This is a genomic window from Rhizobium sp. J15 (assembly GCF_002531825.1).
Classification (GTDB): Bacteria; Pseudomonadota; Alphaproteobacteria; order Rhizobiales; family Rhizobiaceae; genus Rhizobium.
Map to the genome: position 1 here is coordinate 1 of NZ_NWSX01000023.1, position 57,070 is coordinate 57,070.

At 62.9% G+C, this 57,070-nt stretch carries 51 protein-coding genes and 1 other RNA gene (1 of these 52 cut by a window edge); 37 read left to right on the top strand and 15 right to left on the bottom strand.

The features are described 5' to 3' along the window. Window positions 1-269 precede the first annotated feature (269 nt). A complete protein-coding gene (locus CO670_RS19500) occupies window positions 270-1,295 on the top strand; it encodes a metalloregulator ArsR/SmtB family transcription factor (RefSeq protein ID WP_097591765.1) in 1,026 nt (341 codons plus the stop codon). 1 nt (window position 1,296) lies between these two features. Then, a complete protein-coding gene (gene metF / locus CO670_RS19505) occupies window positions 1,297-2,199 on the top strand; it encodes a methylenetetrahydrofolate reductase [NAD(P)H] (RefSeq protein WP_097591766.1) in 903 nt (300 codons plus the stop codon). A gap of 458 nt (window positions 2,200-2,657) precedes the next feature. Here metF and CO670_RS19510 read toward each other — a convergent pair whose 3' ends face one another. The 5 genes from CO670_RS19510 to CO670_RS19530 all read right to left on the bottom strand — a co-directional run bounded on the left by CO670_RS19510 (window position 2,658) and on the right by CO670_RS19530 (window position 7,813). Further along, window positions 2,658-3,563 carry a DMT family transporter gene (locus CO670_RS19510; RefSeq protein WP_097591767.1) on the bottom strand — a complete coding sequence of 302 codons (906 nt, stop codon included), beginning with the start codon at window positions 3,561-3,563 and terminating at the stop codon, window positions 2,658-2,660. 97 nt (window positions 3,564-3,660) lie between these two features. After that, complete coding sequence (locus CO670_RS19515; protein WP_097591768.1) at window positions 3,661-4,884, bottom strand: lytic murein transglycosylase; 1,224 nt, start codon at window positions 4,882-4,884, stop codon at window positions 3,661-3,663. 88 nt (window positions 4,885-4,972) lie between these two features. Further along, entirely contained in the window at window positions 4,973-5,770 is a 798-nt protein-coding gene (locus CO670_RS19520) for a GH25 family lysozyme (protein ID WP_097591769.1), read from the bottom strand. Between the two features lie 127 nt (window positions 5,771-5,897). Next, complete coding sequence (locus CO670_RS19525; protein WP_097591770.1) at window positions 5,898-6,572, bottom strand: class I SAM-dependent methyltransferase; 675 nt, start codon at window positions 6,570-6,572, stop codon at window positions 5,898-5,900. Further along, entirely contained in the window at window positions 6,569-7,813 is a 1,245-nt protein-coding gene (locus tag CO670_RS19530; protein WP_097591771.1) for a DUF3419 family protein, read from the bottom strand. The genes CO670_RS19525 and CO670_RS19530 overlap by 4 nt, the downstream gene beginning before the upstream one ends. Window positions 7,814-8,006: 193 nt before the next feature. On the opposite strand from CO670_RS19530, the gene CO670_RS19535 reads away from it, so the two are divergent. Beyond that, entirely contained in the window at window positions 8,007-9,431 is a 1,425-nt protein-coding gene (locus CO670_RS19535) for a serine hydrolase (protein ID WP_097591772.1), read from the top strand. A 141-nt stretch (window positions 9,432-9,572) separates the two neighbouring features. Here the strand turns inward: CO670_RS19535 and CO670_RS19540 are convergent, their stop codons facing one another. From CO670_RS19540 to CO670_RS19550, 3 genes are all read right to left on the bottom strand, one after another. Beyond that, the gene (locus CO670_RS19540; RefSeq protein WP_097591773.1) at window positions 9,573-10,511 is read right to left on the bottom strand and encodes a lytic transglycosylase domain-containing protein; all 939 of its coding nucleotides are present in this window, start codon (window positions 10,509-10,511) and stop codon (window positions 9,573-9,575) included. Between the two features lie 115 nt (window positions 10,512-10,626). After that, window positions 10,627-11,262 carry a LysE family translocator gene (locus tag CO670_RS19545; protein WP_088673224.1) on the bottom strand — a complete coding sequence of 212 codons (636 nt, stop codon included), beginning with the start codon at window positions 11,260-11,262 and terminating at the stop codon, window positions 10,627-10,629. A 57-nt stretch (window positions 11,263-11,319) separates the two neighbouring features. Further along, window positions 11,320-12,531, bottom strand: coding sequence for a pyrophosphate--fructose-6-phosphate 1-phosphotransferase (locus CO670_RS19550; RefSeq protein WP_097591774.1), 1,212 nt, complete (start codon window positions 12,529-12,531; stop codon window positions 11,320-11,322). Between the two features lie 394 nt (window positions 12,532-12,925). Between CO670_RS19550 and CO670_RS19555 the strand changes: the two genes are divergently transcribed. The 18 genes from CO670_RS19555 (at window position 12,926) to murB (ending at window position 32,575) form a co-directional block, all read left to right on the top strand. Continuing rightward, window positions 12,926-13,633 (top strand): DnaJ family molecular chaperone, encoded by a 708-nt coding sequence (locus CO670_RS19555; RefSeq protein WP_097591775.1) that lies wholly within the window; start codon window positions 12,926-12,928, stop codon window positions 13,631-13,633. Continuing rightward, complete coding sequence (locus tag CO670_RS19560; protein ID WP_097591776.1) at window positions 13,630-14,391, top strand: N-acetylmuramoyl-L-alanine amidase; 762 nt, start codon at window positions 13,630-13,632, stop codon at window positions 14,389-14,391. The genes CO670_RS19555 and CO670_RS19560 overlap by 4 nt, the downstream gene beginning before the upstream one ends. A 262-nt stretch (window positions 14,392-14,653) precedes the next feature. Next, a complete protein-coding gene (locus CO670_RS19565; RefSeq protein ID WP_097591777.1) occupies window positions 14,654-15,274 on the top strand; it encodes a lytic transglycosylase domain-containing protein in 621 nt (206 codons plus the stop codon). Window positions 15,275-15,349: 75 nt separating this feature from the next. Next, window positions 15,350-16,537: an FAD-dependent oxidoreductase gene (locus CO670_RS19570; protein WP_097591778.1), complete on the top strand. Its 1,188-nt coding sequence runs from the start codon at window positions 15,350-15,352 to the stop codon at window positions 16,535-16,537. Between the two features lie 114 nt (window positions 16,538-16,651). Further along, window positions 16,652-17,827, top strand: coding sequence for an FAD-dependent oxidoreductase (locus CO670_RS19575; RefSeq protein WP_097591832.1), 1,176 nt, complete (start codon window positions 16,652-16,654; stop codon window positions 17,825-17,827). 56 nt (window positions 17,828-17,883) lie between these two features. Beyond that, an RNA gene (rnpB, locus tag CO670_RS19580) (RNase P RNA component class A) lies at window positions 17,884-18,281 on the top strand. A gap of 403 nt (window positions 18,282-18,684) precedes the next feature. Beyond that, window positions 18,685-19,122: a division/cell wall cluster transcriptional repressor MraZ gene (gene mraZ / locus CO670_RS19585; RefSeq protein WP_245425900.1), complete on the top strand. Its 438-nt coding sequence runs from the start codon at window positions 18,685-18,687 to the stop codon at window positions 19,120-19,122. A gap of 17 nt (window positions 19,123-19,139) precedes the next feature. Next, window positions 19,140-20,165 (top strand): 16S rRNA (cytosine(1402)-N(4))-methyltransferase RsmH, encoded by a 1,026-nt coding sequence (rsmH, locus tag CO670_RS19590; protein WP_097591780.1) that lies wholly within the window; start codon window positions 19,140-19,142, stop codon window positions 20,163-20,165. 1 nt (window position 20,166) lies between these two features. Beyond that, window positions 20,167-20,643: a hypothetical protein gene (locus CO670_RS19595; RefSeq protein ID WP_097591781.1), complete on the top strand. Its 477-nt coding sequence runs from the start codon at window positions 20,167-20,169 to the stop codon at window positions 20,641-20,643. Beyond that, window positions 20,643-22,400: a penicillin-binding protein 2 gene (locus tag CO670_RS19600; RefSeq protein WP_097591782.1), complete on the top strand. Its 1,758-nt coding sequence runs from the start codon at window positions 20,643-20,645 to the stop codon at window positions 22,398-22,400. The genes CO670_RS19595 and CO670_RS19600 overlap by 1 nt, the downstream gene beginning before the upstream one ends. A 6-nt stretch (window positions 22,401-22,406) precedes the next feature. Beyond that, complete coding sequence (locus CO670_RS19605; protein WP_097591783.1) at window positions 22,407-23,927, top strand: UDP-N-acetylmuramoyl-L-alanyl-D-glutamate--2,6-diaminopimelate ligase; 1,521 nt, start codon at window positions 22,407-22,409, stop codon at window positions 23,925-23,927. Continuing rightward, on the top strand, window positions 23,924-25,363 hold the full coding sequence (locus tag CO670_RS19610; protein WP_097591784.1) for a UDP-N-acetylmuramoylalanyl-D-glutamyl-2,6-diaminopimelate--D-alanyl-D-alanine ligase: 1,440 nt from the start codon (window positions 23,924-23,926) through the stop codon (window positions 25,361-25,363). Before CO670_RS19605 ends, CO670_RS19610 begins: the two co-directional genes overlap by 4 nt. Before the next feature lie 21 nt (window positions 25,364-25,384). Continuing rightward, window positions 25,385-26,485 (top strand): phospho-N-acetylmuramoyl-pentapeptide-transferase, encoded by a 1,101-nt coding sequence (gene mraY / locus CO670_RS19615; protein ID WP_088681335.1) that lies wholly within the window; start codon window positions 25,385-25,387, stop codon window positions 26,483-26,485. Between the two features lie 7 nt (window positions 26,486-26,492). Continuing rightward, the gene (murD, locus tag CO670_RS19620; protein ID WP_097591785.1) at window positions 26,493-27,905 is read left to right on the top strand and encodes a UDP-N-acetylmuramoyl-L-alanine--D-glutamate ligase; all 1,413 of its coding nucleotides are present in this window, start codon (window positions 26,493-26,495) and stop codon (window positions 27,903-27,905) included. Between the two features lies 1 nt (window position 27,906). Continuing rightward, entirely contained in the window at window positions 27,907-29,061 is a 1,155-nt protein-coding gene (gene ftsW / locus CO670_RS19625) for a putative lipid II flippase FtsW (RefSeq protein WP_097591786.1), read from the top strand. A 6-nt stretch (window positions 29,062-29,067) separates the two neighbouring features. Continuing rightward, complete coding sequence (gene murG, locus CO670_RS19630) at window positions 29,068-30,192, top strand: undecaprenyldiphospho-muramoylpentapeptide beta-N-acetylglucosaminyltransferase (RefSeq protein ID WP_097591787.1); 1,125 nt, start codon at window positions 29,068-29,070, stop codon at window positions 30,190-30,192. Beyond that, entirely contained in the window at window positions 30,189-31,604 is a 1,416-nt protein-coding gene (gene murC, locus CO670_RS19635) for a UDP-N-acetylmuramate--L-alanine ligase (protein ID WP_097591788.1), read from the top strand. The genes murG and murC overlap by 4 nt, the downstream gene beginning before the upstream one ends. Then, window positions 31,601-32,575, top strand: a complete 975-nt coding sequence (gene murB / locus CO670_RS19640) for a UDP-N-acetylmuramate dehydrogenase (protein ID WP_097591789.1) — start codon at window positions 31,601-31,603, stop codon at window positions 32,573-32,575. Before murC ends, murB begins: the two co-directional genes overlap by 4 nt. 3 nt (window positions 32,576-32,578) lie before the next feature. On the opposite strand, the gene CO670_RS19645 is transcribed toward murB, so the two are convergent. Then, on the bottom strand, window positions 32,579-33,508 hold the full coding sequence (locus CO670_RS19645) for an SDR family oxidoreductase (RefSeq protein ID WP_097591790.1): 930 nt from the start codon (window positions 33,506-33,508) through the stop codon (window positions 32,579-32,581). A gap of 446 nt (window positions 33,509-33,954) precedes the next feature. Between CO670_RS19645 and CO670_RS19650 the strand changes: the two genes are divergently transcribed. The 11 genes from CO670_RS19650 to CO670_RS19705 all read left to right on the top strand — a co-directional run bounded on the left by CO670_RS19650 (window position 33,955) and on the right by CO670_RS19705 (window position 47,062). Continuing rightward, a complete protein-coding gene (locus CO670_RS19650) occupies window positions 33,955-34,881 on the top strand; it encodes a D-alanine--D-alanine ligase (protein ID WP_097591791.1) in 927 nt (308 codons plus the stop codon). Then, a complete protein-coding gene (locus tag CO670_RS19655; RefSeq protein ID WP_097591792.1) occupies window positions 34,869-35,801 on the top strand; it encodes a cell division protein FtsQ/DivIB in 933 nt (310 codons plus the stop codon). Before CO670_RS19650 ends, CO670_RS19655 begins: the two co-directional genes overlap by 13 nt. Then, entirely contained in the window at window positions 35,798-37,129 is a 1,332-nt protein-coding gene (ftsA, locus tag CO670_RS19660) for a cell division protein FtsA (RefSeq protein WP_011426086.1), read from the top strand. The genes CO670_RS19655 and ftsA overlap by 4 nt, the downstream gene beginning before the upstream one ends. A gap of 56 nt (window positions 37,130-37,185) precedes the next feature. Continuing rightward, a complete protein-coding gene (gene ftsZ, locus CO670_RS19665) occupies window positions 37,186-38,904 on the top strand; it encodes a cell division protein FtsZ (protein WP_097591793.1) in 1,719 nt (572 codons plus the stop codon). 261 nt (window positions 38,905-39,165) lie between these two features. Then, window positions 39,166-40,122, top strand: coding sequence for a UDP-3-O-acyl-N-acetylglucosamine deacetylase (gene lpxC / locus CO670_RS19670; RefSeq protein ID WP_097591794.1), 957 nt, complete (start codon window positions 39,166-39,168; stop codon window positions 40,120-40,122). A gap of 268 nt (window positions 40,123-40,390) precedes the next feature. Further along, the gene (locus CO670_RS19675; protein ID WP_176538983.1) at window positions 40,391-41,260 is read left to right on the top strand and encodes an outer membrane protein assembly factor BamD; all 870 of its coding nucleotides are present in this window, start codon (window positions 40,391-40,393) and stop codon (window positions 41,258-41,260) included. Between the two features lie 5 nt (window positions 41,261-41,265). Next, on the top strand, window positions 41,266-42,939 hold the full coding sequence (gene recN / locus CO670_RS19680) for a DNA repair protein RecN (RefSeq protein ID WP_097591796.1): 1,674 nt from the start codon (window positions 41,266-41,268) through the stop codon (window positions 42,937-42,939). A 376-nt stretch (window positions 42,940-43,315) separates the two neighbouring features. Next, on the top strand, window positions 43,316-43,843 hold the full coding sequence (locus tag CO670_RS19690; protein WP_097591798.1) for a DUF6886 family protein: 528 nt from the start codon (window positions 43,316-43,318) through the stop codon (window positions 43,841-43,843). A gap of 347 nt (window positions 43,844-44,190) precedes the next feature. Further along, window positions 44,191-46,347: an NAD-dependent DNA ligase LigA gene (ligA, locus tag CO670_RS19695; protein WP_097591799.1), complete on the top strand. Its 2,157-nt coding sequence runs from the start codon at window positions 44,191-44,193 to the stop codon at window positions 46,345-46,347. Between the two features lie 41 nt (window positions 46,348-46,388). Further along, window positions 46,389-46,685 (top strand): type II toxin-antitoxin system HigB family toxin, encoded by a 297-nt coding sequence (locus tag CO670_RS19700; RefSeq protein ID WP_097591800.1) that lies wholly within the window; start codon window positions 46,389-46,391, stop codon window positions 46,683-46,685. Continuing rightward, the gene (locus CO670_RS19705; RefSeq protein ID WP_097591801.1) at window positions 46,685-47,062 is read left to right on the top strand and encodes an XRE family transcriptional regulator; all 378 of its coding nucleotides are present in this window, start codon (window positions 46,685-46,687) and stop codon (window positions 47,060-47,062) included. The genes CO670_RS19700 and CO670_RS19705 overlap by 1 nt, the downstream gene beginning before the upstream one ends. On the opposite strand, the gene CO670_RS19710 is transcribed toward CO670_RS19705, so the two are convergent. After that, window positions 47,059-47,595, bottom strand: coding sequence for a GNAT family N-acetyltransferase (locus CO670_RS19710; protein ID WP_097591802.1), 537 nt, complete (start codon window positions 47,593-47,595; stop codon window positions 47,059-47,061). The genes CO670_RS19705 and CO670_RS19710 overlap by 4 nt on opposite strands. A 274-nt stretch (window positions 47,596-47,869) precedes the next feature. On the opposite strand from CO670_RS19710, the gene CO670_RS19715 reads away from it, so the two are divergent. Both CO670_RS19715 and CO670_RS19720 read left to right on the top strand, forming a co-directional pair. Beyond that, complete coding sequence (locus CO670_RS19715; protein ID WP_097591803.1) at window positions 47,870-48,460, top strand: 3'-5' exonuclease; 591 nt, start codon at window positions 47,870-47,872, stop codon at window positions 48,458-48,460. Between the two features lie 107 nt (window positions 48,461-48,567). Further along, window positions 48,568-49,059, top strand: a complete 492-nt coding sequence (locus CO670_RS19720) for a CreA family protein (RefSeq protein WP_097591804.1) — start codon at window positions 48,568-48,570, stop codon at window positions 49,057-49,059. 268 nt (window positions 49,060-49,327) lie between these two features. On the opposite strand, the gene CO670_RS19725 is transcribed toward CO670_RS19720, so the two are convergent. Beyond that, window positions 49,328-49,795 (bottom strand): chemotaxis protein CheW, encoded by a 468-nt coding sequence (locus tag CO670_RS19725; protein ID WP_088673253.1) that lies wholly within the window; start codon window positions 49,793-49,795, stop codon window positions 49,328-49,330. A 2-nt stretch (window positions 49,796-49,797) separates the two neighbouring features. After that, on the bottom strand, window positions 49,798-51,762 hold the full coding sequence (locus CO670_RS19730) for a methyl-accepting chemotaxis protein (protein WP_097591805.1): 1,965 nt from the start codon (window positions 51,760-51,762) through the stop codon (window positions 49,798-49,800). 481 nt (window positions 51,763-52,243) lie between these two features. Between CO670_RS19730 and CO670_RS19735 the strand changes: the two genes are divergently transcribed. Next, complete coding sequence (locus tag CO670_RS19735) at window positions 52,244-52,846, top strand: SCO family protein (protein ID WP_097591806.1); 603 nt, start codon at window positions 52,244-52,246, stop codon at window positions 52,844-52,846. Window positions 52,847-52,900: 54 nt separating this feature from the next. Further along, on the top strand, window positions 52,901-53,779 hold the full coding sequence (locus CO670_RS19740) for a 50S ribosomal protein L11 methyltransferase (RefSeq protein WP_097591807.1): 879 nt from the start codon (window positions 52,901-52,903) through the stop codon (window positions 53,777-53,779). A gap of 350 nt (window positions 53,780-54,129) precedes the next feature. Here the strand turns inward: CO670_RS19740 and CO670_RS33040 are convergent, their stop codons facing one another. Beyond that, complete coding sequence (locus tag CO670_RS33040) at window positions 54,130-54,303, bottom strand: hypothetical protein (RefSeq protein WP_010031974.1); 174 nt, start codon at window positions 54,301-54,303, stop codon at window positions 54,130-54,132. A 278-nt stretch (window positions 54,304-54,581) separates the two neighbouring features. On the opposite strand from CO670_RS33040, the gene CO670_RS19745 reads away from it, so the two are divergent. Beyond that, complete coding sequence (locus tag CO670_RS19745) at window positions 54,582-56,417, top strand: aminopeptidase P family protein (protein WP_097591833.1); 1,836 nt, start codon at window positions 54,582-54,584, stop codon at window positions 56,415-56,417. Window positions 56,418-56,441: 24 nt separating this feature from the next. On the opposite strand, the gene CO670_RS19750 is transcribed toward CO670_RS19745, so the two are convergent. Next, the gene (locus CO670_RS19750; RefSeq protein WP_097591808.1) at window positions 56,442-56,750 is read right to left on the bottom strand and encodes an AzlD family protein; all 309 of its coding nucleotides are present in this window, start codon (window positions 56,748-56,750) and stop codon (window positions 56,442-56,444) included. Between the two features lie 3 nt (window positions 56,751-56,753). Then, window positions 56,754-57,070 carry the end of an AzlC family ABC transporter permease gene (locus CO670_RS19755; protein ID WP_097591809.1) on the bottom strand. Its footprint extends 415 nt past the window's final position, so only the last 317 of its 732 coding nucleotides appear in the window; its start codon lies off the right edge, out of view; it ends in the stop codon at window positions 56,754-56,756.

The window sequence follows — 57,070 nt, forward strand, 5'->3', positions numbered from 1 at the left end:
CCATCACCGAAAGTTAAACCGGACAGCAGTGGGCTTGTCCCGAGCATCTGCCGTCGGTCGATAGGGCAGTAGATCCTCGGCACAAGGCCGAGGACGACGTCGAGAAGGAATGACGTTTTTCCACAAATTGAGCCCCGGTTCGGCCGGGGCTTTTTCGTGTCAGGCTCTGTCGCAATTTGAGCAGGCAATTTCGCGGAGAGTGCGAATTGCCGCTTGCCACCGCTTTTCAAATCACATAAAGATATCTTTATATCTTGATTGGGCGGGTAATGAGCGAACCTTTGAAGCTTGGACTGGATGGGTTGGTGGACGTCTTGAAGGCGGCCGGCGAGCCTACGCGTCTGCGTCTTCTGGCGCTTCTCGACGGCGGCGATCTGACGGTCACCGATCTCACCGAAATTCTCGGCCAGTCCCAGCCGCGCATCTCCCGCCACCTGAAGCTGCTCGGCGAAGCCGAACTGATCGAACGCTATCAGGAAGGCGCCTGGGCCTATTTCCGGCTCAAGCAGGACGGCAAGGCGGCCATGCTTGTGCGGGCGTTGCTGAAGCATGTTTCCGAGAACGATCCGACCATCCTTCGCGACGGCGAGCGGCTTTCGCAGGTCAAGCGCCAGCGCGCCGAACGCGCCCAGGCCTATTTCAGCCGCAACGCCGCGGAATGGGACGAGCTTCGCCGGCTGCATGCGGCTGACGAGGAAGTCGATGCCGCCGTCATCCGGCTGCTCGGCAACCAGCCGATCGATTCGCTGCTCGATCTCGGCACCGGCACCGGCCGTATCCTCGAATTGCTGTCGGGGCTTTACCGCCGGGCCATCGGCGTCGACGCCAGCCGCGACATGCTGAGCGTGGCGCGCGCCAATCTCGACAAATCACGCATCACCAAGGCGACGGTCCGCCACGCCGATATCCTGAACCTTCCGTTCGAGGGGCAGGATTTCGATCTGGTGACGATCCATCAGGTGCTGCATTTCTTTGACCAGCCGGAAATCGCGATCGCGGAAGCGGCGCGCATGTTGCGGCCGGGTGGCCGGCTCGTGGTCATCGACCTTGCGCCGCACGCGCTCGAATATCTCCGCGACGAACATGCCCATGTCCGTCTCGGCTTCTCGCACCAGGCGATGTCCGACTGGCTGCGCAAGACCGGGCTCGATGTCGAGCAGGTCGTCGATCTTCATCCGGGTCAGCAGAGCGGGCAGGGGCTGACGGTCACCGTCTGGCTCGCGCGCGATCCGAGGCGCCTCATGGCTTCGCAGACGAGCGAAGGCGCCGAACCTACATTTGCCGGGAGAGTATGACATGGCTTTGAACAACGAAGCACGCGGGCGCAACATCGGGATCTCCTTCGAATTCTTTCCGCCGAAATCGGAAGAGATGGAAGGCCAGCTCTGGGAGACCGTCAGCAAGCTGCAGGACTGGGACCCGGATTTCGTCTCGGTGACCTACGGCGCCGGCGGCACCACCAAGGCGCCGACGCTGTCGACCGTCACGCGCTTCCTGGGGCAGACGCCGCTTGCCACCGCTTCGCACCTGACCTGCGTCGGCGCGACGAAGGAAGAGACGCATCAGGTGATCGATACCTTCCGCAAGGCCGGCGTGACGCATTTCGTGGCGCTGCGCGGCGATGCGCCGGGCGGCGCGGGGGCGCCCTACCAGCCGCATCCCGGCGGCTACGCCAATGCGGCCGAGCTGGTGGCCGGCCTGAAGGCGATCGGCGATTTCGAGATCTCGGTGTCCGCCTATCCGGAAAAACATCCGGAAAGCCGCGATACGGCCGCCGATATCGACATGCTGAAGCGCAAGGCCGATAACGGCGCCAACCGGGCGCTGACGCAGTTCTTCTTCGACAACGACAATTTCGAGCGTTACCTGGAGCGGGTGCGCGCTGCCGGCGTCTCGATCCCCATCGTGCCCGGCATCATGCCGATCCAGAACCTGACGCAGCTGAAGCGCTTCGCCGGCGCCTGCGGCACGATCATTCCCGCCTTCCTCGACGAGCGTTTCGCCGGCTACGACGATAAGCCCGAGGAGCGGGCGAAGGTCGCGGCCGAAGTGGCGGCCGAACAGATCGAGGATCTGGTGCGGCGCGGCATCGACGAGTTCCATCTCTATACGATGAACCGCGCGCCGCTGGTTTCCGCCGTGCTCGACAATCTCGGCTTTTCCCGCCGCCCGGCAAAGAGCGCCGGCGCCGCAGCCTGATCTTTGTCTCCGCTCAAAAGTGAAAAGCGCATGTCGGGCGGGACATGCGCTTTTTCTTTGGCGGATTGATCAGGGGAGTTTAGGCACTATCAGCGTTATGCGTTTGTCATCCTGGCTCAGATGAAGAGCATGGATAGGACGAAAGCGAACGCTGCACTGACCAACAGAACATTCAAGGATTGCGTGAGTCCCATGTCTGTCTCCTCGCGTTAACCGGCCGATATTATGTCTGAAATATGTCGGTTGGAAAGCGGATTTTATGCTGCGCCGCCGAAATGGGCGGTGGATAAGTCGAGGATCGTTTTCGCAAGTTATTGATATAAAACGATAATTTATCGCTAATTTTTGTTCACAGATTTTAACGCGGCGTTAAATCAGGCGATTGCGGGTTCACCTATGCGCCGAAAACATGGCGGCCGCGCAAGCGGTTGAAAACATAGAGAATATACAACCGTCACTCAGGCAGGTTTCGTCAGCAGGCGATAGGCGCGGCCATCGAGGATGACGAGGCCGAAACCGATCAGCGCCATGCCGGCGAGTTCGGCGAGGCTCAGCCTTTCGCCCAGGAAGAGCACGCCGAGAAGGATGGCGCCCGGCGGAACCAGCAGGGTGACGAGCGAGGCGTTCGTGGCGCCGGCCATTGCCATGATCCTGAAATAGAGAATGTAGGCGAAGGCCGTCGACAGCAGCGCCAGTGCCAGGATGGCAAGCAGTGCGTCGAGCGGCGGCGCGGCAAGTTCCCAGGGGCGATCGGCGAGCAGCGACAGCGGCAGCGCGATCAACGAGGAGGCGGTCAACTGGCCGGCAGCGGTAACGGGGGAGGGAACGCCCTTGAAACGTTTGCCGTAGGTGGCGGCGAAGCCGTAGGAGACGGCGGCAAGCACCGGAAGCAGCAGCGCCCAGAGCGGCGCTTCGCTGCCGGTGGAGATGCTGGGGCCGATCAGCACGACCGTACCGGCGAGGCCGACGAGGCAGCCGGCGATCTTTGCCGAGGTAAGCTTCTCGTCCGAGGTGAGGTAATTGGCGATGAGCACGGTCCAGATCGGCGTCGTTGCGTTCAGGATCGCCGCAAGGCCGGCGCCGATCCGCGTCTGGCCGAAGAAGATCAGCGCATGTGGCAGGACATTGTTGATGATGCCGAGAAAGAGGAATTCCCGCCAGCGGGCCTTGAGGATCGGATAGATATCGAAACGGCCGGCGATATAGATATGCAGCGCGAGCGCTGCGAGCAGCAGCCTGAGGAAGACGAGGGTCAGCGGCGGTACGTGCTGGACGGCGATGCGGGCAAAGAAGAAAGAGCCGCCCCAGATCAGGCCGAGCAGGACCAGCAGCCCCCAGGTCCAGGCATTCATTCTGCTGTCCATGCCGCTTCCTCCAGCTAAAAGGTTCGGACAGACTTAGCGCAGACCGAAAACGGCGCCACCCGTTTCTTGCGAAGCGGGTGGCGTAAATCGTCAGGGATCAGAGAGCGTTGAGGAGGGCAGGCGTCGCCCAGCCGTCGGCCGGCATGCCGAGGCGCTGCTGCTCCTTCTGGATCGCAACGCGCGTACCGGAGCCGAGAATGCCGTCGATCTCGCCGACATCATGGCCGAGCGATTGCAGCTTGGTCTGTAGCGTCTTCATCTGCTCGTTGGCGAGCCCCTGTTCAGGCGTGCCCTTGAGATAGGTCGGGGCGCCGGAAAGCCGGGTCGCGAAATAGGCGGCCGACGTCGTGTAGATGAAGGACTTGTTCCATTCGAGATAGATCTTGAAATTCGGGTAGGCGATGAAGGCCGGTCCCATGCGGCCCTGCGGCAGCACGAGATCGCCTTCGAGATCGCCGAAGGCGGTGTTGCCGTCGCGGGGCGTGACGCCGAGCGCGAACCACTCGCTGGCCTTCATCGTGCCGCCGAGGCCGGATTTCTCGAAGGGCAGATTGTCGGGCAGGGTGACTTCCTGCAGCCAGGGCTGGCCGCGCTCGAAGCCGAGGTGCTGGATGAATTTCGCCGCTGTCAGGATGGCGTCCGGACCGCTCTGCTTCAGGCGGACATGGCCGTCGCCATCGCCGTCCATGCCATAGGCGATGATATCGCGCGGCAGCATCTGCACCTGGCCGATCTCGCCGGCCCAGGCGCCGGTATTGGTGGCGGGGTCGAGGTCGCCGTGCTGGACCATCTCGATGAGGGCGATCAGCTGCGGTCGGAAGAGCTCCGGCCGGCGGCAGTCATGCGACAGCGTCACCAGGGCGTTGCGGGTGTTGAAATCGCCCTGGACGGCGCCGAAATCGGTTTCCATCGCCCAGAAGGCGGTGATGACGCCCGCGGGGACGCCGAATTCCTGCTCGGCCCGGGCAAAGACGTCGGCATATTGCTTCATCTTCTGGCGGCCGATGTCGAGGCGGGCCTGGCTGACGGTGCGCTGGGAGAATTCGAGGAAGGTCTGCTTGAAGACGCCCTGGGCGCGATCCCGGCTGAGCACCTTGGGATCGATCTCGGCGCCGGCAAGCGCCGCGTCGGCGGCCGCGGCACTGGCGCCGGCGGCAACTGCATCGGCCTTGACGCCCTCAAGGAAGGCGGACAGATCGCCGCCGCAGGGCGCCGCCGCCGGAGCGGAGGCAGCAGGCGCCTGCTGGGCGGCCGCGCCGCCGGCAAAGGTCAGGGCAAACAGGAGGGCGAGTGCAGAGCGGCTTGCGAGCGAGCGGTGCATGAATGCGGTCCTTATAGCAAATAGCAAATGGATGCCCGTCGCTTTCACAGAGGAATGTGACGGAAGCAAGAAAGATTGAAAGACGTTACTAAGAATTTCTATCCTTGGAAACGGTCGCGACCCAGTTGTTCCAGTTCTTTGCGCTGCCGGCAAAGACGTTGATATCGGTCGGCCCCTTGATGCCGGGAACAACGCCGGTCGAGGTATACTGCCAGAAGGCCCAGCGGCGGTCGGAATAGGTCACTTCCGGGTGCTTGGCCACGGAGCGCACCCAGAAATGATAGTCCGGGAAGTAGCCGACGAGATTCTCGCGGTGGAAATCGACCGAAGTATAGATGATCGGCCGTTTGCCGTAATAGGCCTCCAGCCGGTCCATGAAACGCTGCATTTCGGCGCGCACCGTTGCCGGGTCGGGACGATAGCGGCAGGTCTTCGATTCGCCGTTCCATTCGACGTCGAGCACCGGCGGCAGGCGCATGGCGTCCTTCGGCACGTTGCTGATGAACCAGTCGGCCTGTTGGTCGGCCGAGGAGCAGAAATAATAGAAATGATAGGGAGCGTGCGGGATGCCGGCGGCGCGGGCCTCGCGCCAATATTCGTCGAATCGGGGGTCGAGCCTGTCCTTGCCTTCCGTCGCCTTGATGAAGGCGAAGGCGACGCCCGAATTCTTCACCGTCGCCCAGTCGATATCGCCTTGCCATTTGGAGATGTCGATGCCGTGCACATCATTCTGATGCGGGTGCTTCGCGCCGAAATTCTGCGGATCGGTGTCCTTGAAGCGCGTTTTCGGCTTGATCGACGCCGTTTCGAGGTAATCATAACCGGAGGAGGAGCAGCCGGCGAGCATGATGGCCAAAGGCAGAACGCAAAACAAAAGCCGGCGCATGGGTATCCCGTCGTGAACCGAATGATCTCTTTGCCCCACAGCCTGACCTTCGAAAATGACGAGCCCAGCAGAGGTATAACCCTCTTTTCACCATATCAACGTAAAAAATCGGTTAGTTTCAAGCGAATTATGAGCGTTTGCTGATAATTGCCGCCCGCCAGGCATAACCGCCGCCGACGGTTTCGAAGACCAATCGCGCCTTGTTCTCTTCGGCCTGGGCTTCCAGTACCTCGCGCAGGTCGCGGCGCGGGGTGACGTGGAACTTGGCGAGCCAGGACTGGAGCATGCGGCGGAACCAGCGCGGCAGGCCCTCCTGCTGGCCGAAATCGACGATATGGAGCTGGCCGCCGGGATTGAGCGCGGCGATCGACGCGTCGACGGCGCGCTCCCAATCCGGGATCATCGACAGGGCATAGGAAATGAGGATGCGGTCGAAGCCGCTGACGCCGAATTCGCGCGGTGTGAAGGCCGTGGCGTCGGCGACGCGGAATTCCGGAATGGTCGCTTTGGTGGCGAAGGTCTTGCGCGCCGAGATCAGCATTTCCTGGGAAATGTCGAGGCCGAACAGCTTGGCGGTCGGGAAGTGCCTGTGGGCCAAAGCCATGTTGCGGCCGGTGCCGCAGCCGACCTCGAGCAGGGTGCCACCTTCCGGCACGTCGAGATTGCGGATCGTGCTGTCGCGGCCGAGAAGATAATATTTGCGGGTGAGGTCGTAGATGTGGCGCTGGTAGCGGTACATGCCATCCATGAGGCTGGCATGCTGATCGCTCTTTCCCACCGTCTCGGCGCCGACCTTGCTCACGCCTTCTTCCCGTAGATGTGGAAGCCGCCGTAGATCGCCGAGCGGTCGAGTGCGGTCAGTTCGCGCGACTTCTCCTCGAAGTAGTCCCACTGGTCGCGGATCGACGGAGACAGGCGGCCTTCGATGATGCTCTTTTCGGCGGCGGTGCGGAAGATCACGCGCGCACCTTCGCGCGCCGTGCGGGTGATCTCCCGCCAGACGTCGTTCAGCTGCCCGTCGGTCATCCAGTCCTGCGCGTCGAGCAGGATGTAGCGATCGCGCGAGGAAGCCGGCTCGCGGGCCAGAAGCTCGGTAAAGCTTGCATGGTGAACGTTGACGCGGTCGACATTGGCGCGGATCACTTCGTAGTGCTCCGGCTTCAGATAGGTCGGCAGCGGGCCTTCCTCTGCGGCCGCATAGCGGCGGCCGAAGGCCTGCCAGGCGAAATAATTGTCGCGCATCGGGAAGTGACAGGCGAGCTTTTCCAGGCGGTGCTTCAGCACCGGCGCGATCGAATGATCGTCGGCAAGGCTTGCGAGCTCGTCATATTGCTGCGGCGGAATGCCGAGACCGAAGAGAGAGCTCTTGCGGCCGGTGATCCAGCGCACGACCGGCTTTTCGAATAGGGGCGCGATCTGCTCGTCGAAGAACTGGCGCTGCTCGCGGATCGAGCGGGTCTTGGTCATTTCACGCAGCTTGACGCCGTGCAGGCGGGCAAGAAGATGGGCCGCGCCGATGAAGCGGCCGAGCAGGCCGGTTTCGTAGATATTGCGGTCGAAGACGGTGACGCGACGACGGCCGAACTTGCGGCCGTTCCAGTAGCTGCGGGTCGCCTCGTCGAGCTTGGCGGCGAGATGCCGGTCGAAGGCGCGGCTGTTCGACTTCTCGTTCGGCATCGCCAGGAAGCGGACCAGATCGGAATGGCCGGGCAGATGCTTGAAGGCGGCAAGCTTCAGGCGGTTCAGCGCGATGTGGTGCGGGTTGAGATCGACGACGTCGATCGAGGCCGGCGCCTTGGAGAGATAGGCGAGCATGTTGCAGCCGCCGGAACCGATGGTGACGATGCGATGATTGGGCTTCAGCTCCATAGCCTGCATGTCGAGATCCGGATCCTCCCAGATCTGCGGATAGACGAGGCCGGAGAAGAGCAGACCGAAGAGACGCTCGGAAAAACCATCCTTCGAAAAAGCCTTGTGGCGGAGAAGGGCGTCCTTGAGTTTCCGGTTCTTGCGGAAGCCGGCATCCGGTGCAAATTCCGACATGAGTCTGTCACCTTTTTAGCGTTCAGGGCGTGTAGCGCGCCACTGCTACAGTTTGATGACGTGGGCTGTGGGCCTGCGCCGTTCGAAAGGATCCTCCTCCTCGGAAAGTGATCGGGGTGAGGGATCTTCTTTGCGCCGCCCCCTTTCCGGCGGGCGGAATTCCTGCTTCTCTCCGGGCATTCGGAGGAATGCCATGCGATTTGTGCTGCGTGTCCTGAAGGCGCTTGCTCTCCTTCTCGTTCTCATCGTCGTTGCCGGCGCCGCCTGGCTGTATGTCCGGCCGCCGGAGCTTCTGCGCGTCGGCGACGGCTATGCCGCCAAGATCGTCTGCTCCAATGTCTTCATCGCCGGCCGCAATGCCGAGGATGTGCTGGAGGACGACGTGCAGGCGCCGGGAAACCCGCTGCTGCGGCTGGTGCGCGTCAGCGTCGATCATGACAACGGCCGGGTGACGGCCCGCTTCATGGGGCTGTTCGCATCGAGTTATGCGCTCTATCGCAGCGGGCTCGGCTGCACGAGCGTGCCGGATGGCGATTTCGAGGCGGCGGAGAAGGCCGTGCCCTTCGATCCGCCGGCCAGGATGGAGACGAGTGACGCCTCGTGGCCGCAGGGCGAGGGCGTCGGCGATGCCGACGGCAAGATCGCCGCGGTGCTGGCCGATGCCGGGCTTGCCGGCCCGTCGATGCGGGCGATCGTCGTGGTGCGCGATGGCCGCATCGTCGCGGAAGCCTATGGCTCCGGCTTCTCGGCCAAGACGCCGCTGATCGGCTGGTCGATGACGAAGACGGTGAATGCGGCGATCCTCGGCCGGCTGATGCTCGACGGCAAGATCTCCTTCGACGACGATCATCTGCTGGCGCAGTGGAAGGACGATGCGCGCGCCAAGATCAAGGTTTCCGACCTGCTCGGCATGGAGAGCGGCCTTGCCTTCAACGAGAATTATGGCGATGTCGCCGATGTGACGCGCATGCTCTATCTCGACCCCGATATGGTATCGCTGCCGGCCAATGCGCCGATGGAGGCCGCGCCCGGCAAGCGGTTCCGCTATTCGAGCGGCACGGCGGTGCTCCTGTCGCGCATCTGGATGGACAGGGTCGGCAATGCGCAGGCGGCCTTTTCCTATCCGCATGACGCGCTGTTTGCGCCGCTCGGCATGACGAGCGCCGTCTTCGAACTCGATGCGCGCGGGACGTTCGCCGGCAGTTCCTATCTCTATGCGACGGCGCATGACTGGGCGCGCTTCGGGCAGTTCCTGCTGCAGGACGGCGTATGGAACGGCCGGCGGCTGTTGCCGGAGGGTTTCGTCGGCGCCATGCGCACGCCGACGGCGGCCTCGAACGGCCAGTACACGCAGGGTCAGGCCTGGCTTGCGCCCGGCGGCGGCTCGAGCGCCGCGTTCGGGCTGCCGGAGGACACGTTCTGGCTGTCGGGGCATGACGGGCAGAGCATGGCGATCGTGCCGTCCGCCAATCTGGTCGTCGTCCGGCTCGGACTGACGCCATCCTGGCTCGATTACCGGCCGCGGACGCTTCTCAAGGCGATCCTGGCGGCCTTGCCGCCGTCCGGCGCGCCGCAGCAGCAGGCCGGATCACAGCAACGCACGCAGGCGCAGCCATAGAGCGTGTCGCGCAAAAGTGTGCGCGGTTTTGCGATAACGACACGCGAGAAAATAAAGACCTAAAGCACGGGAGCGAATCTGAAAGATCGCGACGTGCTTTGGGCCGGCGCTTGTGCGCCGAGCTTGTCTCAATCGTCGATGTCAGTAATTGCCCTGGGCGATGTCGTTCATGCCCTTGCGCTTGGCGTCGTAGTAATAACCGCGCGCATATAGGCGGACGGCGTCATCTTCCTTGCTGTCGGAGACGAGCCAGGCGCCGCGCAGATATTTCGCGGCATATTTGATGTTGGTCTCGGCGTCGAAGAGGCCGCCCGGCGCACCGTCATAGCCCATCGACTTGGCGGTGTTGTATTTGATCTGCATGAGGCCGAAATAGCCGCGCTTGTTGTAGGCCTTCGGATTGTAGCGGCTCTCGCGATGGACGACGCGGTGGAGCAGCGTTTCGGGAATTTCGTAAAGTTTCGAATATTTCTGGATCAGCTTGGAGACGAAGCTCTTCTCGACGGTCGGCGCATCGTCCTTGTCGTCGTCGCTGAACATCGGCGGCGCCGTCGGCGGATCGATCGGCCCGGATTCGTCGAAGCCGTAATCCATGGAGCGCGGCGTGGTGTCGACCGCGGCAAGGGCTGCCAGCGCGCTGTTCTGCGGGGTGGCGGCAAAGGCAAGCTGCGTTGCCGGCTGCGCCGGCGTGCCCGGGCGCGGCGTCGGCACGACGGACTGAATGGCGGTCATTTCGGGCGTCAGCGGGATCTGCGCATAGGCTGTCGGCTGCATGCCTGCCTGGATGGTGAGATCGGCGGCTTGAGAAGCGGTGACCGCCGGCATCGCCGTTGCGGTCAGCGACGGGCCTGCCTGCGTCGGAAGAACGGCGCCTGCGACTGCGGCAGCGCCTTCGGCTGTCGGAACCGCGGCAAGCATCGCGTCTTCGCCGGGCTTGGGTGTCGGCACCACGGTCTGAAGAGCTGTCAGTTCGGCCTGAGAGGTGTATTCGACGCTCGTGCAGCCGGTCATCACGCCGCAGCAGAGCACCGTAGAAACGACAAGACTGCGTTTCAGGCCGGACAATCCGATCGCTACCATTCCGTCACTTTCGTGAAATCGCGCCGCCCCGGCAGCGTTATAAAAGTTACTAAAAAGCTTAAACCTGACGACCCCATTAACCTATTCGTTGCATTCCGGCAACCACGGAATGTTTCTACGCTGCAATACGGCGATACCCGGCCGTTACGGCGCCTGCAGCGATCAGCAGCGTGCCGCCGGTCCGGTTTACGGCGCGCTGGACGCTCGCCTTGCGAATCAGTCCGCGAGCGGAATGGGCGAGAAACGCGTAGGTGGCGGCGTTGAGGATCGCCAGCACGAGGAAGGTCGCTTCCATGATCGCCATCTGTCCGAGGAAGGGCAGGGCCGGATTGAGGAACTGCGGCACGAAGGCGACGAAGAAGACGATGCTCTTCGGGTTGAGGGCGGTGACGACATAGGCGTGGAGGAAGATCCTGAGCGACTTTTCCTCAGGCAGATTGTCGTTGTCGGCGACGGGCTCACCGATCACCGGAGCCCGCCAGAGCTTGATTCCCAGCCAGATCAGGTAGGCGCCGCCAATCCACTTCAGGACGGTGAAGAGGGTGGCGGAAGCCGCCAGCACCGCGCCGAGGCCGAAGAGGGAGGCCGTCATCGCGGTGAAGTCGCCAAGCGCCACGCCGCTGACCGTTGCAAGCGCGGTGCGGCGGCCATGGCCGAGCGCATAGGAGACGACGAGCAGTATCGTCGGCCCCGGTATCGCCAGCATGATGGCGGATGCGGCCGCAAAAGCGAGCCAGGCTTCAAGCGACATGGTGTCTCCTCCTATTCCTCAGGAATAAGCAAAGACATCATATTAACCATCCGTCAATCACGCTTCTTTGTATTTCTGGCCTATATTGTCCATGACTTCGGCAAACCATGCCGTAGACAGGTCAAAAGCCTTGCCACCCTTGATGCGCGGGAATTCTATAGTGCGCAATTTACCGTTCTGCGCTTCATCGTGGCCGGTGACGCCGGAGACTTTATTGAGCGCGCTTTCGACGGCGAGATCGACCATGCTCTGGATCAGCCTGAGATCGTCGCCGTTGGCCGGGGCCGAGCGGGCGAAATAGCCCGACTTCTGCACCAGCGAGCGCTCGGCGTTCAGGAGATTGGCGAACTGCTTCTGGAACCAGGCGCCGACATTGATCGTGTCGATCTTCACATGGCCGAAGGCGTCGCGCTTGATGGTCTCGCCGGCCGCTTCCCGCTCGGCGACGATGGCGTCGAGGCAGGCGCCTTCCGAGACGAAGACGGTGGCGTGGCCGGTGCGGTCCATGATGTCCTTCAGGCGGGCGGCTTCGGCGTCGAGGTCGAAGGCCATTTCGGGCAGGTAGACGGCGTCGATGCTTTTCAGATGCGCGTCCATCATCAGGCCGCCGACATATTGGTTGCGGCTCGTGCGCTGGAGATAGGCGCGAGCGGTGGCGGCCGTCAGCCAGCCGCAATGGCGGCCCATCACCTCATGGATGACAAGGGTGCGCGGCGCGGCCGTCTGTTCGTTGCTGACATTGTCGAAGAAATGCGCGCCGACTTCGGCGGCCGTCCAGGCGCCGAGCGACTGGCGGATCGGCACGACGTCGTTGTCGACGGTCTTCGGCAGGCCGACGACGGTGAGGTTGTAGCCGTTGGCGGCGAGATAGGCGGCAAGGTCGGCAGCGGTGGTGTTGGTGTCGTCGCCGCCGATCGTGTGGAGAATGGTGATGCCGTCATCGGCGAGCCGTTCGGCGGCGACCCGCAGCGGGTTCTCGCCTTCCTTGACGAGGCCGCGCTTGACGCAGTCGGCGGCGTTGGTGAGCTTGACGCGGCTGTTGCCGATCGGCGAGCCGCCATAGCGGTGCAGGAGCGGCGCCTTTTCGCGTATGTCGCGGCTGATCTCGATGCGGTCTCCGAGCAGTACGCCCTGGTAGCCGGACTTGTAGGCGACGATATCGATCTCGGGGGCCACGTCGCTGTAACGTTCGATGAGGCCGCCGACGGCGGAGGAAAGACAGGGGGCCAGGCCTCCGGCGGTCAGCATTGCGACTTTCTGTTTGGCCATGATTTCCCTCCTATGGTGTTCAGTGCGGCAGCGTTAGCTAGCGCATGGATGCGGCAGGGAGAGGGCCCTGTAAAGTAAAGAATTTACGAAAAACGTGCCTTTTTGCCGAGTTAAACGGCAAAGCTGGCGGGAAGCGCCGATATAATCGTTTCAAGCCCGTGCTGCCGGTCGGGAACTGTTTGTGGAAATCGGGGGTTAAGCAGTGAGCGAGGGTGGTGAGGGACGTCCCGCTCACGCCAGATCAGGCGAAAGCGATCGATCGCTTGCTGCGGCGCAATAATTACCGAATCGTGAAAACTGTTTTCGATCCTACGACCAATAGTCGCCTTGCAAAGGCTACGATTCTTTGGTCAAGCTGATTTCTCATACTTGACTATCGTGCGAGAGATTTTCGATGTCCTTCTGGGAAAAACTGTTGAATGCCATTGGCAATACCGCGGGCAATGCGCTTTCCGCGGTGGTCGAGGCTATCCGGACGGTTTTCGAAGGCGATCCGGAAACGCGCCGCAAGGTGGCTTTCTCGGTGGCGATCATCGCGCTTTCGGCCAAGATGGCGAAGGCTGACGGCATCGTGAGCGAGAAAGAGGTCGAGGCCTTCCGCGAAATCTTCGAATTTCCCGAGGATCAGGCCAAGAACGTCGCCAGGCTCTATAATCTCGCCCGTCAGGACGTTGCCGGCTACGAAGCCTATGCCGAGCGGCTCTCCACGCTCTGCGTCACCTGCGCGGCCAATTGCCCGGTGCTGGAAGACGTGCTCGACGGCCTGTTCCACATCGCCAAGGCCGATGGGCTGATCCACGAGAAGGAATTGAATTTCCTCAGCCATATCGCCGAGATCTTCCAGATGAGCGAGACCCGCTTCGAGCAGATCGCCGCCCGCCATGTCTCGTCCGGCGGCGATCCGTACAAGGTGCTCGGCGTGTCGCCTTCCGACGATTTTCCGACGATCCGCCGCCGTTACTACGGCCTCGTCAGCGAACATCATCCGGACCGGCTGGTTTCGCGCGGGGTGCCGAAGGAGTTCCATGTGATCGCCAATGAGCGCATGGCGGCGCTGAACGCCGCCTATGCGGCGATCGAGAAGGAACGCCGCGCCGCATGACCTCTTTCGAGGCGGATTACCGAAATGCCCGCGTGCGGCCGTCGCCCAACCACGGCGAGCGGGCGGACGGGCGCCATCCCGACATGATCCTGCTGCACTATACCGGCATGCCGACGCCGGAGGGCGCGCTCGACTGGCTCTGTCGGGACGAGAGCCAGGTTTCCAGCCATTATTTCGTGCATGAGAATGGCGAGGTCATCCAGCTCGTTCCGGAGGCGCGGCGCGCCTGGCATGCGGGCAAGAGCAGCTGGCACGGCGAGAGCGATATCAATTCGCTGTCGATCGGCATCGAAATCGCCAATGCCGGCCATCCCGGCGGCCTTCCCGACTTTCCGAAAAAGCAGATCGCCGCAGTGATCGAATTGTGTCGCGACTGTGTCAAACGTTGGTCGATCGCACCGGAACGGGTGCTCGGGCATTCCGATGTCGCCCCGATTCGCAAGGTCGATCCGGGTGAAAAGTTCCCTTGGGCGGAGCTCCACCGGGCGGGCGTGGGGCACTGGGTCGAGCCGGCAACGATCACCGGCGGACGCTTCTTCCAGTGCGGCGATGCCGGCCAACCCGTCGAAGCACTGCAGTCGATGCTGTCGCTCTATGGTTACGGCACTGAAATCACGGGGCAATTTTCAGAAAAAACGGCAGGCGACGTGGAGGCTTTCCAGCGGCATTTTCGGCCCGAACGGATAGATGGCATCGCCGATTTCTCGACGATCGACACGCTGCACCGGCTACTGTCGGCTTTGCCGCGTTATTCCTGATTCCTCGACAATTACTGAAACGCCGAATTTCGCACTGCAGCGCGAAATTCGGCCTGCCACATCATTTCCCTATTATCTCCTCATTGCGATGGTCTAAGAACCTCCGCCAAGCGGTACTCGGGGCTGTTTTCGAGTTAAACCACGGGCGCTATGTGAAACGATAAGAATTGCCGCGAATCCAGATCGGTCATTGATCTGGTATTCATTATGACAGCGAGGCGCGCCGTCCGGAAATTCTTTGGGTCGGAGTGTTCAAGACTACATGAGAAAACTGATTGTTGTTGCTGCAACATGCGCTGGCATGGTGCTGGCCGGAAATAGCTTTGCCTTTGCGAATGATTGGGGTGTGCGAGCTGATGCGCCGGTGAAGAAAATCGAGCGTCCTTCGAAGAATACAGAGCGTTCGTTGAAGAAAGCGGAGCGTTCGGGCAAGCCGGCGAAGCGTCCGCTCAAGACGGCGGAACGCACACTGAAGACGGTCGAGCGCCAGAGCGGTTATCCCGTCGCCAATGTTTCCGGCAATTCCTATTCCGCACTGATCAGCAAATATGCGAACCAATATGATGTACCGGTTGCGCTTGCGACCGCTGTCATCCGTATCGAAAGCAATTTCAATCCGAATGCGCGCGGCAGCCACGGTGAAATCGGCCTGATGCAGATAAAGCCTGCAACTGCCCGCATGATGGGCTATTCCGGCAGCGCCAAGGGCCTGTTCGATCCGGAAACCAACATCAAGTACGGCATGAAATATCTGGCTGCCGCCCATGATCTCGGTGGTGGCGAGACCTGCAACACCATCCTCAAATACAATGCCGGTCATGGCGCCACGCGCATGAACCCGGTGTCCAAGTCCTATTGCGGCAAGGTTCTCGCAATGCTCTGAAGCGCTTATCCCTGACAAGAGCTGGATGATTCAAGATGATTGCCATGGTATCGCTGGAATTTAGCGAGGTGGGATATGGCAGTCGACTTCAGGTTCATGATCATCGGACGCGGCATGATGGGTGCCGCGGCCGCCCGGCATCTTTCTACGATGGCCGATGGCATCGCGCTGATCGGCCCGCCGGAGCCCGAGGAGCGCAAGACCCATCACGGCGTCTTTGCCAGCCATTATGACGAAGCGCGCATCACCCGCACCTTCGACGGCAATCTCGCCTGGGGAACCTTCGCCGCCCGGGCGCTCGACCGCTACCGCGACATCGAGGCGAAGAGCGGCATTTCCTTCTTTTCGGAAGCCGGCTGCCTCTTTGCGGGTCCGCCGCCCAAGCACGAGCAGGACTTTCTTCTCCGGGCGCAGGCCGTCAGCCGGACGCTCGGCAGCGATATCGAGATCGTCGCGCCGGCGGAGCTTGGCCGGCGTTTTTCGTATCTTAATGTCGGTTCCGATTTCAGCGGATATTTCGAGCGCAAGCGCGCCGGGCATATCAACCCGCGGGCGCTGGTGCGCGCGCAGGTGAGGCTTGCCGAACGGGGCGGCGTTTCCCTGATCAAAGAGACCGTGACATCGGTGCGCGACGCCGGTTCCTATGTCGAAGTGACGGCCGGTGCGAGAGGCTACAGGGCCGAACGCGTGCTGGTCGCGGCCGGCGGTTTCAGCAATTTCAACGCCCTGCTGCCGCGTCCCCTCGATCTCACCGTGAAGGCGCGCACGGTCGTCTTCTATGAAATCGGCGAGCGCGAGATGGCTGTATTCGGCGACATGCCGTCGACCATCGTGCTCGGCGACCGGGAGGAGGACCACATCTATATCCTGCCGCCGGTGCGTTATCCCGATGGCAAGACCTATCTGAAGCTCGGCGGCGATACCGAAGCGCTTACCTTCGGCCGGCTGGAGGATGCCGGCGCGTGGTTCCGTTCCGACGGCAGTGCGGCCGAGCGCGATCATCTCTCGGCGATCGCCCTGCAACTGATGCCGGAGCTTGCCGGCTGCCCGGTCACATCAGGGCCGTGCGTCGCGAATTTCACGCCGACCGGCTATCCCTATGCCGGTTTCACCCAGTCGCCGCGCATCTCGGTGCTGACCGGCGGCAATTTCGTCGCCGCCAAATCCTCCGACGAACTCGGGCGTCTGGGCGCCGTGCTTCTCAGGGAAGGGCGGCTCGGGGACGAGGATTTCGGCCGCGAGTTGGCTCCAGTCTTTGCCTAAAGCGCATCGCGATCTTTCAGATTCGTTCGTTGCGCTTTAGCTTTTGTTTTTTCACGCACGTCGTTGCCGCAAAACCGCTGCACACTTTTGCGCGACATCCTCCAGAGGAATATCATGGCAGTCGATTTCAAATATATCGTCGTCGGCCGCGGGCTGATGGGAGCCGCCGCCGCGCGGCATCTGGCGTGCCAAGTGGAAGGCGTCGCGGTGATCGGCCCGGACGAGCCCGATGATCGCAAGACGCATGACGGTGTCTTCGCCAGCCATTACGACGAGGGCCGCATTACCCGCACCATCGATCCCGATCGCAACTGGGCGCTGCTCGCCAATCGTTCGATCGCTCGTTACGGCGAGATCGCACGCGAGAGCGGCATCGACTTCTACTGTGAGGTCGGCTGCGTCGTCGTTGCCCCTGATGGAAGCGATTATCTGGAGCGGACCCGGCAGGCGGCGGTCTCGCTCGGCGTCGAGACCAGCCATCTGGACGGAAGCGGATTGAAGGCGGTTTTTCCCTTCTTCGCCTTTCCCGACGCGGCTGCCGGCGTCTTCGAGGCGAGGGGAGCTGGATATATCAGCCCGCGCAAACTGGTGAAGGCACAATCAATGCTGGCGGAAAAGGCGGGCGCCACGGTCATCCGGGATCATGCCGTCTCGATCCGCGAGGAGGGCGGGCGCGCGACCGTCGAGACTGCCGGCGGAGTGACCTATCGCGCCGAGAAAGTGCTGCTGGCGGCGGGCGGATTTTCCATTGCCCGGAATCTGTTGCCGCAGCCCGTTGCCATGACGGTTTATGGCCGGACGGTCACACTTTTCGAGGTGAGCGAGGCCGACGCGCTCCGCCTGGCCGCGATGCCGTCGCTCATCCTCGACGTGCCCGGCATCCACATCTATCTGCTGCCACCGATCCGTTATCCCGACGGCAAATATTACCTGAAGATCGGCGGCGATCCGGATGATCTGGTCTTGAGCGACGACGTCGAGATGCGCGCCTGGTTCAGGACCGAGGGGCGCGAGACGGTGCGCGCCTATCTGCAGCGCATCGTCGCCGGCATCGTTCCCGATATGACGCCGCTTTCGATCTCGACGGCCGCCTGCGTCGTCTCGCTCACCGAAAGCGGCTATCCGATGATCGGCTATGGCGCATCGCCCGGAATCGCGGTGCTGACGGGCTGCGCCGGAACCTCTGCCAAGAGTTCGGACGAAATCGGCAGGCTCGGGGCCGAGCTGCTTTTGTCAGGCAGAATCAGCCAACAGGGCTATTCCACGGATTTCACACCTTATTTCCGTTAAGGCTGCCACCCATATTTCGGTGGTAATTGCGGGCTTCCTCGTTTATGGGAGCCCTGCCAGTTGGCCGGGCAGCCGCGCTTTACCAATGCCGAAAGGCGGTAGGGTGAGGAAAGTCCGGGCTCCACGGAAACACGGTGCCGGATAACGTCCGGCGAGGGCGACCTCAGGGAAAGTGCCACAGAAAGCAAACCGCCTGTCATGACAGGTAAGGGTGAAAGGGTGGGGTAAGAGCCCACCGCATCTCCGGCAACGGAAATGGCACGGTAAACCCCACCGGGAGCAAGACCGAATAGGGATGACGCGGCGGGCCGAAAGGCCCTCCGGCCGGTTTCCAGGCCAGTCATCCGGGTGGGTTGCGTGAGGCAGCGTGCGAGCGCTGTCCCAGAGGAATGGCTGCCACGTTCCGGCTCGCGCCGGAGCCATACAGAACCCGGCTTACAGGCCAACTGGCGATTAACATCCGAGCCGCGGCAAGGCTCTAAGCCCCTGAAACAGGGCGTTTTCAAGCTCGTATTCATACAGCCGACGGATGGATTTTTGTGCGACGCCACCAATGCGTGTCATCTGTAAAATGGCAACGCTAACCCTTTGTTAAACTTAACAGCTTATAAATGTTTGATCATGCGCCCGTTGCGAAATGGGTGTATCCCATTGACGCCCATATGGTCCCATGCTATCCCAAATGCGCACTGCACCAGGGCAATCATTTGCCCATTTATCGCAAAGCAAAGGCGCCTTCCTTTCCGGAAGCGTCGGGTGGGATTTAGCTCATCCGGCTTGCGAAGCTGTGCCTGATATCGGGAGTTTCGGGCGTTTCGATGATGTCCGGATCCCTGCGGGAACGGATGTTTCGTGTCATGAGCCGCTTCCTATCGAACGCGACCAACAGGATCGATGCCAAGGGCAGGGTTTCCGTGCCTTCGGCATTCCGTTTCGTGCTGGCGCAGCGCAACGTCCAGGAGCTTTACTGCTTTCAGGATTTTGTGTTTCCGGCGATCAGCGTCGGCGGTCCGGATCTTCTCGAAAGGTTCGAACGGCAGATTGCTGCGGAAGATCCGTTTTCGCCGGATGCGAATGCGATGTCGCTTCTGATCCACGGAGGCGGTGTCTTCATGAAGCTCGACGCCGAGGGGCGGTTGATGGTGACGGATTTCATCCGCGACTTCACCGGCATCTCGGACGAGGTGACCTTCGTTGGTCGGGCGGATCATTTTCAGCTCTGGCAGCCGCAGGCATTTCAGGCCGCGCAGGCGCAGGCACGAGGGGAGCGCAAGCTGGCGGGCAAGCGTTCCTGAAAGGACGAGGGAACGGAATGGTGGCGAATCCTGGCGGAGGTTCAACTGATGCCGGTGGCGGACCGGTTCGTCACATTCCTGTTCTTCTCGATGAAGTCCTTGCGGCGCTGGCGCCCGCACCCGGCAAGCTCATTCTCGACGGTACATTCGGTGCGGGCGGCTATAGCTCGGCCATCCTTGCGACCGGCGCCGAGGTGATTGCGCTCGATCGCGACCCGACGGCGATTGCGGCAGGGCAGGCTATGGTCGCCGCCTATGGCGGCCGTCTTCGGCTCATCCATTCGCAATTCTCGCATCTTGCCGATCATGCGCCGCAGGGCGGGCTCGACGGCGTCGTGCTCGATATCGGCGTCTCCTCCATGCAGATCGACGAGGCCGAGCGCGGCTTCTCCTTCCAGAAGAACGGACCGCTCGACATGCGCATGTCGGCGGCGGGCGTTTCGGCCGCCGATGTCGTCAATCGCGCCAAGGTCGCCGATCTCATCCGCATCTTCCATTTTCTCGGCGAGGAAAACCAGGCGCCGCGCATCGCCCATGCGATCGAGAAGCGGCGCGAGGAGAAACCCTTCGAAACGACACGTGATCTCGCCGGCCTCATCGAGCTGGTCACGCCGCGCAAGATGAAGGACAAGATCCATCCGGCGACGCGCGTTTTCCAGGCCCTGCGCATCTTCGTCAATGACGAGCTCGGGGAGCTGGCGCAGGCGTTGTTTGCGGCGGAGCGAGTGCTGAAGCCCGGCGGGCGGCTCGTGGTCGTCACCTTTCATTCGCTTGAAGACCGCGTCGTCAAGAAATTCTTCTCCGACCGCGCCGGCAAGGCGTCGGGTTCGCGCCACCTGCCGGCCGCGCATGAGCGGGCAGCGACGTTCACCGCAATCGGCAAGCCGATGGTTTCGGCAAGCGAGGCGGAGGCCGAGGCTAATCCGCGCGCCCGCTCCGCCAAGCTGCGCGCCGGCCTCAGGACGGATGCCGCCGCCGAGGCGGCGGATATGTCGCTCTTCGGGTTTCCCAATCTTGCCACTCTCGGAAAGCTTGGAGGTTGATATGCTGAGGACGTTCGATCTCGTACTCATCGGCGTCATGACGGCAACTGCCGCCGTCACCTACACGATCAAGCATCGCGCCGAATTGAAGCTCGAGGAGGTTCGTCGCCTCGAAGCCGAGATCAAGCTCGAGAAGGATACGATCGACCTTCTCAAGGCCGACTGGGCGCTGCAATCGCAGCCGAACCGGCTAGAGCGGCTGGTCAATGCCTATAATGCCGAGCTGCAGCTGCAGCCGACGGAATCGACGGCGCTCGTGCATGCCAAGGAGCTGCCGATGCTGAAATCGGAGGTTCCGGTGCCCGATGTGACGGAGGCTAAGGCCAGCGCCAAAGGCGCGGCTGTGGCGAGCGCCAAAGGTGCCGGCGCCGCCGCCAAGGCGCAGCCCGTTCCGACGCCCGCTCCACGCGGCGGCGTAGCGCAGCATGGCGTCGTGGAAGATGAAGCAGACGAGATCGAAACGGGGTCGGTAGAATAATGTCGTTTCTTTCCCGCATCATGGTCCTGAAGAGCCAGGCGCATTTCTCCGCCGGCGTCTATAACCGCTTTGGCGGCCCTTCCGCCGGTCTGGCGATCGAGGGATCGCGCAAGAAAAAGTCCGGGCAGGCGAAAAGCCGCGTCGGTCTGCTGATCATGGGTTTCATGGGCGTCTACGCCGTCATCGGCGGCCGTCTGGTCGAATATGCGATGAAGGATCAGGAGGTCGTCTCCAGCATCCTGCCGCCCGACCGGCTGATGGCGTCGCGCCCCGATATCCTCGACCGCAACGGCGAGGTGCTGGCGACCGATATCCGCACCGTCTCGCTGTTTGCCGAGCCGAACAAGATCGTCGACGTCGACGAGGCGGTAGAGAAGCTTTCGACCGTGCTGCCCGAGCTCGACGCCAGGGACACCTATAAGAAGCTCTCGGTCAAGACCTCGCATTTCGCCTGGCTGCGCCGGCAGCTGACGCCGAAGCAACAGAGCCAGATCCTGGCGCTCGGCATTCCCGGCATCGGCTTCCGGCCGGAGAAGCGCCGCTTCTATCCGGGCGGGGCGACCGCCGCGCATATTCTCGGCTACGTCAACATCGACAACCGCGGTGTGGCCGGCATGGAGAAATATATCGACGACCAGGGGCTCGCCGATCTCGCCTCGGTCGGCATGACCAGCGACCAGCCGCTGGAGCCGGTGCGGCTGTCGATCGATCTGCGCGTGCAGAACATCGTCCGCGATGCGGTCGTCAACGCCGTCAACAATTTCCAGTCCAAGGGCGCGGGCGCTGCCGTCATCGACGTGCATACCGGCGAAGTGCTCGGCATGGCATCGGCGCCGGACTTCGATCCGAACAATCCGCAGGAGGGCGCCAAGGAAGGCTGGCTCAACCGGATGACCAACGGCACCTTCGAAATGGGATCGACGTTCAAGACCTTCTCGCTGGCGATGGCGCTTGACAGCGGCAAGGTGAAGATGTCCGACACCTTCGACGCCAGCAAACCGATCTATATCGGCGGCTTCACCATCCATGACTTTCACGGGCAGCGCCGCTGGCTGACCGTTCCGGAAATCTTCCAGTATTCCTCCAACATCGGCACGGCGCGCGTCATCGACCTCGTCGGCATCGATTCGCAGAAGGACTATCTGACCAAGCTCGGCCTTCTCACGAAAATGCAGACTGAGCTGCCCGAAGTGAAGATGCCGAGCCAGCCGCGCGTCTGGAAGAAGATCAATTCGATCACGATTTCCTTCGGCCACGGCGTTTCGACGACGGCGCTGCAGACCGGCGTGGCGGCCGCCGCTCTCGTCAACGGCGGCAAGCTGATCGAGCCGACATTCCTGCCGCGCACACGCGAACAGGCCGATCAGATCGCCACGCAGGTTCTCAAGAAGTCCACCAGCGACGCGGTCCGCTATCTCCTCGATTTCAACGGTTACAAGGGCTCCGGGCGCGTGGCCCGCGTGCCGGGCTTCGGCGTCGGCAGCAAGACCGGCACCGCCGACAAGGTGGTGAACGGGCGTTATTCCTCGACGCTGAACTTCAATTCCTTCATCGCCGCCTTCCCGATCGACAATCCCCGATATGCCGTCATCACCTTCTGCGACGAGCCGAAAACCGGCGAAAAGCAGTATGGCGGAACGATCTCCGCCGGTACGGCCGGCCCGATCGCCCGCGAAATCATCCGCCGCGCCGCCCCCATTCTCGGCATCGAGCCGAAATTTGGGGAGGGCGGATCGGCCTTGTTGGTGTCTTATTGAGCGTGAATGAATATCGGCGCCGATTCGCGAGGGGTGAACCGGCTTCAAGAGAGAAAAGTGCATTCGATGAAATTGCGAGACCTGGCCGGAGATCAGTTTCCGGAACTTGAAGCACAGCTCGAAGGCCCGGCAGGCTTGCTTGATATTTCAGGCCTGTCTTCGGACAGCCGCAAGGTGACGCCCGGCACGGCCTTCGTCGCGGTCGCCGGCACCAAGGCGGACGGGGCGGGCTTCATCGCCGATGCGGCAAGCCGGGGCGCTGCCGTCGCGATCGCTTCCCAAACCGTCGAGGCGTCCATCCCGGTGCTTGCCGTCAAGGAGCCGCGCCGCTTCCTTTCCGTCGCCGCCTCGCATTTCTACGGCAGGCAGCCGGGCACCATGGTCGCCGTCACCGGCACGGCGGGCAAGACCTCCGTCGCCTCTTTCACCAGGCAGATCTGGGCGCATGCGGGCCACGCGGCCGCGATGATCGGCACGACGGGCGTGGTCTCCCCGACGCGCAACGAATATGGCGCGCTGACGACGCCCGATCCGGTTTCGCTGCACAAGCTGCTCGCCGAGCTTTCCGACGAAGGCGTCACCCATGCGTCGATGGAGGCTTCCAGCCACGGCCTCGACCAGTGCCGGCTCGATGGCGTCAGGCTTGCCGCCGCCGCCTTCACCAATCTCGGCCGCGACCACATGGATTATCATCCCACGATCGAGGACTATATGGCCGCCAAGATGCGGCTCTTCGATACGCTGCTGCCGAAGGGTGCGCCGGCGGTGATCTTTGCCGACGATCCCTGGTCGGCGCAGGCTGTCAAGGCTGCGGCCGATGCCGGTCACGATGTCCGCACGGTCGGGCGCAAGGGCGATTACCTCACGCTGAAACGCGTCGAGCATTTCCGCCACAAGCAGACGGCGGAGATCCATATCGGCGACGAGATCTTCGAGGTCGACATTCCGCTGGCTGGCGATTTCCAGGTCGCCAATGCGCTGGTCGCGGCAGGGCTTGCCATGTCGACCGGCGTTTCGGCAAAGGCGGCGATGGCCGCACTCGAAAAGCTCGTCGGCGCCTCCGGCCGTCTCGAACTCGTCGGTCATACCAAGGACGGCGCGCTTGCCTATGTCGATTATGCCCATAAGCCGGATGCGCTGGAAAATGTGCTGAGCTCGGTCCGGCCCTTCACGACCGGCCGCGTCGTCGTCGTCTTCGGCTGCGGCGGCGACCGCGACCGCGGCAAGCGGCCAATCATGGGCGAAATCGCCTGCCGTCTTGCCGATGTCGTCATCGTCACCGACGACAATCCGCGCTCGGAAGAGCCGGCCTCGATCCGGGCGGAGATCATGGCGGCAGCAGGCTGCGCCTCCGAGATCGGCGACCGCGCCACGGCGATCCGCGAAGCCGTCGGCATGCTGAAATCGGGCGACACGCTGATCGTCGCCGGCAAGGGGCATGAGGAGGGGCAGACGATCGGGAGCGTCACACTGCCGTTCTCCGATCATGCGGAGGTTCGTAAGGCCTTGGAGGAACTGAAATCTTGAGCTGGCTCTGGACGACCGAAGACATGATCGCTGCGATGGCGGGGCGCCCCTTCGGCACTCTGCCCGAAGGCATCACCGGCATTTCCATCGACAGCCGCTCGATCAGCCCGGGCGAAGCCTTCTTCGCAATCAAGGGCGACCGCGTCGACGGTCACGACTATGCGTCGATGGCGATGGCGAACGGTGCTGCCCTTCTCGTCGTCAGCGAAGCGAGGCTTCCGGCCATGGGCCGCCTGACGGTGCCGATGATCGTCGTCGACGACGTGCTCGCAGCACTCGTGCGTCTCGGGCAGGCTTCGCGCGAGCGGTCGCGGGCAAAGATCATCGCCGTCACCGGTTCGGTCGGCAAGACCACCACCAAGGAAATGCTGCGGCACGTGCTGTCGCCCTCCGGCAAGGTGCATGCCTCCGTCGCCTCCTTCAACAATCACTGGGGCGTGCCGCTGACGCTGGCGCGCATGCCTGACGATACCGATTACGGGGTCTTCGAAGTCGGGATGAACCATCCGGGCGAGATCCGGCCGCTGGTGGCGATGATCCGCCCCCATGTCGCCGTCATTACGACAATCGCGCCGGCGCATCTCGGCAATTTCAAGAGCATCAAGGAGATAGCCGCCGCCAAGGCCGAGATCTTCGAGGGGCTGGAGCCCGGTGGCCATGTCGTGCTCAACCGCGACAACGACCAGTTCAATTTCCTCGACCGGACGGCGCAGTCGCTCGGCATCGAGCAGATCCATTCCTTCGGGCAGCATGCGAAAGCCGAATACCGGCTCGCGGAATTCAACGGCTCGGACGAGAATTCGACGCTGTGGCTGACGATCGGCGGCGAGACGCTGGAGGTGGCGCTCGGCGCGCCGGGCCGCCACATCGCCGAGAATGCGCTGGCCGCACTCGGCGTCGTCAGGATCGTCGGCGCCGATATCGAAAAGGCGATCGCCGCACTTGCGACGCTGAAGCCGGAAAAGGGCAGGGGCAAGCGCCACCGGCTTTCGATCGGCGGCGGCAACGGCAGCTTCACGCTGATCGACGAGAGCTACAATGCCAATCCGGCCTCGATGCGCGCGGCGATCGCGCTGCTGGCGGCGGCCGAGCCGACCGGCCGCGGACGCCGCATCGCCGTGCTCGGCGACATGCTCGAGATGGGCGAATATGCCGAGAAGGTCCACACCGACCTCACCGGGCCGCTGCTTGCGGCCGGCATCGAACATGTCTGGCTCGCGGGCGCCGAAATGGCCGCGCTGAAGGAATCACTGCCGGAAAGCGTCCACGTCGAATACCGGGAAAAGACGGACGAATTGACGGACTACGTGTTGAACTCGGTCGTCCCGGGCGACGTGTTGATGGTGAAATCGTCTCTGGGCATCGGTTTCGGCAAGATCGTCGCCGCGCTTCTTGACAAGTTCCCGGCATTTTCCGACACGCAACGCGAACTTTGATCGGGTAACAAGGGGCCCTGAATGCTGATCTGGCTTGTCGAACTGTCGGAATATTTCAAGTTTCTGAACCTGTTCAGATATATTACCTTCCGCACGGGCGCCGCTCTTTTCACCTCTGCACTGATCGTCTTCCTGTTCGGGCCGACGATCATCAATTCGCTGCGCATCCGGCAGGGCAAAGGCCAGCCGATCCGCGCCGACGGGCCGCAGACGCATTTCAAGAAGGCCGGTACGCCGACGATGGGCGGGCTGATGATCCTTGCCGGCATCGTCGGGGCCTCGCTGCTCTGGGCCGACCTTTCCAACGTCTACGTCGTCGCTACGCTGCTGGTGACGCTGGGTTTCGGCGCCATCGGCTTCTATGATGACTATCTCAAAGTGACCAAGCAGAGCCATAAGGGCTTCTCCGGCAAGGCGCGCCTCGGCATCGAGTTCATCATAGCCGGCATCGCCGTCTATTTCATGATGCGCACCGCCCTTGCTTCAGGGACGGCCGGCTCGACCTTCGGTTCCTCGATCGCCTTTCCCTTCTTCAAGGACTTCCTGATCAATCTCGGCATCATGTTCGTCGTCTTCGGCGGCTTCGTCATTGTCGGCGCCGGCAATGCCGTCAATCTGACGGACGGGCTCGACGGGCTTGCCATCGTGCCTGTGATGATCGCCGCCGCCTCCTTCGGCGTCATCGCCTATCTCGCCGGCAACGTCGTCTTTGCGAACTACCTGCAGATCAATTTCGTGCCCGGCACCGGTGAGCTTGCCGTCGTGCTCGGCGCCGTCATCGGCGCCGGCCTCGGCTTCCTCTGGTTCAATGCGCCGCCGGCGGCCATCTTCATGGGCGATACCGGGTCGCTGGCGCTCGGCGGCACGATCGGCACCGTCGCCGTCGCCACCAAGCACGAGATCGTCATGGCGATTATCGGCGGCCTCTTCGTCATGGAGACGCTCTCGGTCATCATCCAGGTCGGCTTCTTCAAGATGACCGGCCGGCGCGTCTTCCTGATGGCGCCGATCCACCATCACTTCGAAAAGAAGGGCTGGACCGAGAGCCAGGTGGTCATCCGTTTCTGGATCATCGCGGTCGGTCTTGCCATGCTCGGCCTTTCGACGCTGAAGCTGCGGTGAGGCGGCGATGATCCCGGTCACGACGCTCAAAGACAGGAAGGTCGCGCTCTTCGGGCTCGGCGGCTCCGGTTTTGCCACTGCCCGCGCGCTGATTGCGGGCGGCGCCGATGTGACCGCCTGGGACGACAATCCCGACAGCGTCGCCAAGGCTTCGGCCGAAGGCATCCGGACGGAGGACCTGCACACGATCGACTGGAGCCAGCAGGCGCTGTTCGTGCTGTCGCCCGGTGTGCCGCTCACCCATCCGAAACCGCACTGGACCGTCGATCTGGCGCGTGCGGCGGGCGTCGACATCGTCGGCGACGTCGAACTCTTCGTGCGCGAGCGCCGCGCCCATGCGCCGGACTGCCCCTTCATCGCTATCACCGGCACCAACGGCAAATCGACCACCACGGCGCTGATTGCCCATATCCTGACATCGGCAGGCTACGACACGCAGCTCGGCGGCAATATCGGCACGGCCGTGCTGACGCTCGATCCGCCGAAGGCGGGCCGTTATTTCGTCGTCGAATGCTCCTCCTACCAGATCGATCTGGCGCCGACGCTGAACCCGTCCGCCGGCATCCTTCTCAACCTGACGCCCGATCACCTCGACCGCCACGGCACGATGCAGCACTATGCCGACGTCAAGGAGCGGCTGGTCGCCGGCAGCGATGTGGCGATCGTCGGCATCGACGACAGCCATTCGGTGCTGATCGCCGACCGCGTCGAGCGGGCGGGCGTCAAGGTGGTCCGCATCTCCCGCCGCAACGTGGTGGCCGATGGCATCTATGCCGAGGGCACCAAGCTCGTTCAGGCCGCCGGCGGCGCCATGCTGCCCTTCGTCGATCTCGACGGCATCCAGACGCTGCGCGGCAGCCATAATGCGCAGAACGCCGCCGCCGCCGTCGCCGCCTGCCTTGCGGCCGGCGTCTCCGCCGACGATATCCGCGCCGGCCTTATCTCCTTCCCCGGCCTCAAGCACCGCATGCAGCCGGTGGGCCAGCGTGGCCGCGTCGTCTTCGTCAACGATTCCAAGGCGACCAATGCCGATGCCGCGGCTCCCGCGCTTTCGAGCTATGATCGCATCTACTGGATCGCCGGCGGCCTGCCGAAATCAGGCGGCATCACGACGCTCGCTCCCTATTTTCCGCGCATCGCCAAGACCTATCTGATCGGCGAGGCGGCGGCGGAATTCGCAGCCACCCTCGGCGAAGCCGTGCCCTACGAGATATCAGGCACGCTGGAGCGGGCGGTGGCGCATGCGGCGGCCGATGCAGAACGCGACGAGAGCGGCTCTTCGGTCGTGATGTTATCCCCGGCTTGCGCAAGCTTCGACCAGTATAAGAACTTCGAAGTCAGGGGCGATGCCTTCGTCAGCCACGTGGCGGCACTTGACGGAATGACGATGCTGATCGGTCCTGCAACAGGAGAGAAATGACATGGTAAGCCGCGCGGAACGTGGGCCTCTGGCCGATTGGTTCTGGACCATCGACCGCTTCTTCCTGGCGATGTTCATCTTCCTGATGGGCATCGGCTTCATGCTTTCCTTCGCCGCCTCTCCCGCGGTTGCCGAGCGCATCGGGCTCGAACCTTTCCACTTCGTCAAGCGCCATGCGGCCTTCATGATCCCGTCGATCGCCGTGATGCTCGGGCTGTCGTTCCTGACGCCGCGCCAGGTGCGGCGGACCGCGATCCTGCTTTTGATCATCTCGCTCGCGATGATGGTGCTGGTTCTTTTCGTCGGGCAGGAGGTCAAGGGCGGCAGGCGCTGGATCTGGATCGCCGGCCTTTCCGTCCAGCCGTCGGAATTCATGAAGCCCGCCTTCGTCGTCGTCTGCGCCTGGCTGTTTGCCGAACATGCGCGCCAGCCTGAAATTCCCGGCAATCTCTTCGCCATCATCCTGTTCGGCATCGTCGCCGCACTTCTCGTCGCGCAGCCGGACCTCGGCCAGACCATCCTGACCACGGCGGTCTGGGGCGGGATGTTCTTCATGGCCGGCATGCCGTGGATCTGGATCGTGCTGCTCGGCATCGGCGGCGCCGGCGGCCTGCTCAGCGCCTATTACGTCTTTCCGCACGTTGCCGGCCGAATAGACAAGTTCATGACCGGCGAGGGCGACACGTTCCAGATCGACACAGCGCGCGAAGCGATCATCCGCGGCAGCTGGTTCGGCCAGGGACCGGGTGAAGGCATCGTCAAGCGCATCATTCCGGATGCCCATACCGACTTCATCTTCTCGGTCGCGGCCGAAGAATTCGGCATCGTCTTCTGCATGGCGCTCGTCGCGCTGTTCACCGTGCTGGTGCTGCGCGGCCTGTCGCATGCCTATCGCGAGCGCAACGACTTCAACCGTTTCGCCGTCGCCGGCCTGGTGCTGCAGATGGGTATCCAGTCGATCATCAATATCGGCGTCAATCTCGAGCTGCTGCCGGCAAAGGGCATGACGCTGCCGCTGATTTCCTACGGCGGCTCGTCTATGGTGGCGATCTGCGTCACCGCCGGTTTCATTCTGGCGCTGACGCGCCATCGCCCGGAAAAACGCGCGCAGGACCGGAGCCTTTTCCGCGTCCCGCACGGTATGCCGGCGGAGTAGGAGCTTATGAGCAAAGGCATCGTTCTGCTTGCCGCCGGGGGGACCGGCGGCCATGTGTTCCCGGCGGAGGCGCTGGCCTTCAAGCTGAAGGAACGCGGCTATTCGGTGCATCTCGTCACCGACAGCCGGGCGGAGCGTTATGCCGGCAAGTTCCCGGCCGAGGAAATCCATGTCGTGCCGTCGGCAACGATCGGTTCGAAGAACCCGGTGGCCGTCGCCCGTTCGCTATGGACGCTCTGGAGCGGCATGCGGGCGGCAAAGAAGCTGATCCAGCGGCTGAAGCCCGTCATCGTCGTCGGTTTCGGCGGTTATCCCACCGTGCCGCCGCTGCTTGCCGCCACAAGGCTCGGCGTGCCGGCGATGATCCATGAGCAGAATGCCGTGATGGGCCGCGCCAACAAGGCGCTGGCGACCCGCGTGCAGGGGATCGCCGGCGGTTTCCTGCCGGAGGGCGGCGCTGCCTTTCCCGACAAGACGGTGACGACGGGCAATCCGGTTCGCCCGGCGATCATCGCCGCGGCCGAGGTGCCTTATACGCCGTCGCATCCCGGCGAAGCCTTCAATCTCGTGGTCTTCGGCGGCAGCCAGGGCGCGCAATATTTCTCCAAGGCGCTGCCGACGGCGATCAGCCTGCTCGACGAAGCGCTTCGCCTTCGCCTGCGCATCACCCAGCAGGTGCGCCCGGAGGATATGGAGATGGTCAGCGGCTGCGTCGCCAAGCTGGATATGGGCGCCGATATCGCGCCCTTCTTCACCGACATGGCGGAGCGGCTGGCGAAAGCGCATCTTGTGATCTGCCGCTCCGGCGCTTCGACGGTTTCGGAAATCTCGGTCATCGGCCGTCCGGCCGTGCTGGTGCCTTATCCGCATGCGCTCGACCACGACCAGGCGGCCAATGCCGCCGCGCTCGCCGCGACCGGCGGAGCCAAGGTGATCCCACAGGCGGAGCTTTCGCCGGAACGCATCGCCTCCATCCTGAGCCACGTGATGAACGACCCGGAAAAGCTTGCCGGCATGGCGGCCGCGGCCAAGCTCGCGGGAAAACCCGATGCCGCGAACTTGCTTGCCGACATGGTTGAGGCTATTGCCGCCGGACGGACAATAGCGGAATTCAAGAGGACACGCGCATGAAACTGCCGAAGGCGATCGGTCTCGTCCATTTCATCGGCATTGGCGGTATCGGCATGAGCGGTATCGCCGAGGTGCTGCACAATCTCGGCCACAAGGTGCAGGGGTCCGACCAGGCCGACAGCGCCAATGTCCAGCGCCTGCGTGACAAGGGCATCGAAGTCTCCGTCGGCCACCGGGCCGAAAACCTCGGCGATGCCGAAGTCGTCGTGGTTTCGACGGCGATTAAGAAGAGCAATCCGGAACTCATCGCGGCGCGCGAAAAGCTGCTGCCGGTGGTGCGCCGCGCCGAGATGCTGGCCGAACTGATGCGCTTCCGCAATGCGATCGCCATCGGCGGCACCCATGGCAAGACGACGACCACATCGCTGGTCGCGACCCTGCTCGAAGCCGGCGGGCTCGACCCGACCGTCATCAACGGCGGCATCATCAACGCCTACGGCACCAATGCCCGCATGGGCGAGGGCGAGTGGATGGTGGTCGAAGCCGATGAATCCGACGGCACCTTCCTGAAGCTTCCGGCCGATGTTGCCGTCATCACCAATATCGATCCCGAGCATCTCGACCATTACGGCAATTTCGACGCCGTGCGCGCCGCCTTCCGGCAGTTCGTCGAGAACGTGCCGTTCTACGGCTTCGGCGTCATGTGCCTGGACCACCCCGAAGTGCAGGCGCTGGTCGGCCGCATCGAGGACCGCAAGATCATCACCTATGGCGAAAACCCGCAGGCCGACGTGCGCTTCAAGAATGTGCGCATCGACGGCACGCGCTCGATCTTCGACGTTGAGATCCGCCGACGCCGCACCGGCCAGGTCATCCAGCTCAAGGAACTGGTCATGCCGATGCCCGGCCGTCACAATATTTCCAACGCCACCGCGGCGATCGCGGTTGCCAACCGGCTCGGCATTTCCAAGGAAGATATCGCCAAGGGGCTCGCCTCCTTCGGCGGCGTCAAGCGCCGCTTTACGCTGACCGGCGAATGGAACGGCGTGCAGATCTTCGACGATTACGGCCACCACCCCGTCGAGATCAAGGCCGTGCTGCGCGCTGCCCGCGAAGCCTGCAAGGGGCGGATCATCGCCGTTCATCAGCCGCACCGCTACAGCCGCCTTTCGAGCCTGTTCGAAGAATTCGCCGCCTGCTTCAACGATGCCGACAGCATTTTCCTGGCGCCCGTCTATGCGGCAGGCGAGGATCCGATCGAAGGCATGGATTCGGTATCGCTCGTCTCGCGCATCAAATCCGGCGGCCATCGCGACGCCCGCTTCCTCGCTTCGGCGGAGCTTCTGCCGCAGATGGTTGCAGAGGTTGCAAAGCCTGGTGATTTCGTGGTTCTGTTGGGGGCTGGAAGCATCACATCCTGGGCAGCGGCGCTGCCCAAACAACTGGAAGGCCTATCGGGAAAGTCCGCATGAAACAGGTGAATGGGGAAAAGCTTCTCGCGTCTCTCGGAGACGGTGTAAAGGATATCCGCGGCCGCATCACGCCGGATGCCCCCATGGACCGCGTCACCTGGTTCCGGGCGGGCGGGCTCGCCGAGCTGATGTTCCAGCCGCATGACGTCGACGACCTCATCGCCTTCCTGAAGATCCTGCCGGAAGAAGTGCCGCTGACGGTGGTCGGCGTCGGCTCCAACATCCTGGTGCGCGACGGCGGCATCCCAGGCGTTGTGCTGCGCCTGTCGGCCAAGGGCTTCGGCTTCGTCGAGCTGGCCGGTGAAAACCGCATCCTCGCCGGCGCCATCTGCCCGGACAAGCATCTCGCGGCGATGGCGATGGACAATGGCATCGGCGGCTTCCATTTCTATTACGGCATCCCGGGCGGCATCGGCGGCGCGGCGCGCATGAATGCCGGCGCCAACGGCGTCGAGACGCGCGAACGGCTGGTCGAGGTCAACGCGGTCGACCGCAAGGGCAACAAGCATGTGCTCTCCAATGCCGAGATGGGCTATTCCTACCGGCATTCCGCGGCCCCTGCCGACCTGATCTTCACCTCCGTGCTGTTCGAAGGCTATCCCGAGGACCGCGCCCAGATCCGCGCCGAGATGGACGCGGTGCGCAATCACCGCGAGACGGTGCAGCCGGTGCGCGAGAAGACCGGCGGCTCGACTTTCAAGAACCCGCCCGGCCATTCGGCCTGGAAGCTGATCGACGAGGCGGGCTGCCGCGGCCTCGTCATCGGCGGCGCGCAGATGTCGTCGCTTCACTGCAACTTCATGATCAACATGGGGCAGGCGACCGGCTACGATCTCGAATATCTCGGCGAGCAGGTGCGCCGCGAGGTCTTCGAGAAAGAGGGCATCAAGCTCGAATGGGAAATCAAGCGCATCGGCGTCTTCATGCCCGGCCGCGAAGTGCGTCCGTTCCAGGGCGTGACCACCGAGTAGCGGTTACTTCACCGCCAGTTTCAGGCCTTCGCGCGGCGTGACGACGGGCGACCAGCCGAGAACGTCGCGCGCCTGGGATATGTCGACCTGCAGCGAACCGCAAAGGCGCTGATAGACGGCTTCCTTCCCGACTGCCTTTGCCGCCATGTGCAGCACTGCGGACGGGAAGGGGACCAGCATCGGCTTGACGCCGAGCCCCACGGCGATTCCGCTGATGAGCGCCGGGGTCGAGAGGTCCTCACCATCTCCGGCAAGAAAAATCTCGCCGCCGGCGGCGGGATGCGCCATGCAGGTGATGATCAGATCGACGAGATTTTGCACCGCGACCAGGGTGCGGCGGTTCTTCAGCGAAGCGAAAGGGAGCGGTATCCGCTTGCGGACGAGCCCGGTGAGAAGAGCGAAGTTGCCCCTTGCGCCGGGACCATAGACCAGGGGCGGGCGGATGATGACGACGTCCATGCCGGTGCGGGCGGCGATTTCGCGCAGGCCGGTTTCGCTTTCCAGCTTCGAAATACCGTAGGGATCGATCGGCTTCGGCGTGTCGTCGTGCCGGAACGGCCTGTCGTTCTCTTCGCCATTGACCTTGATGGTGCTGACGAAGACGAATCTCTTTAGGCCGGTGCGCGCGGCCTGTTCGGCGAGATTGAGCGTGGCGGCGGTGTTCGTCCGGCGGAATTCCGCCAGCGGATCGGCCGCGCGGTCGTTCATGATGTGCACGCGGGCAGCAAGGTGGACGATGACATCGACGCCTTCGAGCGCTCCCGCCCAGTCGGTCCTGTCGGTTATATCGATCGGAAAATGCCTGACATCATCAGGAAAGGCAGGCGTTGCGGATCGGGTGGTGACCACGAGATCGCAAACCTTCTCCTCGTGCAGCCGTTTGACAAGCGGGCTGCCGACGAAGCCGGCGGCGCCGGTGACGAGGCATCGCATGATCTTCTCCCTGCTGTTTCCTGGCCTTCGCTAACCGGAAGTCGGACCCGCATCAACAGAAAAGCGGGAATGGCCGAGCGTCGCGGCGCTTTGCATTAATCAATCAAGGCGCCGGCCGCCGCCTCAGTGTTGCCGGTATCGGGTTGAGGAATGACGTCTCAAACCCTTGGCTGATTCCATCATGGGTGAGCGCCATACGATATCTCGTTGAACGGATAGGCTTTTTCGATCGTGCTCGGCCTTGCTTCCGGACGGTCTGGGAATGGCTGCGAGATGAGCAAAAGGTAAAGGGCAGCGAACTTCCGGGCAAAGAGTTAACGAAAGTAAACACTTCATTAACCATAATGATGCTCTAATGCAGGCAAGCCGGACAAAGGCCTGAAACGGCGCAGACAGCTTCGCGCAAGCGTCGATTTCAAAAGTGGAAGTTATTTTTGGGGGTGTTGATGAGTCGCAAGCATGTCGCTGTCCTGATGGGCGGATTTTCCTCGGAAAGGCCCGTCAGCCTTTCCTCGGGAAAGGCTTGCGCAGAGGCCCTCGAAGCGGAAGGCTTCAAGGTGACGTGCATCGATGTCGCCCGCGACGTTTCCGAAAAGCTTGCCGCGCTGAAGCCGGATGTCGCCTTCAATGCCCTCCATGGCCCCTTCGGTGAGGACGGCACGATCCAGGGCATTCTGGAATATCTGGAGATTCCCTATACGCATTCGGGCGTGCTTGCCTCGGCCTTGGCGATGGACAAGGACAAGGCGAAGCGCGTTGCCGCTGCTGCCGGTGTTCCGGTGGCCGAATCGCAGACGATCAATCGTTTCGCCTTTCCCTCGGTTCATCCGATGAGGCCGCCCTATGTGGTGAAGCCGGTGCGAGAGGGGTCGAGCTTCGGCGTCGTCATCGTCACGGAAGATCAGGCGCATCCGCCGCAGGTCGTCAGCTCGCCCGAGTGGCGTTACGGCGAAGAGGTGCTGGTCGAGCGCTATGTCTATGGCCGTGAACTGACCTGCGGCGTGATGGGCGACGTCGCGCTCGGCGTCACCGAAGTGGTGCCGCAGGGCCACAATTTCTATGATTACGATTCCAAGTATGCGGCAGGCGGTTCAAAACACGTCATCCCGGCGAAAATTTCACCGAATATTTACCAAAAAATACAAACATTGGCCCTAAGGGCGCATCAGGCAATCGGTTGCCGCGGCGTCAGTCGGTCCGACTTTCGTTACGACGATCGTTTCTCCGAAGACGGCGAAATCATCTGGCTGGAGGTCAATACCCAGCCTGGCATGACTCCAACCTCGCTCGTGCCCGAAATGGCCGGTCATGCCGGCTATTCGTTTGGTCAGTTTCTCCGGTGGATGGTGGAGGACGCGTCTTGTTTGCGTTGACAGTCAAGAGGATTGGGCGCCCTAGCCATCATGTCGCGCTTCCCATCGTGGAAGCCGAAGAACGGTTCGTTCTGCCGCGCCCGCTGCGCCGCGTCACCCGTTTCCTGATCAGCCTCGGCGGCGGCCGCATCGATATTCCGGCCCATACGGGCACGGTTTCGGCGCTGGCCTTCCTGGCTGCGACCGGCCTCTACGGCATGTCGCTCGGTGGCCATACGGAAGCCGTCGCGCAGGCGACGACGACGGCCGCGGGCTTTGCAATCGAAGACGTGAAGGTCTCCGGCAATTCCGAAACCTCCGAAATCGAGATCCTGCAGCTGATCGGCCTCGACGGCACGACCTCGCTGGTCGCGCTCGATGTCGATGCGGCCCGCCGCAAGATCGCGCATCTTCCCTGGGTCGAAAATGTCGAGGTCCGCAAGATCTATCCGAAGACGATCGAGGTGAAGCTCAAGGAGCGCCAGGCCTATGCGATCTGGCAGCACGGGCAGGAGCTTTCGCTCATCGAGAAGAACGGCAGCGTCATTGCGCCGCTGCGCGACAACAAGTTCTCCGCGCTGCCGCTCGTCGTCGGCCGCGATGCCGAAACGGCGGCTGCTTCGCTCGACGAGGCCTTCTCGAAATGGCCTGACGTGAAGGCCCGTGTGAAGGCCTATGTCTGGATATCGGGCCGCCGCTGGGATCTGCACATGGATAACGGCGTCATCGTCAAGCTGCCGGAAGACGGCATCGACCAGGCGCTGGCCACACTTTCGAAGTTCGACAAGCAGCACCAGCTCCTGGAGCGCGATATCGCTGCGGTCGATCTGAGATTGCCTGACAGGACCGCAATCCAGCTGACGCCGGAAGCGGCGGTCCGCAGGCAGGCGGCGGTGACGGAGCGTACGAAAGAATTGAAGAAGTCGGGGCAGAATATATGAGCTTGTTCGGTTCATCCCATTTCGGACTGCCGCGCTTGAAGCCGCTTTCGTCGAAGCGGTCGCATATCGTTTCGGTGCTCGACATCGGCTCGACCAAGGTCGTCTGCATGATCGGCCGGCTGACGCCGCGCGAGGAAAGCCAGATCCTGCCGGGCCGCACCCACAATATCGAGATCATCGGCATCGGCCATCAGCGCTCCCGCGGCATCAAGACCGGTGTCATCGCCGATCTCGACGCGCTGGAAGGCGTCATCCGCCTTGCCGTCGATGCGGCCGAGCGCATGGCGGGGCTGACCGTCGAGAGCCTGATCGTCAACTTGACGGCCGGCCGCCTCGGCAGCGACATCTATACCGCGACGATCGATCTCGGCGGCCAGGAAGTCGAGCTCAACGATCTGAAGAAGGTGCTGTCGGCGGCCTGCCAGCAGTCGCTACGCCAGGACCGCTCGGTGCTGCATTCGCTGGCGACGGGTTTCTCGCTCGACGGCGAGCGCGGCATCCGCGATCCGCTGGCGATGTACGGCGATGCGCTCGGCGTCGACATGCATGTCGTCACCGCGGAGCGCTCGGCGCTGAAGAACCTCGAGCTCAGCGTCAACCGCGCGCATCTGTCGGTCGAAGGCATCGTCGCGACCCCTTATGCATCCGGCCTTGCCGCTCTTGTCGACGACGAAGTCGAGCTCGGCTGCGCCGCGATCGACATGGGCGGCGGCACGACGACGATCTCGGTCTTTGCCGAAGGCAAGCTCGTTCATACCGATGCCGTCGGCCTCGGCGGCCATCACGTCACCACCGATCTGGCGCGCGGTCTTTCGACCCGCATCGAGGATGCGGAGCGGCTGAAGGTCGTACATGCCTCGGCGCTGCTGAATTCCTCCGACGAGCGCGAGCTGATCTCGATCCCGCCGATCGGCGAGGATGATCGCGACCAGCCGTCGCAAGTGCCGCGGGCGCTGGTTTCGCGCATCGTATCGGCCCGAATCGAAGAGACGATGGAACTGATCCGCGACCGTATCCAGCGCTCCGGCTTCAGCCCGATCGTCGGCAAGCGCGTCGTGTTGACGGGCGGCGCCAGCCAGCTGACCGGCCTTGCCGAAGTGGCGCGGCGCATCCTTGCCCGCAACGTCCGCATCGGCCGCCCGATGGGCGTCTCGGGCCTGCCGACGGCGGCAAAGGGCCCGGCCTTTTCGACGGCCGTCGGCCTGATGATCTATCCGCAGGTCGCGGACATGGAGACACATGCGTCACAGAGCGGTCTGCTCATGTCGCTTGGGGGAAATAACAGCCGCATAGCCCGGATGGGCCAGTGGCTGAAGGAAAGCTTCTGAAATTCGAGTAATTGGCCGGCGTGGCGATGCGGCCAGAGAGAGAAGGAACAGGTACCATGACCATCAAGCTGCAAAAGCCTGACATCACAGAGCTGAAGCCGCGCATCACCGTGTTCGGCGTGGGCGGCGGCGGCGGCAATGCCGTCAACAACATGATCACCGCCGGCCTCCAGGGCGTCGACTTCGTCGTTGCCAACACGGATGCGCAGGCGCTGACGATGACGAAGGCCGAGCGCATCATCCAGCTCGGCGTCAATGTCACAGAAGGCCTCGGCGCCGGCTCGCAGCCGGAAGTCGGTCGCGCGGCCGCCGAAGAGTGCATCGATGAGATCGTCGATCACCTGAACGGCACGCATATGTGCTTCGTCACCGCCGGCATGGGCGGCGGCACCGGCACGGGCGCTGCCCCGGTCGTCGCACAGGCCGCCCGCAACAAGGGCATCCTGACGGTCGGCGTCGTCACCAAGCCGTTCCATTTCGAAGGCGGTCGCCGCATGCGTCTGGCCGAGATGGGCATTCAGGAGCTGCAGAAGTCTGTCGACACGCTGATCGTCATTCCGAACCAGAACCTCTTCCGTATCGCCAACGACAAGACGACCTTCGCCGACGCTTTCGCCATGGCCGACCAGGTTCTCTATTCGGGCGTCGCCTGCATCACCGACCTGATGGTGAAGGAAGGCCTCATCAACCTCGACTTCGCCGACGTCCGCTCGGTGATGCGTGAGATGGGCCGCGCGATGATGGGCACCGGCGAAGCTTCCGGCTCCGGCCGCGCGCTGCAGGCAGCCGAAGCGGCAATCGCCAACCCGCTGCTCGACGAAACCTCGATGAAGGGCGCCCAGGGCCTGCTGATCTCCATCACCGGCGGCCGCGACCTGACCCTGTTCGAAGTCGACGAAGCTGCGACCCGCATCCGCGAAGAAGTCGATCCCGACGCCAACATCATCCTCGGTGCCACCTTCGACGAATCGCTCGAAGGCATCATCCGCGTTTCGGTCGTCGCCACCGGCATCGACCGGGCGATCAGCGAAGCCGCCGAGCGCAGCTTCCAGCCGGTTGCAAAGCCCGCTATCCGTCCTTCCGCGGCTGTTGCTCCGGCAGCGGCCGCAGTTCAGCCTGCTCCAGTAATGCAGGCACCGAAGGCCATCGATCCGATCGCGCAGACCATCCGCGAAGCCGAGATGGAACGCGAGCTCGAAATCCCGGCCCCGCGTGCCAGCGCCCCCGTGCAGCAGCCGGCGGTTCAGCAGGAAACCTTCCGTCCGCAGAGCAAGATCTTCGCGCCTGCACAGGAAGCGCCCGTTATCCGTCCCGCACCGGTTCAGCCGGCGCCGGCTCCGGTCATGAGCCAGCCGGTTCAGCAGCAGCCGATCCAGCAGCACCAGCCGGTCCGGCAGGAGCCGATCATCCGCCAGACGCCCGAGCCGATGCGCATGCCGAAGGTCGAAGACTTCCCGCCGGTCGTCCAGGCCGAACTCGACCACCGCACGCAGCCGGCTTCGGCGCATCAGCAGGAAGAGCGCGGTCCGATGGGCCTGCTCAAGCGAATCACCAATTCGCTTGGCCGCCGTGACGACGACGCCGTTGCCGCCGACATGACGGCCGTACCGCCCGCCGCTTCGCAGCAGCGCCGCCCGCTGTCGCCGGAGGCAAGCCTCTACGCACCGCGTCGCGGCAATCTCGACGACCAGGGCCGCGCGGTTCCGCAGGCCCGGATGATGCAGGAAGACGACCAGCTGGAAATCCCGGCATTCCTGCGCCGCCAGTCGAACTGAGGCTGCGTTTCGACACCGTTCATGCCCGGGATTCAGGTCCCGGGCATTTGCGTTTTTCAGCCCGGAATTGCTGAGCGATATCAATCGTGTGACTTCGTAACAAAACGAAAGAAACAGTGATTTGGATTGGAGCGCTAGCGCACGTAAGTATGGTGCAAGGAAACTGCGCTAGGAGATTCCTCGAAGAGGCTCCTGCTGCAGAATGAATGATAACCGCACCGTGAGACAAACCACTGGAGCGGAAGAATAAAGGCAGATTTTATGGCAATTGGCTTGCTGGGTTTTCAAACGACGGTATCGCGTCCCGTGACGCTCTCGGGCATCGGGGTTCATTCGGGCGCTGATGTTTCGATCACCCTGAACCCGGCCGAGTCGGACACCGGCGTCGTTTTCCAGCGCCTGCATGACAATGGCGATGTCACCGAACTCAAGGCCGTCTCCTCGCAGGTCGGCAATACCGATCTTTGCACCGTGCTCGGCTTCTCGCCCGCCCATTCGGTCGCGACGATCGAACATGTCATGGCCGCCATCTATGCGCTCGGCCTCGACAATGTGGTGATCGAAGTGCAGGGCGCCGAAATGCCGATCATGGACGGCAGCTCGCTGCCCTTCGTCGAAGCGATCGAGCAGGCCGGCCTCGTCTCTCTCGGCGTCAAGCGCCGCTATATCCGCATCACCAAGCCGGTGCGCATCGAGCACGGCGGCTCCTGGAGCGAATTCCGCCCCTATGACGGCACGCGATTCGAAGTCGAGATCGATTTCGAATGCCCGCTGATCGGCCGGCAGAAATGGGCCGGCGACATGAGCGCTTCCGTCTTCAAGGCCGAGCTTTCGCGCGCCCGCACCTTCGGCTTCATGCGCGATGTCGAGCGTCTCTGGGCATCGGGCCACGCGCTCGGTTCCTCGCTTGAAAATTCCGTCGTCATCTCCGACGACAACACCGTCATCAACGTCGAAGGGCTGCGTTACGCCAAGGACGAGTTCGTCCGCCACAAGACGCTCGATGCCGTCGGCGACCTGTCGCTTGCCGGCGCCCAGTTCATCGGTTGCTACCGTTCCTATCGCGGCGGTCACAAGATGAACGCCAATGCGCTGAAGGCGCTGCTCGCCGATCCCACCGCCTATGAGGTTGTGGAGACGTCGACGCCGCGCCAGCGCGTCGCCGCCCGCGAGATGATCGCGGTCAGTGCTTCGGAATTCGCTCCCTGGTCGGCATGACCTCCAGCATATTCTTAAGACCAGGCCGCCTCTTTCCCAGGGGCGGTTTTTTTATGTGCGCCAAAGTCTGCGGCGATAGGCATTCTACGGCAGGTGCTTAGCTGCAACAGGTCGGAAAGAAGGTGAAAAGCCGGTCATTCCGGCCGTGGCTGCCACAAAAATGCGTTAATGCCTTATCATTGCGTTGCTCTTGATGCACATTTGTGGCTAGAAACGCCAGCGAGGCGTGGCTGCCGTGGAGCGAGCGGCGGCAGTGGGGTTCTTTCGAATGGCTTATGCAGGATCTGAAGGTATGATGAAGACAGCGCGCGCTTTGTTCGCATCGCTTCTGGTGCTCAGCGCAGGCGCCTCTATATCCGGTTGCCAGTCGGACCCCGATATCGATATCACCAAGCTCGGCCTCGAAACCGATCCGCCTGATGTGCTCTACAATCAAGGCCTTGCCAATATGAAGGCCGGCAACATGGCGGAAGCGGCGCGCAAGTTCGATGCGATCGACCGCGAAAACCCGTTCTCCGAATGGGCGCGCAAGGCGCTTGTCATGAGCACCTTCGTCAAGTACCGCCAGGGCCGCCTCGACGATGCGCTTGCCTCCGGCAACCGCTATATGGCGCAATATCCGAAGTCCCAGGATGCCGCCTATGTGCAATATCTGATCGGCCTGACCTATTCCAAGCAGATCGTCGACGTGACGCAGGACCAGCGCGCCGCCGCCAAGACGATCGAAGCGATGCAGGCCGTCGTCGACAATTACCCGAACTCCGAATATGTCGACGACGCGCAGGCCAAGATCCGCTTTGCGCGCGACCAGCTCGCCGGCAAGGAAATGCAGATCGGCCGCTACTATATGGAGCGGAAGGAATATCTCGCCGCGATCTCGCGCTTCCGCATCGTCGTCGAGAAATATCCGAACACCAACCAGATCGAAGAGGCGCTTGCGCGCCTCGTCGAGGCTTATTACGCCATGGGCATCGTCGACGAGGCCCAGACGGCGGCTGCCGTTCTCGGCCACAATTACCCCGACAGCCAGTGGTACGCCGATTCCTACAAGCTGCTGCAGACCGGCGGCGCCGAGCCGCGGGAAAACAAGGGCTCGTGGATCGCTGCGGCAGGCAAGAAACTCCTGCTCGGTTCATAAAACCTATGCTGATCCAGCTTTCGATCCGCGATATCGTCCTGATCGAGCGGCTGGATCTTGCCTTCGAGACCGGCCTGTCCGTGCTGACGGGCGAGACCGGGGCGGGCAAATCCATCCTGCTCGATAGCCTGTCGCTGGCGCTCGGCGGGCGCGGCGATGGCGGCCTGGTGCGCCATGGCGAGGACAAGGGCCAGGTGACGGCGGTCTTCGACGTCGGCATGGACCACGGCGCGCGTGCTCTTCTCAGAGAAAACGGCATTGACGACGAGGGCGACCTGATCTTCCGCCGCCAGCAATCGGCGGACGGACGCACCAAGGCCTATGTCAACGATCAGCCCGTCAGCGTGCAGCTGATGCGCCAGGCCGGCCAGATGCTGGTCGAAATCCACGGTCAGCACGACGACCGCGCCCTTGTCGACACGAACGCCCACCGAACCTTGCTCGATGCCTTCGCCGGCCTTACCGACGAGGTTGCCGAGGTCGCCCGGCTTTACCGCCTGTGGCGCGACAGCGAGCGGACGCTGAAGAAGCATCGCGAGAAGGTGGAGAGTGCCGCGCGCGAAGCCGATTACCTCCGCTCTTCGGTCGAGGAACTCGAGAAGCTCTCGCCGCAGGACGGCGAGGAGGACGAACTTGCCGACCGCCGGCAGAAGATGATGAAGGCTGAGCGGATCGCCGGCGATATCGCCGAGGCGTCCGAATTCCTGAACGGCAATGCTTCGCCCGTGCCGCATATTGCCTCGCTGGTGCGCCGGCTGGAGCGCAAGAGCCACGAGGCGCCGGGATTGCTGGAAGAGACCGTAGCGCTGCTCGATGCCGCGCTCGACCAGCTTTCCAACGCGCAGATGGAAGTCGAGGCGGCGCTGCGTAAGACCGAATACGATCCGCGTGAGCTGGAGCGGGTGGAGGAGCGGCTTTTCGCGCTCAGGGCCGCCTCGCGCAAATATTCCGTTCCCGTAACCGAGCTGCCGGCGCTTGCCGTGCGCATGATCGCCGATCTCGCCGATCTCGATGCGGGCGAGGAGAAGCTCGCCCGGCTCGAAGCCGAGGTCGGCCTGGCGCGGGAGAGTTACGATGCGGCGGCGCGCGCATTGTCCGAGAAGCGCCATCACGCCGGCACCGCATTGGCCGCCGCCGTCATGGCCGAGCTGCCGGCCCTCAAGCTCGAACGCGCCCGCTTCATGGTGGAGATCACCACGGACGCGGGCGAGGCGCTTGCCGAAGGCATCGACGTCGTCGAGTTCCATGTCCAGACCAACCCGGGCACGCGTCCCGGCTCGATCATGAAGGTCGCCTCCGGCGGCGAACTCTCGCGCTTCCTGCTGGCGCTGAAAGTGGCGCTCGCCGATCGCGGATCGGCCCCGACGCTGGTCTTCGACGAAATCGACACCGGTGTCGGCGGCGCCGTCGCCGATGCGATCGGCCAGCGGCTGAAGCGGCTTTCCGAACGCGTGCAGGTGCTGTCGGTCACGCATGCGCCGCAGGTGGCAGCCCGGGCGGCGACGCATCTGCTGATCTCCAAGGGACCGGCCGCCGACGGCTCCGAAAAGATCGCGACACGCGTCGCGACCATGGCGCAGAAGGACCGCACCGAGGAGATCGCCCGCATGCTCGCCGGTGCTTCGGTGACCGAAGAGGCAAGGGCGGCCGCAAAGCGGCTGCTGGCCGGCAACGGGTGATCCGCCTGAACCACCTGTAGGGTCGACAGCGGCGACAAGTGTTTCGGCTTCGCGTTATGTGCATCAATCCGATCAGCATCTTCAATTCAGCGATCAAGTTTGGCGCGAACGTTCAACTCTATCTCCCTCATCCCTGTGCTTGTCAGGGATCCAGCAAGCCCAAGTCCTTGGGCGCGGAAGACTCCCGTTTCCGATAAGAGTTATTCACCGCGCAGACGCGTGGTGGCTGGATTCCTGTGACAGGCACAGGAATGAGGAGGAGAGATGGGCGCTCCACCTCGAGTCGATGAGACTTCCGGCATGCTATAAATGCAACGGTGACAAACATTCCGCTTCACATTATGCCGGTCACTCCGATCAACGGCGATCCCTCGCCATGCGCCTTTTCCATTTCAGCGATGATCCCGATATCGTGGTCTTCGAACCGCGCCCGGTTCGCGTGCCCTCCGAACGCCCGACCGGTCAGGAATGGCTGAACGGTCCGCTCGTCTGGGCGATCGATGGCGATCACGATTTCATGTATCTCTTCCCGCGCGATTGCCCGCGCATCCTGATCTGGGCGACGCCCGAGACCACGGAGGCGGAGCGGCAATACTGGCTCGGCGACTGGCGGGCCGCGGCTTTCATTGAGCGCCATTGGCTGGAAAGGCTCGTGGCGGAAACGATCCATCGCTATGAGCTGCCAGTCGCAGATTTCGAGGATTTGGGTGATGCGGGCATGTGGGTCTCTCGCGGACGTGTCATTCCCATGGAGAGGACTGTTATCTCAAGACTCGATCAGGAGTTCGAGCCGCGTGGGGTGGAGCTTCGGGTGGTCGACAGCCTGCGACCGCTGAAGAGCCTGTGGAATACGAGCGTGCATGTCAGCGGTATTCGGCTGCGCAATGCGCGGGAGTGGGATTAGGGCGGGTAGACGGCGAGTTGTCGCGCTTTCTGCTGGCACTGAAGACAACATTCGCCATTACCCGGTCAACGACGGTAGTAGCGTTCCTTGCACGCGAAGTGTCACGCGAGCGCTCACCTCAACCTCCCTCATCCCTGTGACGAGCACAGGGATGAGGGCGGAGAGGTGGGCACTCTTGTCGATGGTGGGCCATCCGGCACGCTATGCGCTGCATCGGTGCGCGCGACTGGCAGTAGGTCGAGCAATGCATTCTTCTCGATTAGGCATATTCACCCTCCCTTTTCATCCGGCGATTTTGCTCTAAAAACAATGCAGATTTCTGGCCAGATTCTCTGGAGCGAGGTTCCATGTCCACCGAAGGTTCCGCCGTCGATACGTTGACGATCGAAGAGGCTGCCGCCGAGCTCGAGCGGCTGGCGAAGGAGATCGCGCATCATGATGCGCTCTATCACGGCAAGGACCGGCCGGAGATTTCGGATGCGGATTACGACGCGCTGAAGCGCCGCAACGATACGCTGGAAGCGCGTTTCCCCGAGCTGATCCGGGAGGACAGCCCGTCGCGGCGTGTGGGGGCGGCGCCTTCCGTCACCTTCTCGCCCGTCGTCCATGCGCGGCCGATGCTGTCGCTCGACAATACGTTTTCGCAGGAGGACGTGCAGGATTTCGTCGCCAGCGTCTATCGCTTCCTCGGCCGGCTGCCGGACCAGTCGATCGCCTTTACCGCCGAGCCGAAGATCGACGGCCTGTCGATGTCGATCCGCTACGAGAACGGGAGGCTGGTGACGGCCGCCACGCGCGGCGATGGCACGACGGGGGAGAATGTCACCGCCAACATCAGGACCATCGCCGAGATCCCGAACCAGTTGCCGAAGGGCGTTCCGGCGGTCGTCGAGGTCCGCGGCGAGGTCTATATGGCCAAGAGCGACTTCCTGGCGCTGAACCGGCAGATGGAGGCGGAGGGCAAGCAGACCTATGTCAATCCGCGCAATACGGCCGCCGGATCGCTGCGCCAGCTCGACGCCAAGGTGACGGCGAGCCGCAAGCTGAAATTCTTCGCCTATGCCTGGGGCGAGATGTCGGAAATGCCGGAAGATACGCAATTCGGCATGGTGCAGACCTTCAAGGAATGGGGCTTCCCCGTGAATCCGCTGATGAAGCGGCTGAATTCAGTGGCCGACATCCTGGCGCATTACGACGAGATCGGCCTCGAACGTCCGGATCTCGATTACGACATCGACGGCGTCGTCTACAAGGTCGACAGCCTCGAATTGCAGCAGCGCCTCGGCTTCCGCTCGCGCAGCCCGCGCTGGGCGACGGCGCACAAATTCCCGGCCGAGCAGGCCTTCACCGAGGTCGAGAAGATCGAGATCCAGGTCGGCCGCACGGGGGCGCTGACGCCGGTGGCGCGGCTGAAGCCGATCACGGTCGGCGGCGTCGTCGTCACCAATGCGACACTGCATAACGAGGATTACATCAAGGGCATCGGCAATAGCGGCGAGCGTATCCGGCCTGAGGAGCACGATATCCGTGAGGGCGATACGGTCATCGTCCAGCGCGCCGGCGACGTCATTCCACAGATCCTCGATGTGGTGATGGAGAAGCGGCTGGCCGAGGCAAAACCCTACGAATTCCCGAAGACATGCCCGGTTTGCGGTTCGCATGCCGTGCGCGAGGTCAACGAGAAGACGGGCAAGATGGATTCGGTGCGCCGCTGCACCGGCGGCTTCATCTGCCGGGCGCAGGCAACGGAGCATCTGAAGCATTTCGTCTCGCGCAACGCCTTCGATATCGAGGGGCTCGGCTCCAAGCAGATCGATTTCTTCTTCGAAAACGAGGACCCGTCGCTGCAGATCCGTACGGCGCCGGAAATCTTCACGCTGGAGAAGCGCCAGCAATCGTCGCTCACCAAGCTGGAGAATATCGACGGCTTCGGCAAGGTCAGCGTCGGCAAGCTCTATACGGCGATCAACGAAAGGCGGAGCATTGCGCTTCACCGTTTCATCTATGCGCTCGGCATCCGCCATGTCGGCGAAACCACGGCGAAGCTGCTGGCGCGCTCCTACGGCACCTATGAGGCCTTTGCGACCGCGATGAAGGAGGCCGCGCCGCTTTCCGGCGAAGCCTGGACCGATCTCAACGCCATCGAGGGCATCGGCGAGGTCGTGGCGCGCGCCATGGTCGAATTCTACAAGGAGCCGCGCAATATCGAGGTGATCGGCCGCCTGCTTGAGGAGGTGACGCCCGCGGAGGCCGAACAGCTGGTCACATCGGGCAGCCCCGTCGCCGGCAAGACGGTGGTCTTCACCGGCTCGCTCGAAAAATTCACCCGCGATGAGGCGAAGGCGAGGGCCGAAAGCCTCGGCGCGAAGGTGGCGGGATCGGTCTCCAAGAAGACTGACTTTGTCGTCGCCGGCCCCGGCGCCGGCTCCAAGCTCGACAAGGCGCGCGAACTCGGCGTTCAGACGATGGACGAGGACGAGTGGCTGGCGCTGATCGGTGGGTGAGTGATGCTTGATTTGTTCCCATATTGGGAATATTCTCACCCATGCAAGTGATCGCGAAGTCGACATTACGCTTGTTCTGGGAGTTGCACCCGCAGGCCAAAGTGCCTCTCGGCGTCTGGCATGCTCTTGTCAGTAAGGCGGAATGGGCGGGACCGGCGGATATCAAGAGAACGTTCGGTGCCAATGTTGATTTCGTCGGCGACAACAGGGTGATTTTCGACATCGGCGGCAACAAGTATCGCCTTATCGTTCACGTGGCCTATGCCTACCGACGCGTGCTGGTCAAGTTCGTTGGTACGCATTCCGAGTACGACAGGATCGATCCGGAGACAGTGTAATGGACATAAGACCGATTAGGAGCGATGGCGATCTGCAATGGGCGCTTGGCGAAGTTGCGTCGTATTTCGACAATCCGCCGCCGCAAGGCTCGGCAGCTGCGGACAGGTTCGATGTGCTTTCCGATCTCATAGAAGCCTATGAAAACCGACACTTCCCCGCCGTTGAACTGGAGCCGGTCGATTTCCTGCATGCCTTCATGGAAATGACCGGCCGCAGCCAGACGGATCTCGGCGAGATCCTGGGTTCGCGCTCCCGCGCCTCGGAAATCCTGCACCGCAAGCGCGCCCTGACGGTCGATATGATTTTCAAGCTTACCGAGGCATGGGGCGTTCCCGCCGAATGTCTCGTCAAGCCTTATCGTCTGGCCGTCGCTTAGGCCCTCAACCGCGCCATCGTGTATGCGTCGACATATCGTCCGGCGCGATAGGCGAATGACCGCAACAGCCCCTCTTTCTCGAAACCGAACTTCTCGTAAAGCCGGATGGCGGCGTCGTTGTCGGTGTATACGGTCAATTCCAGCCGCTTGACGTCGAGCCAGTCGTCGGCGGCCTCGACCATGGCGCCGAGCAGGATGCGGCCGAAGCCGCGGCCGGTGAAATCGTCGTGCACGCCCATGCCGATGCTGGCGACGTGCTGCCGCCGGCCGCCGAGGCGGTTGAGGCCGCAATTGCCGACGATCCTGCCATCGAGCGTGACGACGAGGTTGAGCGCGCCCGGCGACGGGTTTTCCATGTTCTTTCGAACCTCTTCGACCCGCTGGTACGGCGGCCGCAGGGTGCCGGCGCGATAGCCCGGCAAATTGATGAGATCGGTGATCTCCTCGGCGTCGGAAAGACGCACGGCGCGCACGACGACGCCATTCGGCAGGCGCGCTCGGTCGCGGGGTTCATTCTCTTCGTTTTCAGACATGGGGTGGCCTCCTTGGGTTTCAGGGGAGGAGAGCCGGCTTTTTCGAAAACCCTGCTCGCCTCGGCAGGGTTCTCGGGATGATCGAACGGCTAGTGACGCACCATCGCTCCCGCGTACCCTGGAAGGGTCGTGGCGATATGATGCATGGTCGATGTCACAGAGTTGATCATGCGTGGAAGTTTCCCCATTTGCGTGCAGATGTCAACAGGCCGGAATTTGCCTTCGCACGCGGCTATGATTATTCCGGTAGGGGCAGACGATTCGGATATTGCCCTTGAAGACCATCGCCATCGATTTCGAGACAGCCAACGAGCAGCGCGGCAGCGCCTGCTCGGTCGGACTCGCATGGATCGAGGAGGGCAGGGTGACGCGCGTCGAGGAGCGGCTCATTCGCCCCAGGGACATGCGTTTTTCCGGGATGAACATCGCGATCCACGGTATCCGCCCGGAGCATGTCGAGGATGCGCCGGAGTTTCCCGAGGTGATGGACGAGTTCTACGATGATTTCAGGGGTGCGACGATGATCGCGCATAATGCCGCCTTCGATTTCAGCGTCTGGCGGGCAAGCCTCGATCTCTACCGGCAATCCTATCCTGAACTGATCTATCTCTGCAGCCTGAAGATGGCGCAGCGGATCTGGCCGCATTTCCTCTCGCACCGGCTGAACCTGATCGCCGATCATCTCGGCCTGCGCTTCATGCATCACAATGCCGCGGAGGATGCGGCGGTCTGCGCGGCCGCGGCGATCGAGATGGCGAAGGCGGTCAAGGCGAAAGCCGTGGAAGCGATCCCGGCGCTGATCGGCATGACGCCGGGGCGGCTGACGGCGCGCGGCTATGCGCCCTGCACCTGCCGGAAGGCCTGAGCGGTTTCTTGCAAAGCAGGGGCGCGTGCTTATCTAGAAAGCGCCGATCAAGCGATAGAGCGCCTTTGGCGCGTCCCGTCGGACGCGCGGCGCTCCAGGGAGCCGCCATGTCCAAGCCGCGCAATCTTTTCCTTGCTGCCCTCTCTCTTTTCGCGCTTTCAGCGGGCGCCGTCTCCGCCGAGGTCGTCGGCAAGGTCGGGGTCGACTGGATCGGCAACGACATTATCGTCGAGGCGGTCTCCGATCCCGAGGTCAAGGGCGTCACCTGCCACGTCACCTATTTCGACCGCAGCCTGATCGACCGGTTCAAGAACGGCAACTGGTTCGAGGATCCCTCCAACAATTCCATCGCCTGCCGGCAGACGGGACCGATTGAGGTCGGCAATATCGACCTCTCCAAGGATGGCAGCGAGGTGTTCCGCCAGGGCATGTCGCTGATCTGGAAGACGCTGGTCGTCAACCGCATCTATGACAAGGCGAACGACACCCTGATCTATCTCGCCCATTCCAGGGAACTGACGGATGGCTCGGCGAAGATGTCGATTTCGACGATACCCTTGTATGGGCAGAACGTGATCTGGAAGAATGGGAAGCCGTAGGGCCAAGGCACGCTGGATACGCGGCTTCTCCTGATGAAGACCCCGCCCCAAACCCCTCCCCACAAGGGGGAGGGGCTTAACGTGCCGCGCCGACTTTCCAGATATTCGACGTCTCGGAAGGAGCGAGGCGGAGCCCTCGGGGTTAGTCCCTCCCCCTTGTGGGGAGGGGTTTTACGTAAAGTTGGAAACAATGACCGTCGCGCGCTCCTACACCGAACCAAAAAGGCCCGGACGAGCCGGGCCTTCGCATTCCGTTCGGCGATAAAGATCAAGCCGCCTGCGACAGCTCGTCGGCAATGACCGTATCGAGGTTGAGGAAGCAGACCATGGTCTTTTCCAGCGCCACGATGCCGCGGCAGAAGGCGCGCTGGGCTTCCGGGATGATTTCCGGCGGCGGCTGCAGGTCTTCGCTCTTGATGGTCATCATGTCGGACACCTGCTCGACCAGCAGGCCGACCAGCTTGCCGGCGATGTCGGTGACGATGATCGCCGAGCGCTCGGAGGGCTCGGTCATCTTCATGCCGAGGCGGCAGGCCATGTCGATGACCGGGATGACGGCGCCGCGCAGGTTGATGAGGCCCAGCACGTAAGGCGGGGTATGTGGCATCGGCGTCACCGGCGCCCAGCCGCGGATTTCGCGGATGGCCATGATGTCGATGCAGAATTCCTGGTCGCCCAGGTGGAACGAGACGATTTCGAGATAGGCGCCCGACTGCTTGATAGCACTGTTGTTCATGATCAGAATTCTTCCCAGTTGTCCCCGGCGGGAGAAGCGATGGCTTTGGCGGCGGTGCCGCCGTTGAATGCGCCCGCGACTTTGCCGATCAGGCTGCGTGCGGGAGAAGGTCTCGAATGCGAGGCGGCGGTTGCCTCTCGCGGCGTTTGCCGGGCGCTCATGCCCTCGCCGGTCTTGAATTGCTTCACCAGCTGCGTCAGGTTTTCCGCGTCGATGGCGAGCGTATGGCTTGCGGCGTTCGTCTCTTCCACCATGGCCGCGTTCTTCTGCGTGACCTGATCCATCTGGCTGATGGATGTATTGATTTCGTTCAATCCGACTGATTGTTCGCGCGCAGAGGTTACGATTGATTTAACGTGTTCGTCGATGCGCAGAACATCTTCGCCGATCTGGCGCAGCGCTTCGCCGGCGGCCGTCACCAATTCGCTGCCGATCTTTACCTCATCGCCGGATTTTCCGATCAAGGCCTTGATATCCTTGGCAGCACCGGCGGCGCGGCCGGCGAGTTCGCGCACTTCCTGGGCGACGACGGCGAAGCCCTTGCCGGCTTCGCCGGCGCGGGCGGCCTCGACGCCGGCGTTGAGCGCCAGGAGGTTCGTCTGGAAGGCGATCTCGTCGATGACGTTGATGATCTTGCCGATCTCTCGGGACGCGCCTTCGATTCGCTGCATGGCGGCCATCGCATCGCCGACGACGACGTCGGACTTGGCGGTATTCTCGCGGGTGTGGCTGACCATGTGGCCGACTTCCTCGGCCCGGTTGGTGGCGTTGCGGACGGTGGCGGTGATCTGGTCGAGGGCGGCGGACGTTTCTTCGAGCGAGGCGGCCTGCTGCTCGGTGCGCTTGGCGAGATCGTCGGCGGCGGCGCGCATCTGGCGGCTGTTGGCCTCGATCGAGCTGCTGTTGACGGCAATGTCGCTCATCGCCTTGCGCAGTGTCGCGGTCGTCTGGTTGAAGTCGAGGCGCAGGCGTTCCAGCTCTTCGCGGAAAGGCTGGTCGATCGTCACGGTCACGTCGCCTGCCGACAGGCGAGTGAGGCCGGCGCCGAGAGCCGTGACGGCGGCGTTGAGCGCTTCGGCATCGGCGAGCTTGGCGGCTTCACGCGCCCGATGCTCGGCGTCGCTGCGCTGCCTGTCGTTCTGGCTCTGCGCTTCGAGGTCGCGCTTCTCGATCGCGGCAAGGCGGAAGGCGTCGGCGGCGCGGGCCATGTCGCCGATCTCGTCGCCGCGGGCCTTTTCCGCAACGGCGCTGGTGAGGTCGCCGCTCATGATGCGCTGCATGCTTTCGCTCACGGCCGCGATGCCGCGGCGGATCGATCCGCCATGGATATATTGCAGGGCGCCCATGGTGAGGATGGCGAGGAGGCCGAGGCCGATCTGCAGGAAGAGGGCGCGTTGCGATATGGCATTGGCGGTCTGGACATGCTGACGGGCGAATGCGGTGCCATCGGCGGCAAGCTTGTCGAGCGTTTTCGTCAGTTCCTCGCCGGCGCCGTCGATCGTGTCGTCGATCTTGTCGAATTCCGCGTCGGACGCTCCCTGCTGGACCATGACGACGAGATCGGTCTGGATCGCCTTGCCCATCTCTGCGACGTCGGTATCGTAGTTCTTCAGCAGGGCGCCGGCATTTATCTCGTCGGCCAGCAGACGTATGTCTTTCGAGCCGTTGGAAAGTGCAGCCAGAGAATCGGCGATCAGCTTGATGCGCTCCGGCGCGACCGCTTTGTCATCCTTGTCGACGATGATGTCCATGGCGGCCAGCACCATCGTCAGGTTGGCAAGCCGCATGTCGTTGATACGGTCGACGCTCGCCTGGATCTCGCTGGCGCGGCGCAGACCGGCGTCGATGCGCGTGTTTTCGTACCAGCCGACGCCGAGCATCGTTCCGAAACCGATAAGGGCGGCGCCGCCGAGCGTCCAGAGCCGCTGGCTGACCGACAGGCTCTTGCGCACTGCTGAATTCGTCATGAAAAGACCCTCCACAAACCGCGCGGGTTTATGCTTTTACCCTCATGCGGACGTCCGGGGTTTTCGCCACTCGGCAGACTTCATGTCAGAACGGCACGGCGGCCGACGCACTGCTAAATATAGATATGGCCGCTTAAGTCTTTCCTAACGATATGCATCTTCGGCTTGCTCGTTCGGTCCTCGGGCAAGCCATTAAAAACATGAGGCTTTTCGACCTGGAGTAATGGCGGTGAGAAGCTTTTCCGGCAGGGAAGGTCTCACGCGCTGAGACAATTAATCACGGGTCAGAAAACGCATTCTTGAATTGCGTGCATCCGGTCGAGACTATAATCACGCAAAACGCGCAAGCGCGTCGCGATCTTTCAGATTCGCTCCTCGCGCTTTGTTTTACGCATGTCGTGATCGCAAAACCGCTGTACATTTTTGCGCGACATGCTTGGGGGTGGGCGGCGCATATCCGCCCGGATCGAGGTTCATGCCAATGAAGACATTCCGCATCGTCATCTGGGTCGCCGTGGTGGTCCTCGCCGGGGCTCTCGGCTTTTTGACGCTTTATCCCATGAAATCGCGGGACGCCGTGTCGGAGGCAGCCTTCGGCGTGCCATTCACCCTGGTCTCCCAGAGCGGTCAGCCGATCACCGAGCAGGCGCTGCGCGGCAAGCCGACGGCGCTGTTCTTCGGCTTCACCCATTGCCCCGAAGTCTGCCCGACGACCCTCTTCGAGCTGGACGGCTGGATGCAGACGGTCGATCCGGACGGCACCAAGCTTCAGGCCTATTTCGTCACGGTCGATCCCGAGCGCGACACGCCGGAGATCATGAACGAGTACGTCTCCAACGTGTCGAAGCGCATCACCGGCATTTCAGGCCCGCCGGACAAGATCGCCGAGGTCATCAAGGGTTATCGCGTCTACGCCAAGAAGGTGCCGGTCGACGAGAAGGATCCGAACGGCGACTATACGATGGATCACACCGCCTCGGTCTTTCTGCTCGATTCGGCCGGGCGTTTTTCCGGAACGATCGCCTATGGCGAAAATCCGGACACGGCGATAAAGAAGCTTGAGAATCTCGTCCGCAAGGGGTGATCGGGCGCTGGCCCGACCGGCGGCGGGCAAGAGAAACGGGAAAGACCGCCAATCGTGAGTGAAATCCGCCTTTACGTGTCCACGACCGAGAGCGAGGCCGAACGGATCCTCGACCTTTTGACAGAAGTCTTCGGCGAAGAAGATTTCGCCATCGGCACCACCGAGATCGACGAGAAGAAGGATATCTGGGAGGCCTCGGTCTATATGATGGCCGAGGACGAGGCGGATGTGCGCTCGCGCACCGAGGCGGCGTTGAAGATCGCCTTTCCCGATGCCCGGCTGCAGCGCGAGGTCATCCCGGATGTCGACTGGGTGGTGAAATCGCTGGAAGGGTTGAAGCCCGTCCGAGCAGGGCGCTTCCTGGTGCACGGATCGCATGACCGCGACAAGGTCCGCTCCGGCGACATCGCTATCGAGATCGATGCCGGCCAGGCCTTCGGCACCGGCCATCACGGCACGACGGCCGGCTGCCTCGAGGTCATCGACAGCGTGGTGCGCTCGCGCCGCGTCCGTAATGCGCTCGATCTCGGCACCGGCAGCGGCGTGCTGGCGATTGCGGTGCGCAAGCTGAAGAACATTCCGGTGCTCGCGACCGACATCGATCCGGTTGCGACCCGCGTTGCCGCCGAAAACGTCCGCCGCAACGGCATCGCCTCGGGCATCGTCACCAGAACCGCGCCAGGCTTTCACTCGACCGCTTTTTCAGAGCACGGTCCTTTCGACCTGATCATCGCCAATATCCTCGCCCGGCCGCTGATCCGCATGGCGCCGCAACTCGCCGCGCATCTCGCGCCCGGCGGTTCGGTAGTCCTTTCGGGGATACTGGCGGCACAGCGATGGAAGGTGATTGCCGCCTATAGCGGCGCGAAACTCCGGCATGTCAGGACGATCTGGCGGAACGGCTGGGTGACGATCCATTTGGATCGGCTTTGACGTTCCCTCTTCTCCCCAGCGGGGAGAAGGTGGCCCGAAGGGTCGGATGACGGGGCCACACGGCACGCCCTCGCTTGCCTTCGCTTACGCTCAGCGCACTCGCAGTTCCACTGCTCGCCCCCTCATCTGCCTGCCGGCATCTTCTCCCCGCTGGGGAGAAGCGGACTCGTGGCAGCGCCTTACTTAAGCATCTTCCAGAAGCAACAAAAAAGGCGGTGCCTATGGCACCGCCTTGGACCGGTCTATCCGGTCAATGCCCGCGAGCTCGAAGGAGGAGGAGTGCTCGAGCGGGCGTCTACTGCATTCCAATAGGCCGGTCCGGGAGGGAGGAGACGGACGGGCTTTCAGGCTCAGAACGCGTAGCTGGGGGCGCCCTGGTGGCGCGTGACACGCTGGCCGGCGCCGAGCAGCTTGAGGCTGTCTTCGCTCTGCGGGCGGCGGGCGCCGATGACGTGACGCACGGTCTGGCGTTCGCCAGCCTGTACCGGGCTGCTGTATGCGAAGCGCGAGAGAGAGGCGGTCATTTCAAAAAATCCTTTTTTTGCTGGTTCGTCCGAACCGTTCGATGGCGTCTATATAGCTATTCTGAAAAGCGGAGGCAGAGGGTTTCGCTCATGGGAGCCATGCGGCCAATGCATAAAGCGTGCCAAATTAACTTTTGCCGTCACAGTTCTGTCAAAATGCTGAGCGGGCTCAACGGTTTCGACTCGTTTCGTCGCTTTTTCTCCCCATCGATTGAAATTTCGCTAACATGGCGGCCATCCCATTAACCGGATTCGTCTCAACCATTCGGGTTTTCAGCATGTTTCAGTCTTTCGACGTCACCTCCACGCCGCATTTCGGCAGGGATCGGGTATCGGCGCTGCGCGCTACTTTCGATTCGCTCGGCATCGACGCCTTCCTCGTGCCGCGTGCCGATGAATTCAACGGCGAATATGTTCCGGCATGCTCGGAGCGGCTGGCATGGCTGACCGGCTTCACCGGTTCGGCGGGCGTCGCGCTCATCCTGCGCGCGCAGGCGATCGTCTTCGTCGACGGGCGCTATGTCACCCAGCTTGCCGAACAGGTCGACGGTTCGGTCTTTTCCGGCGGCGATCTCGTCAACGAGCCGCCGCATGTCTGGCTTGCCGCGAACGGCGCCAAGGGTCTGAGACTCGGCATCGATCCCTGGCTGCATTCCGGCGCCGAGGTTCGCCGTCTGGAAAAGGCGCTTGCGGAGATCGGCGGAACACTCATCTTTTTGCCGCACAACCCGCTCGACAGGCTCTGGAGTGACCGGCCGGCCGAGCCGCTCGGCGCCGTCACCATCCAGAATGTCGCCCAGGCCGGCGTGCTGGCGAGCGACAAGATCGCGACGATCGCCGCAGGGCTTTCGAAGAAGAACCTCGCGGCGGTGCTGATTGCCGATCCCTCGTCGGTCGCCTGGGCCTTCAACATTCGCGGCGCCGATGTGCCGCACACGCCGCATCCGCTGGCGCGCGCCATCATTCATGCCGACGGGCGCGCCGAACTCTTCCTCGACAAGCGCAAGACCGGCATCGAGCCGGAAGCCTATCTCGGGCAGATCGCGGCGCAGCTGCCGCCCTCGGCGCTGGAGGAGAGGCTGGCTGCCGTTTCCAAAGATGGCGGCCGCGTGCTGATCGACCCTGACATCGCTTCCTATGCGCTGGCCGAGATCATCCGCAAGGCGGGCGGCGAGGCGGTCGAAGGGGCCGATCCCGCCAAGCTGCCGCGCGCGGTGAAGAACGACGTCGAGATCAACGGCTCGGCCGCCGCGCATCTGCAGGACGGGGCGGCGATGGTGGAATTCCTCTACTGGCTGTCGCAGGAAAAGCCCGGCACGGTGAGCGAGATCGCCGCCGCCGAGCGGCTCGAAGCGGCGCGCGCCCGCGTCGGCCAGAGCATGCAGAACCCGCTGAAGGACATTTCCTTCGATACGATTTCGGGCGCCGGCGAACATGCGGCGATCATGCATTACCGCGTGACGACCGAGACCAACCGGATGATAGAGGCCGGTGAACTCTTCCTGATCGATTCCGGCGCGCAATATATAAACGGCACCACCGACATCACCCGCACGGTCGGCATCGGCGCGGTCTCGGAGGAACATCGCCGCTTCTTCACGCTGGTGCTGAAGGGCATGATCGAGATCAGCACGGCGCGTTTTCCGAAAGGCACGCGCGGCTGCGACCTCGATCCGCTGGCTCGCATCGCACTGTGGCGGGCAGGGGCCGATTTCGCCCACGGCACAGGCCATGGCGTCGGCTCCTATCTCTCGGTGCATGAGGGGCCGCAGCGCATTTCCAGGCTTTCGACGCAGGAATTGCTGCCCGGCATGATCCTTTCGAACGAACCGGGTTATTACCGGCCCGGCAGCTTCGGCATCCGCATCGAAAACCTGATCTATGTGCGCGGCGCCGAGGAGATCGAGGGCGGCGACATGGCCATGCTCGGCTTCGAGACGCTGACCTTCTGCCCGATCGACCGCAGCCTCGTCATCCCCGAGCTTCTGACCCATGACCAGCTGCATTGGTTCAACGATTATCACCGCCGCACGCGCGAGGCGCTGATGCCGCTGATCCACGATCGCGACGTCAGGGCATGGCTCGAAAACGCGACCCTGCCCCTGGAATATTAGGATAATGGCGCCGTAGCGCCGGCGTTAGATGCCGGCGCTATGGCGCCAGAGCATCACGGCGATCCAGGCGGCGACCAGCATCCATGTATGGCTGAAACGCAGGCCGACGAAGAGGGCGATGGCGAGCGCCAGCTTCGAATCCCAGCCGCCGATGAAGAAGGCAGGCGCGACCAGCGTCGTCAGAACGGCGGCCGGCACGGCATTCAGCGCCGCCTCCATGCGCGGCGGGATGCTTTTCATCCGGGTGATGAGGATGTAGCCGCCGATGCGGGTGGCGAAGGTCGCGGCCGCGGCGGCGAGGATGACGAGCGCCATGTGAAGATCGAATTCCATGGCTCAGACCTCGTGCACTTCGGATTGTAGGGCGTCGGCTTCGAGATCGGGCTCCTCGGGCGGCAATGGCAGCAGGGCGGCGAGCACGATGCCGGCGGCCGCACCGAGGCTCACATGCCAGGGCGAGCCGACATAGCGATAGGCGAGCACGGAAGCGACCGCGCTGACGAGCGCCACGGGCAGGAAATTGTCGCGCTTGCGGAAGCCGAGGACGATGCCGAGGAAATAGGCCGGCAGCAGGATGTCGAGGCCGATCGCCTTGGGATCGCCGATGAAGCCGCCGAGCATGCCGCCGGCGACGCTGATCAGCACCCAGGGAA

Bases quoted from the DNA above. Each gene is read 5' to 3' on its own strand.
- CO670_RS19500 (WP_097591765.1), top strand. From the start codon at position 270: ATGAGCGAACCTTTGAAGCTTGGACTGGATGGGTTGGTGGACGTCTTG.
- metF (WP_097591766.1), top strand. From the start codon at position 1,297: ATGGCTTTGAACAACGAAGCACGCGGGCGCAACATCGGGATCTCCTTC.
- CO670_RS19510 (WP_097591767.1), bottom strand. From the start codon at position 3,563: ATGGACAGCAGAATGAATGCCTGGACCTGGGGGCTGCTGGTCCTGCTC.
- CO670_RS19515 (WP_097591768.1), bottom strand. From the start codon at position 4,884: ATGCACCGCTCGCTCGCAAGCCGCTCTGCACTCGCCCTCCTGTTTGCC.
- CO670_RS19520 (WP_097591769.1), bottom strand. From the start codon at position 5,770: ATGCGCCGGCTTTTGTTTTGCGTTCTGCCTTTGGCCATCATGCTCGCC.
- CO670_RS19530 (WP_097591771.1), bottom strand. From the start codon at position 7,813: ATGTCGGAATTTGCACCGGATGCCGGCTTCCGCAAGAACCGGAAACTC.
- CO670_RS19535 (WP_097591772.1), top strand. From the start codon at position 8,007: ATGCGATTTGTGCTGCGTGTCCTGAAGGCGCTTGCTCTCCTTCTCGTT.
- CO670_RS19540 (WP_097591773.1), bottom strand. From the start codon at position 10,511: ATGGTAGCGATCGGATTGTCCGGCCTGAAACGCAGTCTTGTCGTTTCT.
- CO670_RS19545 (WP_088673224.1), bottom strand. From the start codon at position 11,262: ATGTCGCTTGAAGCCTGGCTCGCTTTTGCGGCCGCATCCGCCATCATG.
- CO670_RS19550 (WP_097591774.1), bottom strand. From the start codon at position 12,531: ATGGCCAAACAGAAAGTCGCAATGCTGACCGCCGGAGGCCTGGCCCCC.
- CO670_RS19555 (WP_097591775.1), top strand. From the start codon at position 12,926: ATGTCCTTCTGGGAAAAACTGTTGAATGCCATTGGCAATACCGCGGGC.
- CO670_RS19560 (WP_097591776.1), top strand. From the start codon at position 13,630: ATGACCTCTTTCGAGGCGGATTACCGAAATGCCCGCGTGCGGCCGTCG.
- CO670_RS19565 (WP_097591777.1), top strand. From the start codon at position 14,654: ATGAGAAAACTGATTGTTGTTGCTGCAACATGCGCTGGCATGGTGCTG.
- CO670_RS19570 (WP_097591778.1), top strand. From the start codon at position 15,350: ATGGCAGTCGACTTCAGGTTCATGATCATCGGACGCGGCATGATGGGT.
- CO670_RS19575 (WP_097591832.1), top strand. From the start codon at position 16,652: ATGGCAGTCGATTTCAAATATATCGTCGTCGGCCGCGGGCTGATGGGA.
- mraZ (WP_245425900.1), top strand. From the start codon at position 18,685: ATGAGCCGCTTCCTATCGAACGCGACCAACAGGATCGATGCCAAGGGC.
- rsmH (WP_097591780.1), top strand. From the start codon at position 19,140: ATGGTGGCGAATCCTGGCGGAGGTTCAACTGATGCCGGTGGCGGACCG.
- CO670_RS19595 (WP_097591781.1), top strand. From the start codon at position 20,167: ATGCTGAGGACGTTCGATCTCGTACTCATCGGCGTCATGACGGCAACT.
- CO670_RS19600 (WP_097591782.1), top strand. From the start codon at position 20,643: ATGTCGTTTCTTTCCCGCATCATGGTCCTGAAGAGCCAGGCGCATTTC.
- CO670_RS19605 (WP_097591783.1), top strand. From the start codon at position 22,407: ATGAATATCGGCGCCGATTCGCGAGGGGTGAACCGGCTTCAAGAGAGA.
- mraY (WP_088681335.1), top strand. From the start codon at position 25,385: ATGCTGATCTGGCTTGTCGAACTGTCGGAATATTTCAAGTTTCTGAAC.
- murD (WP_097591785.1), top strand. From the start codon at position 26,493: ATGATCCCGGTCACGACGCTCAAAGACAGGAAGGTCGCGCTCTTCGGG.
- ftsW (WP_097591786.1), top strand. From the start codon at position 27,907: ATGGTAAGCCGCGCGGAACGTGGGCCTCTGGCCGATTGGTTCTGGACC.
- murG (WP_097591787.1), top strand. From the start codon at position 29,068: ATGAGCAAAGGCATCGTTCTGCTTGCCGCCGGGGGGACCGGCGGCCAT.
- murC (WP_097591788.1), top strand. From the start codon at position 30,189: ATGAAACTGCCGAAGGCGATCGGTCTCGTCCATTTCATCGGCATTGGC.
- murB (WP_097591789.1), top strand. From the start codon at position 31,601: ATGAAACAGGTGAATGGGGAAAAGCTTCTCGCGTCTCTCGGAGACGGT.
- CO670_RS19645 (WP_097591790.1), bottom strand. From the start codon at position 33,508: ATGCGATGCCTCGTCACCGGCGCCGCCGGCTTCGTCGGCAGCCCGCTT.
- CO670_RS19650 (WP_097591791.1), top strand. From the start codon at position 33,955: ATGAGTCGCAAGCATGTCGCTGTCCTGATGGGCGGATTTTCCTCGGAA.
- ftsA (WP_011426086.1), top strand. From the start codon at position 35,798: ATGAGCTTGTTCGGTTCATCCCATTTCGGACTGCCGCGCTTGAAGCCG.
- ftsZ (WP_097591793.1), top strand. From the start codon at position 37,186: ATGACCATCAAGCTGCAAAAGCCTGACATCACAGAGCTGAAGCCGCGC.
- lpxC (WP_097591794.1), top strand. From the start codon at position 39,166: ATGGCAATTGGCTTGCTGGGTTTTCAAACGACGGTATCGCGTCCCGTG.
- CO670_RS19675 (WP_176538983.1), top strand. From the start codon at position 40,391: ATGGCTTATGCAGGATCTGAAGGTATGATGAAGACAGCGCGCGCTTTG.
- recN (WP_097591796.1), top strand. From the start codon at position 41,266: ATGCTGATCCAGCTTTCGATCCGCGATATCGTCCTGATCGAGCGGCTG.
- CO670_RS19690 (WP_097591798.1), top strand. From the start codon at position 43,316: ATGCGCCTTTTCCATTTCAGCGATGATCCCGATATCGTGGTCTTCGAA.
- ligA (WP_097591799.1), top strand. From the start codon at position 44,191: ATGTCCACCGAAGGTTCCGCCGTCGATACGTTGACGATCGAAGAGGCT.
- CO670_RS19700 (WP_097591800.1), top strand. From the start codon at position 46,389: ATGCAAGTGATCGCGAAGTCGACATTACGCTTGTTCTGGGAGTTGCAC.
- CO670_RS19705 (WP_097591801.1), top strand. From the start codon at position 46,685: ATGGACATAAGACCGATTAGGAGCGATGGCGATCTGCAATGGGCGCTT.
- CO670_RS19710 (WP_097591802.1), bottom strand. From the start codon at position 47,595: ATGTCTGAAAACGAAGAGAATGAACCCCGCGACCGAGCGCGCCTGCCG.
- CO670_RS19720 (WP_097591804.1), top strand. From the start codon at position 48,568: ATGTCCAAGCCGCGCAATCTTTTCCTTGCTGCCCTCTCTCTTTTCGCG.
- CO670_RS19725 (WP_088673253.1), bottom strand. From the start codon at position 49,795: ATGAACAACAGTGCTATCAAGCAGTCGGGCGCCTATCTCGAAATCGTC.
- CO670_RS19730 (WP_097591805.1), bottom strand. From the start codon at position 51,762: ATGACGAATTCAGCAGTGCGCAAGAGCCTGTCGGTCAGCCAGCGGCTC.
- CO670_RS19735 (WP_097591806.1), top strand. From the start codon at position 52,244: ATGAAGACATTCCGCATCGTCATCTGGGTCGCCGTGGTGGTCCTCGCC.
- CO670_RS33040 (WP_010031974.1), bottom strand. From the start codon at position 54,303: ATGACCGCCTCTCTCTCGCGCTTCGCATACAGCAGCCCGGTACAGGCT.
- CO670_RS19745 (WP_097591833.1), top strand. From the start codon at position 54,582: ATGTTTCAGTCTTTCGACGTCACCTCCACGCCGCATTTCGGCAGGGAT.
- CO670_RS19750 (WP_097591808.1), bottom strand. From the start codon at position 56,750: ATGGAATTCGATCTTCACATGGCGCTCGTCATCCTCGCCGCCGCGGCC.